The organism is Pseudoflavitalea rhizosphaerae, assembly GCF_003991355.1.
Classification (GTDB): Bacteria; Bacteroidota; Bacteroidia; order Chitinophagales; family Chitinophagaceae; genus Pseudobacter; species Pseudobacter rhizosphaerae.
Genome location: NZ_RCSU01000008.1, coordinates 230687 through 288357 on the forward strand (window position 1 = coordinate 230687; position 57671 = coordinate 288357).

Annotated in this window: 55 protein-coding genes and 1 tRNA gene (1 of these 56 cut by a window edge); 24 read left to right on the forward strand and 32 right to left on the reverse strand. The window is 46.8% G+C overall.

Features of this window, described 5'->3' with window-relative positions; genetic code table 11:
* The 5 genes from glgB to D9Y29_RS15540 all read right to left on the reverse strand — a co-directional run.
* Positions 1-1049: the 5' portion of a 1,4-alpha-glucan branching protein GlgB gene (gene glgB, locus D9Y29_RS15520; protein WP_127129778.1), read on the reverse strand. 901 nt of this gene lie to the left of the window's left edge; 1049 of the gene's 1950 nt are visible here — the first part of the coding sequence; it begins with the start codon at positions 1047-1049; the stop codon falls past the left edge of the window.
* Positions 1050-1069: 20 nt separating this feature from the next.
* Positions 1070-2920: a glycoside hydrolase family 13 protein gene (locus tag D9Y29_RS15525; protein WP_127129780.1), complete on the reverse strand. Its 1851-nt coding sequence runs from the start codon at positions 2918-2920 to the stop codon at positions 1070-1072.
* Positions 2917-4293, reverse strand: coding sequence for an MFS transporter (locus D9Y29_RS15530; RefSeq protein WP_206513797.1), 1377 nt, complete (start codon positions 4291-4293; stop codon positions 2917-2919). The genes D9Y29_RS15525 and D9Y29_RS15530 overlap by 4 nt, the downstream gene beginning before the upstream one ends.
* A gap of 785 nt (positions 4294-5078) precedes the next feature.
* The gene (locus tag D9Y29_RS15535; RefSeq protein ID WP_127129782.1) at positions 5079-6353 is read right to left on the reverse strand and encodes a glucose-1-phosphate adenylyltransferase; all 1275 of its coding nucleotides are present in this window, start codon (positions 6351-6353) and stop codon (positions 5079-5081) included.
* Between the two features lie 10 nt (positions 6354-6363).
* Positions 6364-7776, reverse strand: coding sequence for a glycogen synthase (locus D9Y29_RS15540; protein WP_127129784.1), 1413 nt, complete (start codon positions 7774-7776; stop codon positions 6364-6366).
* 191 nt (positions 7777-7967) lie between these two features.
* On the opposite strand from D9Y29_RS15540, the gene D9Y29_RS15545 reads away from it, so the two are divergent.
* Entirely contained in the window at positions 7968-9605 is a 1638-nt protein-coding gene (locus D9Y29_RS15545) for an MFS transporter (RefSeq protein WP_127129786.1), read from the forward strand.
* 69 nt (positions 9606-9674) lie between these two features.
* A complete protein-coding gene (locus D9Y29_RS15550; RefSeq protein WP_127129788.1) occupies positions 9675-10649 on the forward strand; it encodes an ROK family protein in 975 nt (324 codons plus the stop codon).
* On the opposite strand, the gene D9Y29_RS15555 is transcribed toward D9Y29_RS15550, so the two are convergent.
* The 3 genes from D9Y29_RS15555 to D9Y29_RS15565 form a co-directional block, all read right to left on the reverse strand.
* On the reverse strand, positions 10646-11617 hold the full coding sequence (locus D9Y29_RS15555) for a phosphodiester glycosidase family protein (RefSeq protein WP_164735432.1): 972 nt from the start codon (positions 11615-11617) through the stop codon (positions 10646-10648). The two genes, D9Y29_RS15550 and D9Y29_RS15555, sit on opposite strands and share 4 nt — an antisense overlap.
* 11 nt (positions 11618-11628) lie before the next feature.
* Positions 11629-12564 carry a lipoyl synthase gene (gene lipA, locus D9Y29_RS15560; RefSeq protein WP_127129792.1) on the reverse strand — a complete coding sequence of 312 codons (936 nt, stop codon included), beginning with the start codon at positions 12562-12564 and terminating at the stop codon, positions 11629-11631.
* Between the two features lie 87 nt (positions 12565-12651).
* On the reverse strand, positions 12652-13458 hold the full coding sequence (locus D9Y29_RS15565; protein WP_127129794.1) for a hypothetical protein: 807 nt from the start codon (positions 13456-13458) through the stop codon (positions 12652-12654).
* Positions 13459-13507: 49 nt separating this feature from the next.
* Between D9Y29_RS15565 and D9Y29_RS15570 the strand changes: the two genes are divergently transcribed.
* The gene (locus D9Y29_RS15570) at positions 13508-13930 is read left to right on the forward strand and encodes an OsmC family protein (RefSeq protein WP_127129796.1); all 423 of its coding nucleotides are present in this window, start codon (positions 13508-13510) and stop codon (positions 13928-13930) included.
* Here the strand turns inward: D9Y29_RS15570 and D9Y29_RS15575 are convergent.
* From D9Y29_RS15575 to D9Y29_RS27075, 7 genes are all read right to left on the reverse strand, one after another.
* Complete coding sequence (locus D9Y29_RS15575) at positions 13905-15179, reverse strand: DUF2851 family protein (protein WP_127129798.1); 1275 nt, start codon at positions 15177-15179, stop codon at positions 13905-13907. The two genes, D9Y29_RS15570 and D9Y29_RS15575, sit on opposite strands and share 26 nt — an antisense overlap.
* 93 nt (positions 15180-15272) lie before the next feature.
* On the reverse strand, positions 15273-15857 hold the full coding sequence (locus D9Y29_RS15580; protein WP_241237951.1) for a Maf family protein: 585 nt from the start codon (positions 15855-15857) through the stop codon (positions 15273-15275).
* Positions 15857-16801 (reverse strand): geranylgeranylglycerol-phosphate geranylgeranyltransferase, encoded by a 945-nt coding sequence (locus D9Y29_RS15585; protein WP_127129800.1) that lies wholly within the window; start codon positions 16799-16801, stop codon positions 15857-15859. The genes D9Y29_RS15580 and D9Y29_RS15585 overlap by 1 nt, the downstream gene beginning before the upstream one ends.
* A 22-nt stretch (positions 16802-16823) precedes the next feature.
* Positions 16824-17345, reverse strand: a complete 522-nt coding sequence (locus tag D9Y29_RS15590; protein WP_127129802.1) for a KdsC family phosphatase — start codon at positions 17343-17345, stop codon at positions 16824-16826.
* Between the two features lie 21 nt (positions 17346-17366).
* Positions 17367-19511 carry a carboxy terminal-processing peptidase gene (locus tag D9Y29_RS15595; RefSeq protein ID WP_127129804.1) on the reverse strand — a complete coding sequence of 715 codons (2145 nt, stop codon included), beginning with the start codon at positions 19509-19511 and terminating at the stop codon, positions 17367-17369.
* A 98-nt stretch (positions 19512-19609) separates the two neighbouring features.
* The gene (locus D9Y29_RS15600) at positions 19610-19921 is read right to left on the reverse strand and encodes a HigA family addiction module antitoxin (RefSeq protein ID WP_206513798.1); all 312 of its coding nucleotides are present in this window, start codon (positions 19919-19921) and stop codon (positions 19610-19612) included.
* Positions 19918-20217, reverse strand: coding sequence for a type II toxin-antitoxin system RelE/ParE family toxin (locus D9Y29_RS27075; protein ID WP_127129806.1), 300 nt, complete (start codon positions 20215-20217; stop codon positions 19918-19920). Before D9Y29_RS27075 ends, D9Y29_RS15600 begins: the two co-directional genes overlap by 4 nt.
* Positions 20218-20680: 463 nt before the next feature.
* Between D9Y29_RS27075 and D9Y29_RS15610 the strand changes: the two genes are divergently transcribed.
* The 5 genes from D9Y29_RS15610 to D9Y29_RS15630 all read left to right on the forward strand — a co-directional run bounded on the left by D9Y29_RS15610 (position 20681) and on the right by D9Y29_RS15630 (position 25677).
* Positions 20681-20754, forward strand: a tRNA-His gene (locus D9Y29_RS15610).
* Between the two features lie 63 nt (positions 20755-20817).
* Positions 20818-21384 carry a DUF445 domain-containing protein gene (locus tag D9Y29_RS15615; RefSeq protein WP_127129808.1) on the forward strand — a complete coding sequence of 189 codons (567 nt, stop codon included), beginning with the start codon at positions 20818-20820 and terminating at the stop codon, positions 21382-21384.
* A gap of 82 nt (positions 21385-21466) precedes the next feature.
* Positions 21467-24112, forward strand: coding sequence for a TonB-dependent receptor (locus tag D9Y29_RS15620; RefSeq protein WP_241237952.1), 2646 nt, complete (start codon positions 21467-21469; stop codon positions 24110-24112).
* Positions 24113-24404: 292 nt separating this feature from the next.
* Entirely contained in the window at positions 24405-25085 is a 681-nt protein-coding gene (locus tag D9Y29_RS15625; RefSeq protein WP_241237953.1) for an SGNH/GDSL hydrolase family protein, read from the forward strand.
* A gap of 106 nt (positions 25086-25191) precedes the next feature.
* Positions 25192-25677 (forward strand): hypothetical protein, encoded by a 486-nt coding sequence (locus D9Y29_RS15630; RefSeq protein WP_127129810.1) that lies wholly within the window; start codon positions 25192-25194, stop codon positions 25675-25677.
* Positions 25678-25689: 12 nt separating this feature from the next.
* On the opposite strand, the gene D9Y29_RS15635 is transcribed toward D9Y29_RS15630, so the two are convergent.
* From D9Y29_RS15635 to D9Y29_RS15660, 6 genes are all read right to left on the reverse strand, one after another.
* Positions 25690-26952, reverse strand: a complete 1263-nt coding sequence (locus D9Y29_RS15635; RefSeq protein WP_127129812.1) for a DUF4407 domain-containing protein — start codon at positions 26950-26952, stop codon at positions 25690-25692.
* 299 nt (positions 26953-27251) lie between these two features.
* The gene (locus D9Y29_RS15640) at positions 27252-28460 is read right to left on the reverse strand and encodes an NRAMP family divalent metal transporter (protein WP_241237954.1); all 1209 of its coding nucleotides are present in this window, start codon (positions 28458-28460) and stop codon (positions 27252-27254) included.
* A 5-nt stretch (positions 28461-28465) separates the two neighbouring features.
* Positions 28466-29236 carry a 5-oxoprolinase subunit PxpA gene (locus D9Y29_RS15645; RefSeq protein WP_127129814.1) on the reverse strand — a complete coding sequence of 257 codons (771 nt, stop codon included), beginning with the start codon at positions 29234-29236 and terminating at the stop codon, positions 28466-28468.
* Positions 29230-30222 carry a 5-oxoprolinase subunit C family protein gene (locus D9Y29_RS15650; RefSeq protein WP_164735433.1) on the reverse strand — a complete coding sequence of 331 codons (993 nt, stop codon included), beginning with the start codon at positions 30220-30222 and terminating at the stop codon, positions 29230-29232. Before D9Y29_RS15650 ends, D9Y29_RS15645 begins: the two co-directional genes overlap by 7 nt.
* Positions 30223-30286: 64 nt before the next feature.
* On the reverse strand, positions 30287-31087 hold the full coding sequence (gene pxpB / locus D9Y29_RS15655; RefSeq protein WP_206513805.1) for a 5-oxoprolinase subunit PxpB: 801 nt from the start codon (positions 31085-31087) through the stop codon (positions 30287-30289).
* Positions 31088-31209: 122 nt separating this feature from the next.
* Positions 31210-32820: an HNH endonuclease family protein gene (locus D9Y29_RS15660; RefSeq protein ID WP_127129820.1), complete on the reverse strand. Its 1611-nt coding sequence runs from the start codon at positions 32818-32820 to the stop codon at positions 31210-31212.
* Positions 32821-33438: 618 nt separating this feature from the next.
* Between D9Y29_RS15660 and topA the strand changes: the two genes are divergently transcribed.
* From topA to D9Y29_RS15690, 6 genes are all read left to right on the forward strand, one after another.
* Positions 33439-36018: a type I DNA topoisomerase gene (gene topA / locus D9Y29_RS15665; RefSeq protein WP_127129822.1), complete on the forward strand. Its 2580-nt coding sequence runs from the start codon at positions 33439-33441 to the stop codon at positions 36016-36018.
* Positions 36018-36563 carry a YcxB family protein gene (locus D9Y29_RS15670; protein ID WP_127129824.1) on the forward strand — a complete coding sequence of 182 codons (546 nt, stop codon included), beginning with the start codon at positions 36018-36020 and terminating at the stop codon, positions 36561-36563. The genes topA and D9Y29_RS15670 overlap by 1 nt, the downstream gene beginning before the upstream one ends.
* 119 nt (positions 36564-36682) lie before the next feature.
* The gene (locus tag D9Y29_RS15675) at positions 36683-37618 is read left to right on the forward strand and encodes a transglutaminase family protein (RefSeq protein WP_127129826.1); all 936 of its coding nucleotides are present in this window, start codon (positions 36683-36685) and stop codon (positions 37616-37618) included.
* A gap of 179 nt (positions 37619-37797) precedes the next feature.
* Positions 37798-38268: a Dps family protein gene (locus D9Y29_RS15680; RefSeq protein ID WP_127129828.1), complete on the forward strand. Its 471-nt coding sequence runs from the start codon at positions 37798-37800 to the stop codon at positions 38266-38268.
* Between the two features lie 235 nt (positions 38269-38503).
* Positions 38504-39262 carry a hypothetical protein gene (locus D9Y29_RS15685; protein ID WP_127129830.1) on the forward strand — a complete coding sequence of 253 codons (759 nt, stop codon included), beginning with the start codon at positions 38504-38506 and terminating at the stop codon, positions 39260-39262.
* 7 nt (positions 39263-39269) lie between these two features.
* Complete coding sequence (locus tag D9Y29_RS15690; RefSeq protein ID WP_127129832.1) at positions 39270-40217, forward strand: FlgO family outer membrane protein; 948 nt, start codon at positions 39270-39272, stop codon at positions 40215-40217.
* Between the two features lie 8 nt (positions 40218-40225).
* On the opposite strand, the gene D9Y29_RS15695 is transcribed toward D9Y29_RS15690, so the two are convergent.
* Entirely contained in the window at positions 40226-41665 is a 1440-nt protein-coding gene (locus D9Y29_RS15695; protein ID WP_127129834.1) for a Gfo/Idh/MocA family protein, read from the reverse strand.
* Positions 41666-41927: 262 nt separating this feature from the next.
* Entirely contained in the window at positions 41928-42338 is a 411-nt protein-coding gene (locus tag D9Y29_RS15700) for an OsmC family protein (protein WP_127129836.1), read from the reverse strand.
* A gap of 29 nt (positions 42339-42367) precedes the next feature.
* Between D9Y29_RS15700 and D9Y29_RS15705 the strand changes: the two genes are divergently transcribed.
* From D9Y29_RS15705 to D9Y29_RS15720, 4 genes are all read left to right on the forward strand, one after another.
* Positions 42368-42703, forward strand: a complete 336-nt coding sequence (locus D9Y29_RS15705) for a tRNA-binding protein (RefSeq protein WP_127129838.1) — start codon at positions 42368-42370, stop codon at positions 42701-42703.
* An 11-nt stretch (positions 42704-42714) separates the two neighbouring features.
* Complete coding sequence (locus tag D9Y29_RS15710; protein WP_127129840.1) at positions 42715-43218, forward strand: methylated-DNA--[protein]-cysteine S-methyltransferase; 504 nt, start codon at positions 42715-42717, stop codon at positions 43216-43218.
* 68 nt (positions 43219-43286) lie between these two features.
* Positions 43287-44288 carry a YhdH/YhfP family quinone oxidoreductase gene (locus D9Y29_RS15715; protein WP_127129842.1) on the forward strand — a complete coding sequence of 334 codons (1002 nt, stop codon included), beginning with the start codon at positions 43287-43289 and terminating at the stop codon, positions 44286-44288.
* Positions 44289-44290: 2 nt separating this feature from the next.
* Entirely contained in the window at positions 44291-45346 is a 1056-nt protein-coding gene (locus D9Y29_RS15720; RefSeq protein ID WP_241237956.1) for a ferredoxin--NADP reductase, read from the forward strand.
* Between the two features lie 174 nt (positions 45347-45520).
* Here the strand turns inward: D9Y29_RS15720 and D9Y29_RS15725 are convergent, their stop codons facing one another.
* Both D9Y29_RS15725 and lepB read right to left on the reverse strand, forming a co-directional pair.
* Entirely contained in the window at positions 45521-46006 is a 486-nt protein-coding gene (locus D9Y29_RS15725; RefSeq protein ID WP_127129846.1) for a cytidine deaminase, read from the reverse strand.
* 1 nt (position 46007) lies between these two features.
* Positions 46008-47513, reverse strand: coding sequence for a signal peptidase I (gene lepB, locus D9Y29_RS15730; protein WP_127129848.1), 1506 nt, complete (start codon positions 47511-47513; stop codon positions 46008-46010).
* A gap of 226 nt (positions 47514-47739) precedes the next feature.
* Between lepB and D9Y29_RS15735 the strand changes: the two genes are divergently transcribed.
* Positions 47740-48615, forward strand: a complete 876-nt coding sequence (locus tag D9Y29_RS15735; RefSeq protein ID WP_127129850.1) for a MerR family transcriptional regulator — start codon at positions 47740-47742, stop codon at positions 48613-48615.
* A gap of 66 nt (positions 48616-48681) precedes the next feature.
* On the opposite strand, the gene D9Y29_RS15740 is transcribed toward D9Y29_RS15735, so the two are convergent.
* Both D9Y29_RS15740 and D9Y29_RS15745 read right to left on the reverse strand, forming a co-directional pair.
* Positions 48682-48936 carry a DUF433 domain-containing protein gene (locus D9Y29_RS15740; protein WP_127129852.1) on the reverse strand — a complete coding sequence of 85 codons (255 nt, stop codon included), beginning with the start codon at positions 48934-48936 and terminating at the stop codon, positions 48682-48684.
* 80 nt (positions 48937-49016) lie between these two features.
* On the reverse strand, positions 49017-50180 hold the full coding sequence (locus D9Y29_RS15745) for a sigma-54-dependent transcriptional regulator (protein WP_127129854.1): 1164 nt from the start codon (positions 50178-50180) through the stop codon (positions 49017-49019).
* Positions 50181-50255: 75 nt separating this feature from the next.
* Here D9Y29_RS15745 and D9Y29_RS15750 point away from each other — a divergent pair, with 75 nt between their 5' ends.
* Positions 50256-51038, forward strand: a complete 783-nt coding sequence (locus D9Y29_RS15750; RefSeq protein WP_127129856.1) for a DUF4846 domain-containing protein — start codon at positions 50256-50258, stop codon at positions 51036-51038.
* A 367-nt stretch (positions 51039-51405) separates the two neighbouring features.
* Positions 51406-51714: a hypothetical protein gene (locus tag D9Y29_RS15755; protein ID WP_127129858.1), complete on the forward strand. Its 309-nt coding sequence runs from the start codon at positions 51406-51408 to the stop codon at positions 51712-51714.
* Positions 51715-51932: 218 nt separating this feature from the next.
* On the opposite strand, the gene D9Y29_RS15760 is transcribed toward D9Y29_RS15755, so the two are convergent.
* Positions 51933-52172 (reverse strand): hypothetical protein, encoded by a 240-nt coding sequence (locus tag D9Y29_RS15760; RefSeq protein WP_127129860.1) that lies wholly within the window; start codon positions 52170-52172, stop codon positions 51933-51935.
* Positions 52173-52404: 232 nt separating this feature from the next.
* Between D9Y29_RS15760 and D9Y29_RS15765 the strand changes: the two genes are divergently transcribed.
* Positions 52405-53292 (forward strand): hypothetical protein, encoded by an 888-nt coding sequence (locus D9Y29_RS15765; protein ID WP_127129863.1) that lies wholly within the window; start codon positions 52405-52407, stop codon positions 53290-53292.
* Between the two features lie 666 nt (positions 53293-53958).
* On the opposite strand, the gene D9Y29_RS15770 is transcribed toward D9Y29_RS15765, so the two are convergent.
* Positions 53959-54405: a helix-turn-helix transcriptional regulator gene (locus D9Y29_RS15770; RefSeq protein WP_127129865.1), complete on the reverse strand. Its 447-nt coding sequence runs from the start codon at positions 54403-54405 to the stop codon at positions 53959-53961.
* Between the two features lie 209 nt (positions 54406-54614).
* Here D9Y29_RS15770 and D9Y29_RS15775 point away from each other — a divergent pair, with 209 nt between their 5' ends.
* Positions 54615-54866, forward strand: coding sequence for a hypothetical protein (locus D9Y29_RS15775; protein WP_127129867.1), 252 nt, complete (start codon positions 54615-54617; stop codon positions 54864-54866).
* 6 nt (positions 54867-54872) lie between these two features.
* A complete protein-coding gene (locus D9Y29_RS15780; protein ID WP_127129868.1) occupies positions 54873-55703 on the forward strand; it encodes a HEPN domain-containing protein in 831 nt (276 codons plus the stop codon).
* A gap of 77 nt (positions 55704-55780) precedes the next feature.
* Here D9Y29_RS15780 and D9Y29_RS15785 read toward each other — a convergent pair whose 3' ends face one another.
* The 3 genes from D9Y29_RS15785 to D9Y29_RS15795 all read right to left on the reverse strand — a co-directional run bounded on the left by D9Y29_RS15785 (position 55781) and on the right by D9Y29_RS15795 (position 57563).
* Positions 55781-56083, reverse strand: a complete 303-nt coding sequence (locus D9Y29_RS15785; RefSeq protein WP_127129870.1) for a type II toxin-antitoxin system RelE/ParE family toxin — start codon at positions 56081-56083, stop codon at positions 55781-55783.
* Positions 56083-56334, reverse strand: a complete 252-nt coding sequence (locus tag D9Y29_RS15790) for a hypothetical protein (RefSeq protein WP_127129872.1) — start codon at positions 56332-56334, stop codon at positions 56083-56085. The genes D9Y29_RS15785 and D9Y29_RS15790 overlap by 1 nt, the downstream gene beginning before the upstream one ends.
* 242 nt (positions 56335-56576) lie before the next feature.
* Positions 56577-57563: a pyruvate dehydrogenase complex E1 component subunit beta gene (locus D9Y29_RS15795; RefSeq protein ID WP_127129874.1), complete on the reverse strand. Its 987-nt coding sequence runs from the start codon at positions 57561-57563 to the stop codon at positions 56577-56579.
* Positions 57564-57671 lie beyond the last annotated feature (108 nt).

Genomic DNA, 57671 nt, shown 5'->3' on the forward strand with positions numbered 1-57671 from the left:
GGTTCCCATTGACCGTGAGTACGTGAGTAATTGAGTTTGATCACGGAGCTTACGGCATCTACACGGATGCCATCGATATGAAAAAGATCGAACCAGAATCTTGCGCTACTGATGAGGAATGATTTTACTTCACCGCGTTTATAATTGAAGATATAACTGTTCCAGTCGGGGTGAAACCCTTTACGCATGTCTGCATACTCGTAGGTATGATTGCCGTCGAACATGAAGAGGCCGTGTGCATCATAGGGAAAATGCGAAGGCACCCAATCCAGTATCACACCAATGCCTGCCTGGTGCAATGCATCGATCAGTTCCATAAAAGCCTGTGGGTCCCCAAAGCGGGATGTAGGCGCAAAGTAGCCTGTGCCCTGGTAACCCCAGCTCCCGTCGAAAGGATGTTCCATCACAGGCATGAATTCAACATGTGTGAATTGCATCTCTAAGAGATAGGGCACCAGTCTTTCGCGTATCTGTGCATAGGTATTGTAGCTTTCTTCATCGTTGGGATGCGGGCGCATCCAGCTGGCCAGGTGCATTTCATACACGCTCCAGGGGGCATCTGTAGCATTGTGTGCTGCGCGTTTTTCCATCCATTCCCGGTCACCCCATTCATAATCCAGGTCCCAGGTGATACTGGCTGTTTGCGGCCTTCGTTCCCAGAAATTCGCATAGGGATCGCCTTTATCAAGCCTGCGACCTTTATAGCCGTGGATATGGTACTTGTACACTTCGCCCTTTTCCATGCCGGGAATGAAACCTTCCCAGATCCCTGAATTATCCTGACGCACTATTAGCGGATGCGCTTCAGTATCCCAGAGATTGAAATTGCCGATCACCGAAACATAAGTTGCATTGGGAGCCCATACTGCAAAGTAATAGCCGGCCTGGTCCAATACAGTGATGGCATGCGATCCGAATAACTCATAGAGCGAGTAATTCGTTCCCTGTTGATAATTACTGATGTCTTCGTCTGAAAAAAGAGAATAATTCCACACCGGGCGGGTGGTATCTACAAAATGCAATTCCTCATACTTCAAGGGTGGTGCCATGGTACTTAAAGATACAGGAATTATCGAACCAATTCAGCGGTGAGCAAGGTATATGACGGAATGGTAATAGAATCTTTGATACTGAATTGTTGATTGGTGATGATGTCCCTGGCGCTGCTGAATCCTTTGAGTCTCTCTTCAAAGCGGGATGCAGCAATGGTTTTAGGCTGATCATTGGTGTTCATGATACAGAAGATGGACTGTTTGGCATCATAACGGAAGTAAACATACACGCCATCTTCCGGAACATATTGCATCAATTTCCCATGTTGTAAAGCAGAGGACGTAAGTCTGAACCGGGAAAGGCTTCGCATATGATCGAATACATCGTTCTCTTCAACGCTCCTTCCGGCAGCAGTGAATTTATTGCTGGAATCTCCTGCCCAACCGCCCGGGAAATCCTGGCGCACCAGTCCGTCTGGATTGGCGAATCCTTTCAACAATACTTCCGTTCCATAATAGAGTTGTGGAATGCCCCTGTAGGTGAGCAGCCAGCTCAGTCCCATTTTCAGTTTGGGGATATTCTCTCCTACCTGTGAATAGAAACGGCTGATATCATGGTTGTCTAAAAAGATCACATTGCGGTTGGGATCTTTGTACAGAAAATCTTTGGCGGTGGTACTATACAATTTGTTCACGCCTTCCGTCCAGCCGAAAGCCTGTGTGAGCGCGGGTACGATACCGTAAAGATTCAGCTGGAAATCCGTTACGCCGGGCAGATTGCTTTTGTAGGGGATATTAATATTGTTAGCTGCAAAGTAGCTCTGGTTGGCCACTCCGTGCACCCAGGTTTCACCGAAGATATGCAGTTGCGGATATTCATCCAGCAGCGCTTTGTTGCAGCGGTTCATGAATTCGAGATCATTATAGGCATAGGTATCGATGCGCCATCCGTCCAGCCCGAATTCCTCTGTGCACCAGATGGCGTGCTGAACGAGAAAATTCGCCATGAAAGGATTGTGCTGATTGAGGTCCGGCATACCGGGCACGAACCAGCCATCGCTCATTTTCTTTTTATCGATAACTGATGCATATGGGTCCATCAGCGTTTGGTCTTTATAGGTAGTATTGGTATACGATGGCCACCAGTGGAACCAGCTGCTGTCAGGCATTTCCTTATACAGGAAATGATGGAGGCCAACATGGTTGTAAACGGCGTCCTGGATGATCTTCATGCCGCGTTGGTGCAGTGCATCGATGAGGCTATGATAAGCTTTGATGCCGCCTAATCGTGGATCGATGCTGTAATGATCGGTGGCAGCATAGCCGTGTTCAGTGCGGTTGGGCATATCGTTCTCCAGCACGGGATTCAGCCAGAGCGCCGTTACGCCGATATCCTGCAGGTAATCAAGATGGTTTTCGATCCCCTTAAGGTCGCCGCCATGCCTGTGCCAGATATCAGTTCTGTCGAAGCTTTGGTCTAACATACCAGGCACTCTATCATTGGAGGGATCGCCATTGCTGAAGCGGTCCGGCATAATGAGATAGATGAGATCTTCTGTGCCTACCCCTTTGATGCGTGTGCGGCCATTGCCTTTATCACGTTGCTTCAGAACATATTTTACCTGCTGTACAGTTTTTCCCTTTTCCACAAAACTGAATTTGAGTTCTCCGGGTTTTGCTGTGCCTCCGATCTGCAGGTCAATAGCCAGGTAATCAGGGTTCCTGAATTTATGCGTTCCCTTCAATTGCACGCCTGTATAGGCTTTCAGCGCTACACTCGATTTACCGATGCCCGGCGCTTTCACCAGCAGTTGCAGTTGCTGGTTCTTCATACCTGCCCACCAGTGAGTTGGATAAATATTCAATGTTTGTTGCGAATGCACGGTGGCAGTCAACAGTAATGCACATGCGAAATAGATCAGTCTCATGCAATATTTTTTTCTTCTTTGATGCGGATAGCGCCGGGGTCGTATACATAGATCACGCTGATGGCTGCACAGAGCATGAACACGCCTGCCAGCACCAGCGCATATACGGGCTCGTTATTGTATATATGCTTTACGATCGGCCCTCCGATAATGCCATTCAGTATCTGCGGAATTGTGATGAAGAAATTAAAGATGCCCATGTAGATCCCCATCTTCCCGGCTGGAATGGACCCTGAGAGGATCACATAAGGCATTGCCAGGATGCTGGCCCAGGCAATGCCCACACAAACCATCGATCCGATCAGGAATTCCTTATTGGGTGCGAAATATATACTGATCAGTCCTATCCCGCCGATCAGCAGGCTGATGGCATGGGTTTGTTTCCTTCCGATCTTCTTTGCAATGGCAGGTAACAGTAATGCATAAACGGCAGATACGCCATTGTATACGGCAAAGATCACACCCGTCCAGCCCTGGGCTTCCCTGTACAGTTTGGAGCTCTTATCATCTATCGACAATCCGAAAATATGTGTGGAGATGGTATCAGTAGTGAACACCCACATCCCGAACAAGGCGAACCAGCTGAAGAACTGCACCAGTCCCAATTGCTTCATAGTACGCGGCATCTTTGCGAAATCTTTCAGGATCACACCCAGTCCTTCCTTCTTCACTTCATGATGTCCATGGTATTTCGCATACTCTTCAGGGGGATATTCCTTCGTTTTAAAAACAGTCCAGAGCACACTCAGCACAAACACGGAGGCGCCGATATAGAAAGCCAGTTTCACATTATCAGCCACCACTCCTGCCGGCGCTTCTGCATTCACGCCAAACCATTTGCTTAAAATCTCCGGTAGTGCAGAACCAAGCACAGCTCCCACACCTATAAGACAGGTCTGTACTGCAAATCCTTTTGTGCGTTGTGAATCGGGAAGATTATCTGCAACCAGTGCCCTGAATGGTTCCATTGCCAGGTTGAAACAGGCATCCATGATCATCAGGAATCCTGCTCCGATGATCACCAGTGGTGCGATACTCCCTAAAATATTTGCATTGGGCATCAGCGCAAGTGCGCTGGAGCTAAGGATCGCTCCTGCGAGAAAATAAGGTCTGCGTCTTCCGAGCCTGTTCCAGGTCCTGTCTGAATAATGACCAACAATTGGCTGCACGATCAATCCGATCAGTGGCGCCGCCAGCCAGAACCAGCTCAGGTGTTCCACTTCCGCGCCATAGTTTCTAAGAATTCCGCTTGCATTGGAGTTCTGCAAAGCGAAACCGAACTGGATCCCGAGGAACCCGAAACTCATATTGAAGATCTGGGCAGCAGAGAGTTTGGGCTTGGGGAGAATGCTGTTTGTTTTGGCTGAAACCATGGCAATCGTTGATTTGAGAGTTGGAAGATAAGGATTGTTGTGTAAATAATACGCATTAGTTGTTTTGTTTGTGCTTTTTTCGCCGGAGGGGTATGATGCGCCGGCTGTGAAACGTACCAACGCTTTGATGGTTTGATTGGGCTTCGGTGGGTAGGTAGGATTTGGCGATTGTGCTAAGCCGGGCTTGTTCGCTTACGTTTCCAAGGCCGGTGCAATCATACCCCTCCGGCTGATCACGATGCAGGTGCAACAGTTATGGAGCGTGTTCCCACCTTTTACACAAACAGCATTTGGGTAGGGAGGATGAGGGTAAGAGTGCATCAATCATTATTATCGGTTGGTAGGGTTGCTTAATGTTGATGTTTGCTGTTCTGTTCCAACTTGCATTATAGTCAATGTGATTAACTAGCAGAAATCAACAACCGCAAATGTTTGCATATCAAAATGCATCATCTGATCATAGAAAGTTAAGCAAGGAATTTGCGCCCTCAATTTATTCAATAGAAACCTCAGCAAAAAAAATAGAAAAAGATAATGAAAGTTTCCTGTCATCATACCATTACTCAACCTGACCTGAGTTGGTTTACCTCCGATGCGCTCCCGGAGGGCCGGGTTGGATTTTTGGGGTATGTGTAATAACCGGCCTCAAAATCTGTTGCACGAACGCCTGGCATCACTACCCCCGCCCAATCCACACCCGACCAAAGCCCATAGCAGTAAAAATCCCCGGCAGATTTTGCCAGCCGTGTTTTACATATACCTCAAAAATCCAACCTTAAATAGCATTAAATGACAAAGCCATCAGGTAGTATCGCTCCTTTCTTAATTACAACGATCCCGTCTCTGATTGTATACAGCGAATGATCTGCATTCTCCATATGGATACTGCCATTGATCCTGACGTCATTGCCTATGCGACAATTCTTATCGATGATGGCATTCTTGATATAGCATCTGTCGCCGATCCCGAGTTTAGGCAGTCCGCGTTCTTTGGAGTATTCCATTTCTTCGATGGTTTCGAAATAATCCGATCCCATCATATAGCAGCTGACCATGGTGGTGCCATGCCCTATCCTGCTCCTGATTCCGATCACAGAGTTTTCGATGCGGCTGGCATTGATGATGCAGCCTTCTGCGATAATCGTTTTCTCGAGCGTGGTGCCGCTGATCTTGGCTGGTGGCAGCATGCGTGCGCGGGTATATACCGCGTTTGATTTATCGAAGAGATTGAATGGCGGGATCTCTTGTGTGAGAGCAAGATTGGCTTCGAAGAACGAATAGATATGACCGATATCTGTCCAGTATCCATCGTATTGGTAACTGGTGACCTTATATTCTTTGAGTGCGCGTGGAAGGATCTCTTTACCGAAGTCCTGGTACTCTTTATAAAGGTCCATGAGCAGGTCCACCAGCAATCTGCGATTGAAGATATAGATGCCCATGCTGGCGAGATAGTTCCTGCCTTGCGCCTGCATGTCGGGGCCGGTATCACTGACCCAGTCTGGCAGCATGTCTTTCTTGGGTTTCTCGGTGAAGGCGGTAATGATATTGTTCTCATCTGCTTTGAGGATACCAAAATCAGATGCTTCACGATCACCTACCGGAATGGTGGCGATGGAAATATCGGCCCCTTTTGCTTTATGATCGTCAAGCATTTTCTGGAAGTCCATCTGGTAGAGCTGATCGCCGGAGAGGATGAGTACGTATTCGCAATCGTGCTGACTGAGATGGCGAAGGCTTTGTCTTACTGCATCTGCAGTTCCCTGGTACCAGGCGGTACTTTCAGGAGTTTGTTCAGCGGCGAGAATATCAACGAAGGCGCTGCTGAAAACGCTGAAGTGGTAGGTGTTCTTGATATGTTTGTTGAGCGAGGCGGAATTGAACTGCGTGAGCACGAACATTCGCGTGATGCTCGAGTTGATACAGTTGGAGATCGGAATATCTACGAGGCGGTATTTGCCGGCGATGGGCACAGCAGGTTTGGAACGGCTGGCTGTAAGGGGATATAATCTTGTTCCTGCTCCTCCTCCTAATATGACAGCAATCACTTCTTTGCTCATAATGAAATTTTTAGAATGATCGGTATACCTGAATATATTGTTCAACGCTGGATTCCCAGCTAAAATCGAGTTGCATCATTCGTTGACGGACCTCTTTCAGTTTATCTTTCTTTTCGTACAAATCTGTTGCCCGCCAAACTGCCTGCGTAATGTCTCCCACACTGGCATTATTGTAACAGATGCCATAGCCGTCGGGTTCACCCAGATCGATCACTGTATCTATGAGGCCTCCGGTTTTTCTCACCATGGGCACTGTGCCATAGCGCATGGAGTACATCTGGTTGAGCCCGCAGGGTTCCACGCGTGAAGGCATCAGGAGGAAATCGGAACCGGCATACATGAGGTGACTAAGCGCTTCATTGTACCCGATATAAACATTGTAATCGTATTGGGCAAGAGGTTTCAGTGCAGTAAGCGCTGCTTCCACTTCAGGGAAGCCACTGCCCAGCACCAGGAAATTCATCTTTCTTCCTATATAATAGAACGAATCACCGATGGCTTGCGCCAGCAGATCTGCTCCTTTCTCTCCTACCAGTCTGCCGATGAAACTGATCAGGGGTTTCTCTGTGTCCAGTCCAAATTGTTCACAGAGCAGTTTCTTGCTGGCTGCTTTTCCTTTTTCCACTTCAATAGTGTCATAATGATCATTGAGGTAATGGTCAGCTTCCGGGTCCCACACATCCACATCAATGCCATTGAGGATGCCCACGCATTTTCCTTTCTCATATTCGAAGAGGGCTTCCAGTCCATTACTATTGTATCGCAGTTCAGCGAGGTAACTGGGACTAACGGTTGTTACCTTCCAGGCGCACTTGATGCCGGCAGCCAATGGATTGATTGTATTGTTCCACTCCAGCATTCCCCAGTGCCAGGTATCCCATTGAGGGAGGTATACGCTCTTGTCCCAGCCCATCCAGCCCTGGTATTGGGCATTGTGAATGGTGAGTACGGATGGAATATTCTTAAGCGACTGATATTTGTAACAATACTTCATCATGAAAGGGATCAGCGCTGCATGATGATCATGCACATGGATCACATCCGGTTTGTTCTGCCAGGCTGAAACCCAGTCCAGCACTGCAATCTGGAAGGCCGTGAATCTTTCTGTATCATCATCGTAACCATAGATCTTTTCCCTGTCGAGCAATCCGTTGATGTCTACCAGGTAAAGATCGAAGCCGAGCTCATTGGACTGTTCGCGGATCACGGTGAAATCGAAATGCCAGTTACCCATATTGGTGCCGCCCTTGTGCACTACCTCCCATTGGTGGGTGTACAGGAAACGGGTACGGTACATCGGGAGCACCACTTTGGCGATCTGGCCCTGTTCGTTTAAATATTTAGGTAATGCGCCCACCACATCTCCCAGTCCTCCTGCCTTTGCTACCGGGTAACATTCTGCGCTTACGTGTAAGATCTCCATGCTGTTGAATCTGTGTTTGATGAAATACTGATTGAATTTAGGAAAAAAGAAGCGAACGTGGTTCAGCCATTACAAAAATCTAATCAGACGCACTGATGATTAGTGAGAATATAATTTTTAAATACAATCCTTGCGGCTGATCATAAAAAACAACTATTTTTAAAAAATCTTTTCAAATCAAACGATTGTTCATGAGTCAACCAACAAAATGGTCCCAATTTGGGGTTCTGATCACCGTGTTCTTTTTCTGGGGGTTTGTAGCGGCCTCCAACAGTATCTTTATCCCATTCTGTAAGGAATTTTTTCACCTGGACCAGATCCAGTCCCAACTCATTGGTTCCGCCTTTTACGGCGCTTACTTTTATGGTTCCCTGATCCTCTTCATCATTTCAACTGTCAGCGGCATTGATGTACTGAACAAGATCGGATATAAGAAAGGGATTATCTATGGTCTCCTCATCTCTGTGGTGGGCGCTATTGCGCTGGCCTTTATCAGTGGATCAACTGCTCCTACTTTTGCTGCCGTATTGATCGCTTTCTTCATCATAGCATTGGGCTTCTCATTGCAACAAACCGCTGCGCAACCATTTGCCATTGCACTGGGGCCAGAGGAATCCGGCGCTCATCGTTTGAACATGGCCGGTGGTGTAAACTCTTTCGGTACCTTGCTGGGACCGCTGGTAGTAAGCTGGCTGCTCTTCGGTACGGTGAAAGAGGGAGAAAGCAGTCCTGCCAATATTTCCAATATACAAACATTGTATTTTTTCCTTTCCGGTTTGTTCATTCTGGCTTCCCTGGTTTTTGCAGTGGCCAAATTGCCGAAAACAACCTCCAATGAGACTTTGGAAAAAAGCCCCAAAGCCATGATCGCACTGGTGATCATTGGCCTGTTGTTCCCTCCCGTTTTGTTTGCAGACCAGATCCATCTGCAATTCGGTATTACAAAATCCACTACCATTGTTACTTCCCTCGTACTCATATTGCTGGTGCTGTTTGTGAGCATGTTGCTGGCAGCCAGGAATAAATCAGGATGGGGCGCCATGGCCTACCCACAGCTGGTACTGGGCATGATCGCCATCTTCGTTTATGTGGGTGTGGAAGTAACGGTTGATAATAATTTCGGCGCCCTGCTCAAGCTGCAGGAATTCGGAGGGTACGATGAAGCGCATATCTCCCACCTTATTTCATTATACTGGGGTAGTTTGATGATCGGCCGCTGGACCGGTGCCGTGAGCGTTTTCAATTTCAGCAAGGGCGTCAAAAAAGTGCTGGGCATCGTGGTGCCTTTTGCAGCATTCGGCATTATCTTGCTGGTGAACCTGATCAAGGGTAATAAGGTGGATGATTTTCTGCTTTACCCTATCTGTATCGCCATTGCAGTTGGCGCATTCCTGTTTGCCAATGAAAGACCAGTGAAACTGTTACTGACGGTTTCTGTACTGGGTGCTATCGCCATGGTGATTGCGCTTACGAATACCGGGATGGTGGCCAATTTTGCTATTATCAGTTGCGGTCTTTGCGCCTCTGTTATGTGGCCCTGCATCTTCGCATTGGCAGTAAGCGGCCTGGGCAAATACACAAGCCAGGGTTCTGCATTCCTGATCATGATGATCCTGGGAGGCGCTATCCTGCCACCTACACAGGGGGCTATCATCGATATCGATAAGGTTAGCCCTGGTTCAACCGTGATGGGCACTTCATTCACTCACTTCTCTTATATCGTTCCCTTGCTTTGTTTCGCTTATCTTGCATGGCATACACTGAAAACAAAATCTGTTCTGAAGAAACAGGGGTTGGATGTAGACGCGCAGGTGGCTGCCGGACACTAATAAGCGATCTTTAAACTGAATGTTCTCTGTAACAACATGCATACACATTTAACAAACCAGGTAACGGACATGGTAAGTCAACGACAGGATTTTGCAATTGGTATCGATATAGGTGGCACCAATACTGTATTTGGCATTGTAGATCATCGCGGCGATATTTCTTATCGCGGCGCCATCTCTACGAGGAAGCACGACAATCCGAATGATTTTATCGAAGAGCTGTACCACGCGCTGCAACCCGCTATCGACCAGGTAGGCGGAATGGATTCCATTCGCGGTATCGGCGTGGGCGCACCAAATGGCAATTATTATAATGGTACGATCGAGTACGCTCCCAACCTTCCCTGGAGAGGCGTTGTTCCTCTCCGCGATCTTATGACGGCGCGCTTTCAAAGCCCCTGTTCACTCACCAACGACGCCAACGCAGCGGCAGTAGGTGAAATGATGTACGGCGTTGCGCGCGGCATGAAGGACTTCATCATGATCACACTCGGAACGGGTGTGGGAAGCGGCATCGTTGCCAATGGTCAGCTGATCTATGGCCACGACGGATTTGCCGGCGAGCTTGGTCATGTTACCATCATCCCTGACGGCAGACTGCACAAAGGCACGGGCCTTCATGGTTCGCTGGAAGCTTATGCATCCGCAACCGGCGTGGCTTTGACGGCCAACGAGTTTCTGGACAGGGATCCTTCCGTTCCCAGTCTCCTCCGCAATTATGCAAAGGAAGCCATCGATTCGAAAGTGGTATACGATTGCGCGATGCAGGGAGATAAACTGGCCGGTGAAGTGTATGCATTCACCGGTAAGGTACTGGGACTGGCGCTGGCCAACTTCGTGATGTTCTCATCTCCCGAAGCGATCATTCTCTTTGGGGGTATGACAAAAGCCGGAGATCTGATCCTCGATCCCACACGCGAACACATGGAGAAAAACCTGTTACCGATCTTCCGCGATAAAGTAAAATTATTGTTCTCGGAGCTGAAAGAAGCAGATGCTGCGATACTCGGCGCGAGTGCACTGGTATGGGAAATGAAGCTTTAGGGCTTCATTTCCTTTTTTGAATACTTTCTCTGTATAATAAATACAGCCGGCACTGGCCGCTGCCCGTTCTTATCTGATGGCTTGATGGTTTCCTTTCCATTCACCAGCATACAACTGCTGCCCCCGCCATCTAAATTCACTGCTTCCATACAGCCCAGATCCCGCAGGAGGATAGCGGTTTCCTTTAAGGTAGTGCCATCAGCAACGCCGGGCGTTCTACCCTGCACTACCAGGATAATGAGTTTTCCATTGGCAGTATATCCCATCGCCGTTCTCGGGTGACGATCGTTTTCTCCATTCACAAATTTTTGCTCCTCCCTGAACGGAATGTAGATCTCATGGTCCTTCACCAATACCGGCCCGCCTCCTACTGCAGTCTTCATTCTCCACCATTTCCATTGGTCGAGGGTATTCAGATCGCGGATCGAAGGATCAGGTGTTGTTCCTTTCGCCACGATGGGCCGTTCCTGGAAAGCATAGGGCCAGCGCATGGTGGTATCAGTGAAAACCCAGGCTACATCTGCATTACGACGCTTGTTGATGCCGATAGCGCCATAGGTGGGGTAATAAAATGAATCTACTCCCTTGCTTTTCAGTGATGGATTGTTGTAGGCTACCAGCACGCCATCTTTCATCACCAGGTTGAGGTTCTGATTGGTATTGAACGAAAAGAAAGTTGCATTCACTACCAGGTAAGGCTGGTTTTCGTTTGCATAATACTGTGAGGGAGTATACCGTTTACCATGCCCTGTCTGTGCAGTGAAATCAAGTTTCTTGTCTTTCAGATCAGCCTCCACGAAATAAGCAGAAAAAGGCCGGCCATTCAAAGAATCCTTTGAATAGAATACTTTGATGCCGGGAGGTAACGGCGCAAATAAGGAGTCAGCTCTTTGCCAGTTTTGCTGTGCAAAAGAAAAGGGAACATTCAGTACAAACAGAATGCTCCCCAGCAAGAATGATCTTTTCAATGAATATATTTTTATAGTACGATGGCTGCTTTCTCTGCTTCCCAAACGCCTCGTCCGTATCCGGGTAAAACGTGTTTGTCGCTATGATAAGAAGAACGCACCAGCGGACCGCTTTCCACGTAATCGAATCCAAGCTGGTAACCGATCTCGCGGAGCTCAGCGAACTCATCGGGGTGAACAAACCGGATCACGGGAAGATGTTTGCGTGTAGGCTGCAGGTACTGTCCCATGGTGATCACATCCACTCCACTGTTACGAAGATCTTTCAGGGTTTGCACCACTTCGTCTTTTGTTTCGCCCAGTCCCAGCATAATACCGCTCTTGGTGCGCATGCCACCTTCTTTCAGGATCTTGAGCGTTTCCATGCTTCTCCAGTATTTAGCCTGGATGCGAACCTGGCGGGTAAGTCTTTCCACTGTTTCAATATTGTGGGATACCACTTCAGGGGCGGCATCGATCACACGTTGAATATCTTCGGCTTTACCTTTGAAATCGGGGATCAGTGTTTCCAGTGTTGTATCGGGCGTGAGTGCTTTCACTGCTTTGATAGTGTTCTGCCAGATGATGCTTCCCTGGTCTTTCAGTTCATCGCGGTCAACTGAAGTGATAACTGCATGTTTCACTTTCATGAGGTAGATGGCTTCGGCCACGCGCTGGGGCTCATCCCAGTCAACGGGCTCCGGGCGTCCGGTGGCTACTGCGCAGAAGCCGCAGCTCCGGGTGCAAACATTGCCCAGGATCATGAATGTGGCGGTGCCTTCACCCCAGCATTCGCCCATATTGGGGCAGTTGCCGCTTTCGCAGATGGTGTGTAATTTATGATTGTCCACCAGTCCGCGCACATGTTTATAGTTTTCGCCAGTAGGCAGCTTCACACGAAGCCAGTTGGGCTTTTTGATCTTCGTTTCTGTCTCTGCTACCTTATTAATGATCGGTAATTCCTGCATACGTTCGTTTTCAAGTAAAATTGCTCCAGGTATAACTAACAAATCCGGAGACTGAAAGTTTACCGCCGTAAAAGTACATCACTTTCATCACTTTCTCTTACCCAGGAGGAGGGTAACGTATGCATTGAAGAAAAACTGTTTGGGGGGCATTTTCATTACCTGTTCTATCTTGGATGAATAGAATTCAGCATTTATGCCTGCTTCCACTGCGGAAACGGTTTCATTGAAACGGCCCCAGTCGAACCGAAGCGCGAGTTTGGCATGCGCGCCAGGGCGTACTTTCACGTCGCCCCATCCTGCAAATGGACCGGCGGCTCCTCTTTCAACAAAGCCACTGTCGAGGATCTCCGGGTAAGTGGATTTGAATCGGAAGTCTTCCCCGTTCCTGGTAACATTGATCATATAGGGCTTTTGCAGTCCTGCACTCACGCCGCCTGCATAAATGGCCATCACAGCAACGCCGTTCTTATTGCCTTTGCCGCCAATGATGCGTTGCTGGCCTACGCCGAATTTGAGTTGATAGAAATTATTGGTCTTGCCAAATACAACGGAGTTGGTATTGAAACCGCCACTTACTACGGAATAACGCTTTTCCGTGCGTGATTTCTTTTCGTTCAGCTCTATCTGGTAGATCATGGCCACCCTCGGGCTATGGAAGCGGCCAAACTCGTAAGACAGACCGTAGCCGTCTGAAGCCAGCTTAAAGCCGAAAATGCTTTGTTTGGCGAAAATAATCTCACCCTCTTCTTCCTGCTTGATCAGCTGATTGATGCGTTCGCGCCGGGCATTCCTCTTCTCTTCCTTTGCTGTTGGCGATTTTGGCCTGGGAGTTTCCTGTGCCAGCGCCACATATGAGATAGTACCTGTCAAAAGGAGCAAAACAATTTTCTTCACCGGCAATGATTTAATTATTCAACGTAAATTTAAGGCAAAATTCTACATAATGACTTCTGAAGTAGTTTACGAAGGAAATCTCAGAACGGTTTGTACACATCTCCAGTCAGGCAACCAAATTCAGACAGACGCACCTACCGATAATCAGGGAAAGGGTGAAAGGTTCTCCCCCACTGACCTGGTGGCAACTGCACTGGGAGCCTGTATGATGACCATCATGGGGATCAAGGCCCGTGACATGCAGATCAACCTCGAGGGCACCCGGATCGAAACTCAGAAAATCATGAAGGCGGACCCCCGCAGGATCGGAGGTATAAATTTAACATTTCATTTCCCTGATGCACTACAGCAACTGGATGAAAAACAAAGGACTATCCTCGAAAGAGCCGCTCATACCTGCCCTGTTATCTATAGTATTCACCCGGATATAGAGGTGAAAGTGGTATTCAACTGGACAGCCACTGTGAGTTGATCAGGTAATTGCCGATTGCGCAATCCAGGCATCTCTTACGGTCACAATACTGCGATTTCATTTCCAGCAATGCCTGACTATCGAACGCATCCTCACAACCGGCGCCCAGCATTCGGAATGAATTGATGATGCTGTTCTGCTCGGCCGGCAATTGCTGTAGCCATCGTATTGCCTTGTCTTTATACAGCTGTTCCCTTTTCCAGCAACCATAAGCGAAAAGTAATGGTATCACTGTATTCAATAAGAGGTTATCTGCGAACTGTTCTCCCAGGTGCTTCGGTTTGGGGGGAGCAGCTTCTTCCAATGTGTAATGTTCATCCCAGAAAGGGGCGGCTGTAACGTTCAGTAATAAGCGCAATTGCTCCAGGCTTTCGGTTTCCAGTATACAATGGAACAGCCTTTCAGATGTGTGCAAGAGCATCGCAAGCTGCGCCAATCTTACGGTTGGAAAAGCAGGCGGCCGCATACGCAGGAAGTACACGGGAAAATGGACGGGCTGCAATCCATACTTAGCTTTATAGAATTCATATTCCCTTTTTAACTGTGATGGATATGCGTGCTGAAAGGGTTTGTTCAGCAACCCTGCCTGCCCCAATAGCAGGGCTTCCAGCTGCACCAGTTGCCGGCGATGCCTTTGGACCAATGTCCCCGGGAGGCTCCTCGCAATCTGTTCAAAGGCGTCTGCATTGACCTTCATGCCAAAATTTCTCGCCAGCAACCACCAGCAGGTTTCATCCCAGTGATGTTTTGTACTTTCCAGGAAGGAATATACCTGCTCTGTTTTTCGCTGCAACCGTTCTACCATCAATCTTTCTTTCCAGGACGTGAATACAAGCCTGTCGATACTGTTAAGTTGCAACTGGCAGGGAATGAACTGCTTGCTCAGCATCCATTCCTCATATTGTTTCAACAGGAGTTTCGGCACCCTGTCCTGCAATACCAGGATCGGCACAGGATCAAGCTGATTGTTCACATCATCTTCCCATACTACATGCAGGACCACATTACGGTAGAGGGAATCATGATGGTGCGCATGTGCATACCAGTCAGAACTCCGGATATGCAGTTCCACCTGCCCTACCCAGAGCATTCCATCGATGCGAAGCATCGCTTGTTGAAAATCCGGTCCCTGGTTATGATTCAGTGTTCCGGGATGGACCAGTTCCAGCCGGTTGCCATTGGTTGACAATAATTCCTGTTGATTGAAATAACGGAATTGCCAGATGAATTGCAATAATCTTTCTTGCATGATCAGGGATACATTGAGGTGATAGAATAGAGAACACCTTGCCTGATCAGGCATTTCTTACATTGGCATTAAAGGTTCGATGTCAGAAAAAGCTCAAAGGGATTGCAATGCCTGCAGCACGCGGCTGACGGGTAGCCCCATCACATTGTAAAAGTCCCCTTCAATGGATTTGATACCGGTAACGCCGATCCATTCCTGGATGGCATAGGCGCCGGCTTTATCGTAAGGTTCGTATTTGTCTACATAAAATATGATCTGTTCTTCGGAGAGTTCATGGAACCATACTGAAGTGGTATCGGCAAAAGACAGTTCCTTCTCTCCTGCCAGGATCACTACCCCGGTGATCACCTGGTGACGCTTCCCGGAAAGTAAGCTCAGGATGCGGATAGCATCGTTCCTGTTTTCCGGCTTGCCAATGATCTGGTTGTTGAGCACTACAATGGTGTCAGCTGCAACAATGGGCGATTGAATATCATAACGGTTATAGTCGTATCCATTTTTAACAGCCAGCGCTTTATTGCGTGCAATATGTATGGGTACTTCATCTACCGGCATGGTTTCGGGGAAAGTTTCTTCCGTAACCGGAGCTATTACATCAAAATTCACTTCGGCCCATTCCATCAATTGCTTGCGGCGCGGGCTTTGCGAAGCCAATACAATATTGTATGCATTCATCATCAGGAATAAATTTTAAAGAACACCATCGAAAAGATACCTGTGGCCATTACCAGTTTCACCCAGCTGCTGAGCTTGTGAAAATCCTGCGGCGATTCTGCCGTAAAGAGCTTACGGAAAATATGGACCAGTGGAAGGATCACCAGGATGAGACAATAGATCAGCGACAACCACCAATTGTATGGTAACGTATATGCCTGAACGATTACCAGGGATGCTATCAGTACTACCATCCAGGTGGCTATAAAAACCTTGCTGCTTTGTATGCCCCATACGATCGGCATGGTGCGGCATCCGTAACGGGCATCTCCGTGCATATCTTCTATGTCTTTTATCACTTCCCTGATCAGTGAAATGATAAAAGCGAAGCCGCCATAGAGAAAGGTAAGCCGCATCAGTTTACTGGCATTGTAACCTAGCCACACATCAGGTTTGATAGTGGCCAGGTAATGGCCCAGGAAACCTACCACCAGAACAACCCATGCAGTGAGCAGGGAAATGATAATATTTCCTGAGAGTAATTTGCGTTTGAAATTGGTGGAATAAAACCAGAGTGCGATCACGCAACCTGTATTCACGAAAGCCAGCCACCAGGCCCTGGTTTTCCAGGCTACATACAAACTGAGTATGATACCCGCAACAGATAATACCATATGCCACCAGATCACCCATCGGCGGTTGATGATCTTTTCCACCACCAGTTTACCAGGCTTGTTCACCTGGTCGATATTCCTGTCGAAATAATCATTGATGGCATATCCGCCGGCAGCAATCAGTACTGAAGCGGTCATCAGTGTGATAAAAAGTGGGAATGTCAGTGGCAGTGTTGCATTGGCCTGTTCAAAAACGGGCACAACAATACAATAGTAAAACAACAACTGCGTAGCTGCAATGAACAATAGGTTCAAAGTTCTGATAAGCCGTAAAAATGCGGTCAGAATTTTCATGCGACGCTAAGATAAGAAAGAACTATTTACTCGCCACATCCGTATGCAGATCCCAGTGATCGTTCAGTTTCATCACGCGCTCGATCACATCTCTTACGCATCCCATTCCGCCTGATGAATGTGAAATATACCTGGCTGCCTGGCGGATTTCGGTTACGGCATCTGCCGGAGCGCAGGGCAATCCTGCCAGTTTCATCACTGCAAGATCTGGGATATCATCGCCCATGTATAATACCTGTGATGGCTGTATGCCGTGTTGGGCAAGGTATTGATGAAAAACTTCCGTTTTGTTCTTTACTCCCATGAACACATCTGTGATACCCAACTTTCCCAGACGTATGACCGCCGGATCTGAAGTGCTGCCGGAAATAACAGCAACACGATAACCTTTTTTGATGGCCAGCTGAAGCGCATAACCATCTTTGATGTTCATGCGCCGGATGAATTGACCATTATCAAGTATCAGCAGTGTGCCATCGGTGAGCACACCATCCATGTCGAATATGAAAGTATTGATCGCTTTAAAATGCGCTAAAAGGCTCATGAATTGAAAATGGTTAATGAATTACTTACTGCTGTAAACAAGATTCTTCTGAATGATCATATCATTTACCACATTCACTGCTTCATTGAGGTATATATCATTGGAGCGAAGGTTCTTTACCCATTGTTTGAAGCGCTCCAGCTTTGCAGGATCATTTTCATATTTTTTCAAATCCTCCACAAGCGCCTGTGCGTCCAATTCGTGGGAAGATTTGCTCAAAGTTTCAATCTGCTTCACCGTGGCTTTGATCTGTTTCTGCTCTTCCTGGTATTTCTTCAGGTTGAGACTGGCCACTTTATCATTCTGTTTGGTCAGCCATTCTGCATTGGCGCGGATCAGGTTGAAAGCATCGTTGTTCTTCAATCTTGCTTCGCTTGATTTTTGAATGGGCACCAGGTCCAGTCCGTATTTCCAACGGTTGTACCCTGCCTGCTGGATTTCATCCCAGGGCAATGCATCAGGATTGTCTTTTTCACGTAGCTTGGAGAATTCATAGATATCGGGAAGTATGATATCTGAACTTACACCACGTAATTGAGTGGAGCCTCCATTGATGCGGTAAAATTTCTGCAGTGTTATTTTTAGAGTGCCGAGATCGCTGTTCGGATCCAGCATTCCCATGGTTTTATCGAGTCCGATATTACGCTGAACAGTCCCTTTTCCGTATGTGGAAGTGCTTCCGATGATCAGTCCGCGATCGTAATCCTGTATTGCAGCTGCAAAGATCTCAGAGGCAGAAGCGCTGAACTCATTCACCATAACGGCGAGCGGACCATCATACAATACAGATTTGTCGCGGTCATAATACACCTGAGGTTTGCCGTCGCGGTCTTTCACCTGAACAATGGGGCCGCCTTCAATGAAAAGACCGACCATCTGTACTACATCATAGAGTGAGCCGCCTCCATTATTACGGAGGTCCATAATGATGCCATCTACTTTCTGTTCTTTCAGTTTGATGATCTCTTTGCGAACATCTTCAGAGCAGCGTGCTCCCTGTGGATCGTCGAAATTGGCATAGAACTCCGGCAGGTAGATCATGCCAAGTTTACCACGGGGAGTGTTGATCACCACGCTTCTGGCAAAAGTTTCATCCTGCAGTATTTTGTCGCGGACCAGGTTCACCACTTTCAATGAACCGTCTGCTTTTTTCAATGTAAGTCTGACTTCGGAACCTTTCTTACCTCTGATCAGTTTCACTGCATCTTCTACAATATATCCTGTAAGGTCAACCCATTCCCCTTCTTTACCTTCTGCTACTTTGAAAATGATATCGCCAACATTGAACTCACCGGATTTCCAGGCAGGGCTGCCGGCTACAAGTGTAACGATCTTGATGAATCCATCTTCTTCACGGAGGGAAGCGCCGATGCCGAAGAACTGACCGCTCATTTGTTCATCGAAATAACGTTTATCAACCGGTGGGAAGAAAGTAGTATGCGGGTCCATGTATTCGGATACAGTCTTCACATATTCATTGAAGCGGTCATCATCGGTCACTTTGAATTTAAGGCGATCGTAAGTCCTGTTCAGGATCTTCAATACTCTTTCGCGCGCCTCTGCTTCCAGTTCAGCGTCGGTCTTTTTGACGAAGCCTTCTTTGCCGGCATTCTTCTCACGGTCGGCGATCAGTTCGGCATAACGGTCAAGGACCATAAACTTCAGGCGTTTTCTCCAGGACTCCTGGCGCTCAGCTGCGTTTTTGGGAAACGCTGCTTTCTCCGTATTGAGATTTACCGATTCGTCCTTTGTAAAATCGAATGGTTTGGAGAGAATATCTTTATAGATCGCTTCTGTTTCTGCTATTCTGGTTTTGAAAACAGCACTGACAGCAGGCACGAATTGAACGGAGCCACCCCGGATCTCATCATCCAGTTTGGTTTCGTAGGTCAACTTCAGTTGGTTCACATCAGAGAGTAAGAGGATATTCTTCTGATCATCGATCTTTTCTCCAAGGTATTTTTTGAAAACTTCTTTGGAGAAGGCATCATCCACTTTTTTGGGGCTATAGTGGATCTGGGTAAGCATTTCTCCTACAGTGTGAAGAATTTTATCGTATTTGGTCTCATTGTTCTTTCCACCTCCGAGCCCCAGGGAACGGAAGGCCACAAATACTCCTGCAGCCAGGAAAATCAACACAACCGGCAGATTCCTTTTGCTAAACATATAATTGAAAACTTTGGTCATTGTACCAAAAATAACGATAAATAGGCTGCGTTGTTGCGGCTATAAAACAATATTAACAAAGGGACTGTGAGGAACGGTCAGGAAGCCCGTTTCTGAGCCTGCTTTTTATCGATGGGCTTTAAATGATCCAGCTTGCCGGAGTTATCGGCAAGCCAGAGATCATAATCCGCCTGCATCTTCATCCAGAGATCGGCGGAAGAGCCGAAAACGCGCTCTATACGGATGGCCATCTCTGGAGTAAGAGCGGCAATGCCATTCACTACCTCAGACAACTGCTTACGGCTGACGTCCATCAGCCTGGCAGCCGCCGTGATGGTAAGCCCCCTGTCTTCGATCAACAGATCAAGAATTGCAGGTCCGGGCTGCGGAGGTCTCATTCCTCTCTTCATGGTTTTGATTTTTTATTATGGTAATCTAAAAAGTTAACAAGGTGAACATCATCATCAACTATCCTGAAAATGATCCTGTAATTTGGCGTGATGTGCAATGACCAGTAATCCCTTAAATTTCCGGTGAGGCGATGTAGCCTGTACCTTCTTAATAGTTGAAGCTCCTTCAAAGGAGAATGATGGTTCAACAAATACAAAATTCTCCTGATCTTTTCAATATAGGCCGCTGGTAACAGCGAAGGATCATCGTTTTCCCAAAATTGCCTCAGGCCTTTATGGGTTATTGAAATAATCATAACAAAGATACGTCGTAACCTTTGGGGTTACAAATTTTTTCTACCCTTTTTTTAAAAATCAGTACCATTGGGTATACCTGCCTTATACTTCATCAGTACCATTAACTGTACAATGATAGCAGTAGCAGACTGGATAACAGCGGGAAAAAAAACGCCATTTCCCGTTTTTTTTCCCGCTGTTTATTGAAAAGAAATTCATATGAAATGCGTTAAATATTTTGTGCCCTTTGGGATAAGCAACTTCAGGAACGCTTTGTCTCATCAGTAACATTTTCCTATCCAATTAATACTATATCTTCTGTCCATTTTATTGCCCCTGTGGTTACGATATTCTTACGTCTTACGGAAAGCAGTGCAGATGCGTATTTCAGCTCCTCAAATAAAGCTACTACACTGTGTATCAAAAAAATAAACAAGTTTTTTTGGTGGAATTTATTTTTGCTCTACATTTGCACTCCAAATGGTACCCGTAGCTCAGCTGGTTAGAGCATCAGATTGTGGTTCTGAGGGTCGCCGGTTCGAACCCGGTCGGGTACCCACCGAAACGGTGAAATTCTTCTGAGAGTTTCACCGTTTTCTTTTTAATCTAAAACAATTCAAATGAACTGGTGGCTTTTGCTGATTCCCGTTGCAGGCGCTTTCATTGGCTGGATGGCAAACCGGATAGTGGTGAAGACCCTGATCAAACGCATACTCCCTTCAAAACAAACTTCTGTTGCCCAACAGTTGGGGAAACTCGCCGCCAGTGAAATGGTGTCTTTTGATGAGATCGAAAAGAAGATCGCCGGTCCTGAAACCATGGACAAGATCATGCCACTGGTAGAAGGCCATATCGACAACTTCCTGCGGAATAAGCTGGGACAGGCTTTCCCGATGATCAGCATGTTCATTGGCGACAAAACCATTAACCAGTTGAAAGAGATCTTCATGAAAGAAATGCAGGAGATCTTTCCGCAACTGATGAAAAGCTATGTTCAGAATCTTCGTTCCGATATCGATATTGAAAAGATGGTCAGCCAGAAGATCGCATCTTTTCCTCCGGAGAAACTGGAGGCCGGCATCCGTCAGAATCTCGGAAATGAATTACGCAGTTTCGAGCTGGCAGGTGCAGTTTCTGGTTTGCTGATCGGGATCATCCAGGTGCTCCTGGCCCTGGTGATCGCCTGATCTTTTACCGCTCATCATATTGGTTCATTGCTTCGCAAGACGGCAGGCAATTTTACGTCTAATCGTTCAATTCCACATTATCATGAGATTATATCTACTGACGTTAGTCGCTTTTTTCACTTGTATAGCCAGCTTTGCACAGATGCCCGGCATGGGTGGTTCCCGTGGCGGCGCCCGCAGAGGCGGTGGCCAGATACCCAGCATCGGTCATTTTTATGGTAAGGTCGTTGACAGCAAGACCAACAAAGGCATCGATGCCGCGTCCATCCAACTCATCGGCTCCAAATTCGATTCCACTACCCGCAAAAGGAAAGACACTATTTTCGGTGGCATGCTCACCCGCTCCAATGGTGATTTCAGTCTTGATAACCTCCCCATATTCGGACAGTTCCGGCTGGTGATCACAGCCATCGGCTACAAGACCATCGATCAGAAAGTTCAGTTCGATCTGAAACCCGGACAGGGCCAGGATATGAGCCAGGCAATGGCGGCAGTAGACAAAGACCTCGGTAATATCAAACTCGAACAGGATGCGCAAACCCTGGATGCCGTAACTGTATCGGCTTCCAAACCCCTTATTCAAATGGGGATCGATAGAAAGATCATCAACGTTGATAAAATGATCACATCAGCCGGAGGCTCCGCCATCGACATCATGCGCAACGTGCCCAGCATCAATGTGGACATCGATGGTAATGTAAGTCTCCGCAATGCAGCGCCACAGATCTTTGTAGACGGAAGGCCCACTACCCTTTCGCTGGACCAGATTCCTGCCGATGCCATCCAGAGTGTTGAACTGATCACCAACCCATCTGCCAAATATGACGCCAGTGGCGGACAGAGCGGTATCATCAATATCGTACTGAAGAAGAACCGCAAAGCAGGTTACAGCGGAAGTATCCGTGCAGGCATCGACTCACGCGGACGTATAAACGGCGGTGGCGATATCAATATGCGCCAGGGCAAATTCAATCTCTTTGCCAATGGTAACTACAACCAGCGTAAATCAAAGAATTGGGGAGAAATGGACAGGATGAGTGAAGAAAGAGGTAATTCTATTTCGACGATGCAGAATAGTAAAGGTGAGTCTGAAGGGAGCTTCGCTTTCGGCAGGATCGGACTGGATTACTTTATAGACAACCGAAATACTATCACCCTTTCCCAATCCATCGTTAACGGGGATTTCAACGGCGAGAACAATCAGAACATCGATACCGATACACTCGGCATGGCCAACGCGTTCCGCTCCCAGCGACGGATAAATGGCAACGGTTTCAATTTCCGCAACTACGGCACCCAGCTCGCTTTCAAACATATCTTCGCCAGACCCGGAAAGGAATGGACCGCAGATATCAACTACAACCAGAGCAGGAATAACAATGGTACGGATATCCGTTATCGTTATTTCACCGATCCAAAACAAGAAAACCCGGCCAGTCCGGAATTCCTTCAAAAGACGGATGGCGGTGGCAAAAACAATTTCCTGATTGCACAAACGGATTTCGTGAATCCCATCAACGATAAAATGAAATGGGAAGCGGGACTCCGCGCACAGGTAAGGAATTTCGAAAGCCGCCAGCTCAACTATCTCAACGGAGATTACAAACCTGAACTCAGTAATGAATTTGAGTATACCGACTATGTATATGCGGGATATGCTACGTTCTCCCAGAAAGTGAAGGATAATTTTAGCTACCAGGTAGGGTTACGCGCAGAAAGTTCCAGCTATGAAGGCAAGCAGATCGGCAAAGACAAATACTCGAACGATTTCCCCATCAGTCTCTTTCCTTCCGTGTTCCTGACGCGCAGCTTCGAGAACAGGCAGGACCTTCAACTGAATTACAGCCGCAGGATCAATCGTCCGAACTTCTTCCAGCTGATGCCAAACACAGATTACACCGATCCTCTCAATTACCAGACCGGTAACCCCGGACTGAAACCAGAGTTCACGCATTCACTGGAGCTGAGCTATCAGAAAACATATGGAGAGAAGAACCATACTTTCCTGGCTACCCTCTTTGGCAAATACACCACCGATCTGATCTCCCGTTACCAGAGCTGGCAGCAGCTGGCCGGCAGCGGTGATTCTGCTTTCGTTTCAACTTATGTGAATGCCAGCAATGCCTACGCAAGCGGACTGGAGCTGATCTTCCGTAATAACTGGACCAAATGGTGGGAAATGAATTTCAACACTAATATCTATTATTCAAAGATCGAGGGAGACAATGTAGTAAAGAACCTGGAGAATGAGCGTACTTCCTGGAATGTGAAAACCAACAATACTTTCAAGTTTGGAAAAGGATGGAGCTTCCAGCTCAGCGGAGATTACCAGAGCCGAAGTGCATTACCTGTAAGCACCAGCAACAGCGGTCAGGGTGGCCGTGGGCACGGTGGTGGCGGCATGTTTGGTGGCGCTCCTTCCACCACACAGGGTTATATCGATGACAACTACGGAATGGACCTGGGCCTCAAAAAGGATTTCCAGATCAGGAAGAATACGGCTTCCATCTCCATCAACTGGGGCGATGTACTCCGCACACGCAGGTACTTCGTTCACTCGGAAGCAGAAGGCTTTGTGCAGAACGACTGGAGGCGCCGGGACCCGCAGGTGGTGCGCGTGAACTTCAGCTACCGCTTCGGCAAATTCGATGTAGCCCTGTTCAAGAGAAAAAATACAAAAGGCGATATGGAAGGCATGCAGAACGGCATGCAGGGAATGCAGCAATAGCCCACTCGCTCGCCTCCCGGCGAGTGAGTTTTGTTTAGTCGCCTCTGGCGACGCGGTGTTCGCCGGAGGCGAACAAATAGAAGTCACTCGCCGGGAGGCGAGCGACTGCCAGCTCTCCGACCTTTTTGGTCAGCCCCGGACTTTTTAGTAGCCGAAATTTCAAAGGGGGAGTTAAAAAGGGATCATGGGTACGGTTAAAAAAAGAATGCAGTGACCAGGTATTATTGCGAGGGGTATGGTAGGAAATCTTTCCTGTACTATTTACGTATATATGGTAAGAAAAGATTTTGGTATGAGAAGAAACTGGCTCATCCTTTACATTAGTTTTACTATTTTGCCAGCTACATTATCTCCCAGTATGCTGTCACATTCTTATACTTACCTGGCGCTCGGCGACTCCTATACCATTGGTGAAGGACTGCCTGTTGCTGAAAACTTCCCTTACCAGACAATTCAGTTATTGCGAAAATCGGGCCTCGACTTCCATGCGGCAGAGATCGTAGCCAAAACCGGCTGGACCACTGATGAGCTTCAAAAAGGCATCGATAGTACCCTGCTCAAAAAACAGTACGATATCGTTACTCTTCTGATCGGGGTGAATAACCAATACCGCGGTCGTTCGGTTGAGGAGTATGCCGGGGAATTCGAATCATTGCTAAAACAGGCCATCCATTTTGCAGGCGATAATCCTGCCCGCGTATTCGTATTATCGATCCCGGACTGGGGCGTTACGCCCTTCGCTGAGGGAAGGGACCGTCAACAGATCGCTGATGAAATAAACCAGTACAATACTACGAATAAGATCATTGCCGGAAAATACCTGGTTCACTATATCGATATTACCCCCGGAACCCGGGAGGCTTTGAACAACAGGACGCTGCTGGCTGCAGATAACCTGCATCCTTCCGGTAAAGAGTATGGATTTTGGGCAGAGCGGCTGGCCACGGGTATTGAAGCGGAACTACACCCATGATGCATATTTGAACTAGCGCTTTCCTGAATTTTTACGATTGTTAATTTACAGTTCGCTCAACAGCAAACTGTTGGTTAAAGTGTATTCCTTTATTATTTTGCACGCTATGCAAACAACCAACTGGCGCGAGAAATTCGCAGGCATCTTTACCTTGCTCATCGGCCTCTTTTTCCTGGGCTTACTCATATTTGATTTCATTTCTGCCCGCGCCAGCTCAGTGAGCTCTGCTGAAGGAAATATAGTGATCAGCCGTTCTGCCCTCTTCATGTACCTGAGGGTTTGCGCAGGTGTTTTGCTTAGTCTTATTGGCGCTTTTGCATTACTGAAACTTCGCAGGATCGGTTGGGTATTTTGTATGACAGTGCTCCTGCTGCATATCGTTATTACCGGTTACCTCACATGGTTCCTGTTCAGTCTTGGTATGAAAGCTGAAATGGGAGCTGTATCTTTTTCATTCCTGTTGGGGCTGATCTCTGTTATTTTCCTGGTACTTCCCGGTACCCGCCAAAAATTTAGGGTCAGCAGTAATACGATACTGCTAACCCTGGTTTTTCTCCTGGCTATAGGTGCATTATTTTTCTTTTTGCAGTAGCAGGAATTAATATCACAAAATATCGTCCTCGTTCACCTGGTAGCGATCCCTGAGCTTGCGCATCACTTCATCCATGCTGGCGCGATGGTCTTTGGGGTTCCATTCTCCCCGCTCCCATTTGTCGAGCTCTTCATCGATATGTTTTTGTTGCAACGCACTGAGTTTGTCTACGAGTTGATCGCTCATTTCTTTTTGTTTGCGGTAAAAGCTCCGCTTTCTTTCGGAGGTCAGTTCCTTGTCTTTTCGCATTTCATTTTCCGCAGCGGCCATACTGGTTAGTTCTTCTTTGGCCAGCGCGATATCATAGGGGCCAACCGGCATGATGAGTTTGGATAAGATAGGTCCCACTTCAATGAGTATGATCAATAATGATAGCAGCAAGCTGGTCCAGAATACGCTGGGTTCACTATCTGCGAGATCACTAAGGGCTTTATTGCGTTCGAGAAAACCTACATTGTTCTTTGTTGCGGCTTCATATTCTTTTCTCTTTGCTTCCAGTCCTGTGTTTGTAGCAGCTAAAATACTATCCTGCTGTTTCATCCCCTGTTCCAGCGAAGCCAGTTCCGGTCTGAATTGCAGGAGGGCTGTATTATATGCTTCCATCTTCAGCCTGGCCAGCTGATCAATGCCGCGTTGCTGTGATCCGCCCGTGCCATCGGCTTCACGGATATAACTGAGTTGAAGGCTATGGAGTGTGTCTTCTACAGCCAGTTTGCGGGCTTGCAGACGAGCGCGCTCCGCCAGTGCATTATCGAGCTGTGCTTTGTGTTCGATGCGCAGCAGGCTGTCGTTCTCCTGCACTTTCTGGTGAAGGTTTTTCGTCACCTGCGTATCGATCTCCTTCTCGAATATTTTCAATTCAAGCGGCCTTGCGATAGTGATACCGATGAGCAGCGCGAGGAATACACGTGGTATGGCCATCATCACCTGTTTTCGCTTACTCACGCCATACTTGCGCATGGTGGAAACAAGGAAGCGGTCGAAGTTGAAAATGATCAAACCCCAGATGAGGCCGAAGCAAATGGTCCAGCCCCAGTTGCCGAACACGCTGTAAACGGCATAGCCGGCGGAAATGGAGGCGAGGATGAAAGTGGCGAGGATCACGCCCCCGAGCCCGCTGTACTTGCTGTGCTCTGAAGGGAATTGCCTGAGAAGGTCCTGGTGTGCGCCCGCGCACCACCAAAGAAAACGGTTGTTCGACTTTTGGGTTGTTCCACCACCAAACGACTCATAGGTATACAAGCCGTCCGAATGACCCTGGTTGTTGTCAGTCATAGTAAATACGTTTTGTTGCTCCGGAAGAGCTCAATTAACGCAACACGGAGTTAAGAGTATAAATGCTGAATAATTGGTGGTTGAAGTGTAGGAACGAACTATTAAACGGCAAAATAGTCCGTTAATTGCAAATGAAAAGCTAAAGCAACGGATTAATTTTTACCGGTAAATCAGCGTGTCGCCAGTCGCTCGCCTCTGGCGAGTGACTTCTATTTGTTCGCCTCCGGCGAACACCGCGTCGCCAGAGGCGACTAAACAAAACTCACTCGCCAGAGGCGAGCGAGTGGGCACATCCTGAATTATTTCCACAATGTAGCCAGATCATAGATCACAGCTTTCACGCCCATCCAGGACATCACAATCACCACCAGCCAACCCATGGTGCTTATCCAGACCGGATGCTTATAACTGCCCACCAGTTTTTGTTTATACACAGCCAGCAGCATCAGGCCCAGCGCCAGTGGTAAGATCAGTCCGTTAAGCGCACCCGCCAGCACCAGCAGTTTCACCGGCGGCTTTCCAATCAATACAAATACTGTAGTTGAAACAACAATGAACACTGTAGTGAGTATCCTGTAATGCTTTTCAAGGAAGGGATGGAAGGTACGAAGGAAAGAAATGGAAGTATACGCGGACCCCACCACGGATGTGATGGCTGCAGCCCATAACACGATGCCGAAAATATAATAACCCGCTTGTCCGGCCGCCAATTGAAATACTGAACCTGCAGGATTATCCTTATTGATAATTCCACCGCCAACGATCACACCCAGCGAAGCGAGGAACAGTAAGATCCGCATGGCCGATGCCAGCAAGATAGCGCTCACACTGCTTTTGGTTACCAGCGGAAGTTTATCCTTACCCTGTATACCTGCATCCAATAATCTGTGAGCCCCTGCAAAGCTGATATATCCACCAACAGTGCCGCCTACCAGTGTTACGATAGCAGTGGTATCTATTTTAACGGGTACGAATGTACGAAGTACAGCCTCTCCCACGGGTGGATGTGAAGCTATGGCTACATACAGCGTCAGCGCGATCATCACAAAACCGAGTATCCGGGTGAACCAGTCCATTGCCGTACCCACTTCCTTTACCCAGAAGATCACCAGCGCCAGGCCGGCAGACAAACAAGCCCCCATTACAGGCCTGGCAGGATCGGCATCCAGCGGAAAGAGGATATTGAGCCCCAGCCCCGCTCCCGCCACATTACCGATATTGAAGGCAAGTCCTCCCAGCAGCACTAATGCCGCCAGCAGGTAACCCGATCCGGGCAACAGGTTATTGGCCAGGTCCTGCGCGCGCATGCCCGAAACCGTTATCACCCGCCAGATATTCAACTGCCCGGCGATATCCAGCAAAATCGATATAAGGATCACGAAACCGAAACTGGTCAGCAGTTTTTGTGTAAAGACGGTTGTTTGTGTGATGAAACCCGGCCCGATAGCGGATGTTGCCATAAGGAATGCAGCCCCGAGCAAAGCGGATCTTGTATTGGATGAACTCAAGCAGTTTAGTTTTTGACGGGAGAAGTTATTTGGATATTGGCATTTGTCAAAGCATGATGGATGGCTTTTGCAAATTGGAGCGCATGAGCCCCATCGCTATGTATGCAAATGCTTTCTGCTTTCACCGGAATGGTTTTACCGGAAATGGTGGTCACGGTTTGCTGCTGCACCATTTGTAATACCTGCGCCACCACAGCTTCTTCGCTCTTGAGCAGGGCATCGGGATGCGAGCGTGGTGTGAGGCTGCCGTCATCCTGGTAAGTTCTGTCGGCAAACACTTCATTGCAGGTAGCTAAGAAATCATGACGGCCGGTTTCTATCAGTTCACTGCCGCTGAGCCCATACAGGATCAGTGATCCATCGAAATCATACACGGCATCTGCGATAGCCCTGGCCAGTACAGCGTCTTTCGCCGCCATATTGTACAGCGCTCCATGTGGTTTTACATGATGCAATGCTGCTCCGTTCACCTGCAAGAACGCACTCAGCGCACCAAGTTGATACAATACGATATCATACACTTTTTCCGGAGGCAGCTGCATATCCGATCTGCCGAAATTTTCTTTATCGGGGAATGACGGATGTGCACCGATGGCAATGCCTGCTTTCATAGCCGCTTCTACCATCGTGTGCATCACATGCGGATCACCGGCATGGTACCCACAGGCAAGGTTGACCGAACTTATGAAGGGAAGGATATTGAGGTCCCTTTCCAATGAGTAATCCCATAATGGCGAGCTTTCGCCCATATCACAGTTAATGTCTGTTTTTAGCATACCAGTTCATTCAGGTGATCATGGCAGGCCCTTTGAAGGATCACCATTTCCTGTTGCTGTGAATATAGCAAATCTTCTGCTGTCTGAATGTCAACACGTTTGAATTGAATAGGATCACTTGGCCTGAGTTGGGCCAGTTTGGGAAGATGGGCGGATATTACATGACCGATCCTCGGATAGCCCCCGGTGGTCTGATGGTCGGCCATCAGCACTATGAGTTGTCCGTCCGGCAGCAGTTGCATGGTGCCGAATCCAACGCCGGAAGAGATCAGTTCGTAATCATGCTTCCTTTTGAGGGGAACGCCTTTGAGGCGATATCCCATCCTGTCGGAAAATGGATGGATGATGAAATTATTCTGAAGAAGGTCCTGTTGTGAATTTGGACAAAGCTCGTTGAATTCATGTCCGGTTGTAAAGCAGATCTCGTGCGGGTTCTCATAAATGCGGCGGATGTCTACCCTCCAGTTGAGCACCTGGTAATCCTTTCCTTCCCTGAGGAGGCCGGCGAAATAAACGGTGTTCTCACGAAAGCAGAGCTCATCTCCCTTCGCCAGTTTGCGGCCTTCAAAACCACCGGCCCCGGCTTTGAGGTTGGTGGAATAGCTGCCGAGCCAGGGTTCCACGTTGAAGCCGCCGTGGATGGCAATATAGCATCGTGCTCCCTGCTGCAGTTTATCGAAATGTAAAATTGTATTTCTTCTCACCACGATGGGCCTCCAGAGTGGAAGCGGTTCATCGTTGAGATAGGGAGTAAAGTCCCCGCCGGTGATACTGATGAGTGCGTTTTGTTCAAAGAGGATCTGCGGGCCTGGGAAATGAACTTCCAGTACAGCTTCGCAGCGTTGATTACCGGCCAGCAGGTTGGCTACGCCGGCGCCATAGGTATCCATTGCACCACCGGCATTGATGCCGAGATGAGCCTGACCATGGCGGCCTGCATCCTGTATAGTGTCGCAAAGGCCTGGTTTGATGATAGTGAGGGACATGCAGGGATGTGTTTGGAGTTCTGGACTAAAATTTCGGTTTCGGGTCAACGTTGTATCAAGGCGTTTACTGCCGCATTTTGAATTCCCGGGCAGTGATCGGGAAGAATTGAACTGCATCGCCTGGCTGCATCCATACGGGCTGTTCCGCATGGGGATCGAACATTTTCAGTGGTATGCGGCCGATGATATTCCATCCGCCGGGACTGTTCAGCGGATAGATGCCGGTCTGTTTTCCCGCGATGCCTACACTGCCGGCCATTACTGAAGACGGCTGTGCTTTCCGCGGAGCGGCGATCTTTTCGTCCACTGTACCCAGGTAAGCAAATCCGGGAAGGAACCCGATCATGTATACCCGGTAAACCACTGCTGTATGCAGGGCGATGATCTCACTGGTGGTTATCTGAAGGTGTAAAGCAAGCGTGTCCAGGTCGGGCGCATATTCCTCTTCGTAACAAACAGGAATACGGTGTAACACAGGGCTCGCTGTTGAATTTTCGTTTGACTGGTTATACGCTGCCTGGAGTAGGTCTTTTATCCAATCGAATGCGGTGCTCGCAGGCCGTTGTCTGGTTTTGATAAGGTAGGGATCGTAGGAAACTGTTAAGGAGCTGTATGCCGGAATAATGTTATTGAGCCCATCGAATGCATGACTGCGGAGCCATGCTGCCATTGCCATCACTTTCCTGTTTATCGATTCGTCTAACTTATTGCCCAGCTCAATGGTGGCTGCTGCATCGTTGAGGGGGAATATCGCCGGGAAAGTGTTCAGTCTTGTTATAAATATGGTGTCAAATATGCTGAAAAATCCAATGCAAAGTACAAAACACCGGGTTTTTACAGAATTTATAGGGTTAGGATTTGATATTTACCCGGTTCCCGGGCCTTCCGGGATTATGAAAATTGAAAAAAATAGACCAATTTTGGCCCTGATTATTAAGAATTAAGATACCCCTTGTCGATTCTAATTTCTCAGTGAAGAGAGAATGATTAGTTTTTGATAGTGGTATTGCAATAGGGATGTGCAATATCTGCATTCGCGAAATTACCCAACCCGCTATCCTTTTTCCTTATTAAGTGATCAACTGTACTTGAATTAGGGTGAGCAAATCCTCCACAAATTGAGCATCTTAGTGCTGCTTTATAGAGTTTAGTAATATATACGGCATTTTTAGTCTCCGGATCAAAATTTTTTCTTTTTGTGTACTTCGTCTCACTCTGTTTTGGGTTGAGATAATTAAATTCAGGATCGTTGGTCAATAAATCAATAATGTTTTCAGTAGATTTACCTTGCTCTAAATTTTCAATAATATTTAAGAGTAATTTCTTCAAATGCCTATACCCCTTTAATCCACTACCTGTATGAACTGTGCTTTGGTTAATAAATATTTTATTGTTTATTAAAAACTCTTCGAACTGTTTTCTCACATTTATAAAAGCCTCTAATCTATTTTCACCTGCTTTTTCAAAATCTTTTATCAATTCGATTATGGCAAGAAGTGCCGTAATTTGATACCTACCGGTAGTGCTATAAAAATAAACTTGCGGATGCAAGCCTAATGATGATGCATGATCTGAACATATTCGATAAATTATTTTTCTGGTTTTCTTTAAAATTTGAATTGTCTTGTCTCCCGTAATGTCATCTTCAATATTTATCTCATTTTCGCCATTTTTCTCGATAAATGCAAGTTCATTTGTTTTCTTAATAACTCTTTGCTCTATTGAATTACATAAATTAACCATATCGAAAACCAATGGTAATGTACCTGCTGAATAACCTTTGCCACCAAGAGGAACTTCAAGTGTCTTTCTTGAATTTTCCAACTCAGGCTTAAATAACATTTGATTTATTTCAGTGGCCAACCTCTCAATTTCATTTTTTTTGGTGGCATCTTCAAAATACGACCAATATTTATGGCCGGTACCTGAACGAATAATTGCCCTCGCTGCAATTGCATTTGGCTTTCTTCGTGATTTTAGTAATGATCTCTCGGTATCATTAATGGGAGCAGGGGATTCATTTATTTTGAAAAAAGAGTTTTCTGCATTTATGAAGTTGCCTTTTACCCACTGTAATGTTAGAGTTAGATTGGGTAGTCTATTAGCTCTTTTAAGCATTTCTGGCTCGGCTTTATCTGGATTGTTTAAGGCCCATTTATGTTCTTCGTAAGTGCCTATATTTTTATCAACTAGGTTTTTGGTCAATTGTGCTATTTGTTTTTGTCCTGATGAAACATTATGACCAAAGAAAGGACTCGAAATAACACCATTGCCATAGTCATTTGTTACCCACGCAATTAACGCGCTAAGTCGGTGCGCCCCATCTATGACAAAGTTTCTACTACCTGAATTCCATAATATTATTGATGGAATTAAGTCATCATTGAGGAAACTTTTGATTAAATCAAATACAGCTTCGGGACTCCATTCGTTTGTTTCCCTCTGAAAATCTGGTTTTCTCAGAATTGCCAGCCAAGGTTTACCAAGTTCCAGTTCTGATATGGTTACTGTTTGGCTATTTGGAACATTTATTTCTCCTTCTTTTATAATTTCAAAATCTTCCCTGGGAATAAGGGCATCTAAGTTTACTTTGGGCATAACTTGATTCTTTGAAGAAAGGTCTATCAATTCTTTTAGTTATACAATTTTTCTGCAAGTTTTTTGTGTGTCATAACCTTCTTGGCGGGAAATAGAATCCACAAACCTCTTATAACCTTTTTGCTTATGAAAATTATATTGCTAAATGAATATTGTAATGATGGTGGCATCTGACCGAATATGCCACTATATTATATTCCTTGAAAGTATTGTGGTAACTAAAGAGTTTAGACCACCATTTTCACCCCTTTGAACAAAATCATATCCGTTCACCTTATCTATTTGTTTTTTGCTAGAAAGTGGAAGGGGAGCATGAATTTGTTAGCTAACTTGTAATCATAATTCTGATTGATTATTAGAATGTAAAGACTTGCGGTGAGATGTCATTAATTTGTCCATACAATACTATACAAAGTTCAAGACTTCCAAAAAAATTAGCAAAACCCGTCACCCTCCCACCCCCTTTGTCACCTGATTACCAGCCTCATTGACCCTAATCAACAAGATCCAACAACCGGCCCAATTCTTGCCCCACCCCCTGGCACCAATTTGTTGTTTTCACCGTTATACACTAAACTTGCACGCCAACAGGCCTATTTTAAACCGCTTAATCAACGTATGGCGAAGAATTTATTGATCGTGGAGTCTCCTGCCAAGGCAAAAACCATCGAAAAGATCCTTGGATCAGATTTCGAAGTGAAGAGCTGCTATGGCCATATCAGGGATCTCGAGAAGGACGATATGGGTATCGATCTGAAGAATAATTATCAACCCAGATATATAATTCCTGACGATAAGGAACGGGTAGTAAAAGAGTTACGCACCTTAGCTAAAAAATCCGATGAGGTTTGGCTCGCAACGGATGAGGACCGCGAAGGGGAAGCCATCAGCTGGCACCTTTGCGAAGTACTCGGCCTCGACCCCCGCAATACCAAACGCATCGTTTTCCATGAGATCACCAAACCGGCTATCCGGAAAGCGGTAGACAATCCGCGCACAGTGGACATGAACCTCGTGAATGCCCAGCAGGCCCGCCGCGTGCTCGACAGGATCGTAGGCTTCGAACTCAGTCCCGTGCTCTGGCGCAAGATGAGCATGAAGAACAACCTCAGCGCAGGACGTGTGCAGAGCGTTGCCGTGCGCCTTATTGCCGAAAGGGAAAGAGAGATCAACGCTTTCACTGCCACCAGCACTTTCAAGATAGAAGCCCTCTTCACGCACAATGATGTTACCGGCAAAGCCGTAACATTTGCTGCGGAAGGCAAAAAATATTCAGGCGCCGATGATGCCGAAAACTTCCTGAAAAGCTGTGTAGGCGCGGACTACAAGGTGACCGACATCCAGGTGAAACCGGCCCGTAAATCGCCCGCCGCCCCCTTCACCACTTCTACCCTTCAACAGGAAGCTTCGCGCAAGTTCGGCTACTCCGTGAGCCGCACCATGCAACTGGCTCAGAAGCTCTACGAAAGCGGTAAGATCACCTACATGCGTACAGATAGTGTGAACCTCTCCGATACCGCTATGGGAGACGCCCGTAATCAAATCATCAGCCAGTACGGAGAGCGCTACCACCAGCCACGCAAATACAAAAACAAGAACGAATCCGCCCAGGAAGCGCACGAAGCCATCCGTCCTACTTATATGGACAATCACGATGTGGATGATCCTGAAACAAGAAAATTATACGAACTGATCTGGAAACGCACCATGGCCTCTCAAATGGCCGATGCGGAACTGGAACGCACCATCGCAAAGATCAATATCTCCACCAACAAGGAAGAACTCAGCGCCAGCGGTGAAGTGCTCAAGTTCGACGGCTTCCTCAAAGTTTACCGTGAAGACCGCGATGAAGAAGATATCAACGACGATGAACAGGCCGAAGGCATGCTGCCCCCACTCTCCGTTGGCCAGCAACTGCCTCTCAAAGAAATGAAAGCCATCGAGCGCTTCAGCAGGCCCAGCCCTCGTTACACGGAAGCGTCTCTGGTAAAGAAGCTCGAAGAGCTCGGCATCGGACGACCTTCCACTTACGCTCCCACCATCTCCACCATTCAGAAACGCGGATATGTTGAGAAGCGCGATAAAGAAGGTGTAAAAAGAGAATTCCGCATCTTCCGTCTCGTAAAGGATAATATCACTAAGATCACTGAATCTGAAAATACAGGCGCAGAAAAATCCAAGCTCTTCCCTTCCGATCTCGGACTGGTTGTGACGGATTTCCTGAAACAGTATTTCGATGATATCATGGATTATGGTTTCACTGCACGCATCGAAAATGAATTCGATGAAGTGGCTGCAGGCAAACTGAAGTGGAATAACATGATCGATCAATTCTACGTTCCTTTCAAAAAGGAAGTGGACGATACCATCGTAAATGCAGAGCGCATCAAGGGTGAGCGCGAACTGGGCATTGATCCTGAAAGCGGCAAGAAGATCGTTGCCAGGATGGGCCGCTTCGGTCCTATGGTGCAGATCGGAGATGTGAACGATGAAGAGAAACCGCGTTTCGCCAGCCTCAAAAGAGATCAGAGTATCGAAACCATCTCCTACGAAGAAGCGCTCGATCTCTTCAAACTGCCCAGAACTCTCGGCAATTATGAAGACCAGGAAGTTGCTGTGAACCTGGGAAGATTTGGCCCATATGTAAAATTCGGTGAACAATTCATCTCCATTCCCCGCGGCGAAGATCCGCTGGAAGTGACTTTGGAGCGTGCTATCGAACTGATCAATGAAAAGCAGCAGGCCGATGCTCCCATCGCTATGTATGAAGGCAAAGGCGTAACCAAAGGCAAGGGGCGTTTTGGTCCATTCATCAAATGGAACGAGATGTTCATCAATGTACCCAGGCGTTACGATTTCGATAATCTCTCCCAGTCGGATATTGAAGAACTGATCAGCGCCAAGGTGGAGAAGGAAGCCAACCGCTATATCCAGCACTGGCCTGATGAAAAGATCTCCATCGAGAATGGCCGCTGGGGTCCGCTCATCAAATTCGGCAAGAAGATGCTGAAGCTGGGTAAGAAAGCGGACGACAGCAAATACACTGCTGAAGAGGCCGCCAGCATTCCTTTGGAAGAAGTGAAGAAGATGATCGAAGCGCAGGTTCCCAATGCATTTTCAAAGCCCGCCAAAAAAGCGGCCGCAAAGAAAACAGCCACCAAAAAAGCCGCTCCCAAAAAATCGGCTAAGAAAAAATAGTGCTCACCCTACGTTTTAACCTTACCCGGGAAGAGTTCCTGGACTACAACTATTACACCAGCTGGTCGTCCCCCGACCGGCGGTTGTATCGCTTCAGGTATTTTACCCGCGTATTGGTGCTTTATGGCGCGGTGGCCGGCGGTTATGTATACATCAATCGCTTCCGCCATGATTTCCTGGTAGACGCCTTTGTTTTTGGAGCTATCGGTCTCATCTATGCGCTGATCGTTCCCATGCTGGTGAAGCGCTCCATCAAAAGCCGGGTGAATGCCATGCTCCGCGAACCAGAGAACCAGCATATCCTTCAAGCTTCGGAGATCACACTCAGCGAACAGGGCATCATTGATAAAGACAGTGCTTCGGAAAGCCGCTACAATTGGGAGGCAATTGTCAAAAAAGTGGAAACGAAAGACTGCTACTATCTCTACACCAGTTCTTACCATGCAATTCTTATCCCCATGCGTGCTGTGGCGAATGAGGATGAAAAGAAGCTTCTGAAACGCCTGCTCGATCAGCATCTCCCGCTGGCAAGTGAATTGCTTTGATTATCACACAGATGAATTTTCTGTGAATTTGTGGAAAAGATTTTTACCAGGATTTTAATCATTTCTCCGAAATTGACAACGTGATTGTGTTGTCTAATATCAGGGAGAATCCCCGGCCTATGGAGGAAAATAAAGAAATATCAGCGTTGTTCCACCTGATTGATGATCCGGATGAGGAGGTCTTTAATGTGGTGTCTACCCGCATCATCGATTTTGGAAAAGGTATCATCCCCAATCTCGAGCACCTGTGGGAGAATACCATCAGCGAGGATGTGCAGGAAAGGATTGAGCTCCTGATCCACCGCCTTCACTATCGCGATCTCACGGAGGAAACGCAGCAATGGGGCAGGAACCTGCACCAGGATTTGCTGACGGGCGCCCTGCTGGTGGCCCGTTTTCAATATCCGGACCTGGTTACCAGCTCCATTTACCAGGAGATCGAGAAACTCCGCCGCAATATCTGGCTTGAGCTCAACAACTACCTCACCCCGCTCGAACAGGTGAATGTGCTCACCAGCATCCTTTATAATTATTACAATCTCAGGGGCTCCGAGATCGCTTACCAGCAACCCGAAGAGTTCCTCATCAATAAACAACTTGAAAGTAAGAGAGGCAACGCCATCGCCAACGGTATCCTCTACCTCATTGTAAGCGAATTGCTGGACGTTCCAATCCGCGCCATCAATATCCCCCGCCAGTTTGTGCTGGGCTATTTCAAGCCGGAATACGACTTCACAAGAGTGAACGAAAATCCACAGTACAAAACGGAATTCTTCATCGATCCGATGAGCGGACAGGTGTTCACCCACAAAGACGTTGAAAATTATTTCAAGCGCATCAATGTTACTCCCGTAGCATCCTACTTCAAACCGCTTTCCAACAAAGCCGTGATCAGGATGCTCCTGGAAGAATTCTCCAGGTGTTTCGAAGATGATAAATACCGCTACAAACAAAAAGAATTGCTGGACCTCGCAGCCATCCTTGATACGCCGGATGAAGATCCCTTCACTGGTGAAGTGGATGAACCGGGAGCAGGTGACGATCCTTCCATCTGATCAGGATCATGATTTTGTATCGATGTAATTAGTACATTTGGATACGCGTGCCCCCTGGCAACGTATATCCCTGCCCGGGCCGCCGGCTCGAATACCTTAGTACAAACTTTTACTGTCGCAATTTTGTTACTTCATCGGTAAGATGATAACTATTATCAATACACTAAAATTTATAAGACATGAAAGCGAACATTGGCCTTATTGACAAGAACGCACAGCAAATTGCTCTTATACTGAACAAACTCCTGGCCGATGAATTTGTGTTGTACGCCAAAACCAGGAACTACCACTGGAACTATGAAGGCAACAACTTCATCGAAATGCACAAATTCTTTGAAAGCTTATACACGGAACTGGAAGATGTGATCGATGAAATTGCAGAAAGAGTACGCAAGATCGGGCACTATGCAGAAGGCAGGCTGAAAGAATACCTGAAGCTCACCGATCTCACAGAACCATCCACCACTACCAAACAGGGCGAACAGGTAAAGAATCTCCTGGACGACCACGAAACAATGGCCCGCTATATCCGTGAGAAGATCACCGAAGTAGACAAACTGAAAGATGTTGGCACGGTGGATTACCTCACACAGCTGATCCAGAAGCACGAGAAAGCTGCGTGGATGCTGAGATCTTATCTTGGTAAATAATGTCGGTGTACTATAAATGAAAATCCCGGATGAATATTTCAGCCGGGATTTTTTTGTGTCTGATAATACCACTTTCACTGAAATGGGTTCATGATCTAATTGTTCCGGATCTGTATTTCTTTTTCTATTTTTCTTTATTATATTTATCCATCATTTCCCGTCATTTCATCCAATACCCACTGAAACTTTTACTGATCGCTTCCCTCTATTGTACACAAAATAATGTCAACAGAAAATGGAAGGCAAATCTCCTGGAACAACTACCAGATCATCGAAGATGTTTGGTTGGATGAAGGATAAGGGTATGAATAATCCGCTGGTATATTTTCTCATATCGGTGCCACTAAGCTATATCGGCGTTCAGTTTGCAAGGAGCGCAGAACCGGAAAAAGAAGGGAAAGTGTACCAGGAAGAAAAGAAACCCATACCGGCTCAGGATACTTTGCTGACTCAAAAAAAAATTCATCTGGATCCCCGGACCACAATTCCATTTACAACCGAAGAACAGAAGGAACACGCTTCAGTTTCAGAAAAAATAAATACATCCCCTGCGCCGCTTCCGCGAGTAGACTACGCCGTTGCTGCAACCGGCAATGATCAAGTGAGCAATCACATGGCAGGATTGATCGCTCAGTGGCTGCAACAAAGAAAACCGGGAGCCAGCATCACAACTCCTGCAGTCATGAACAGGAAACAGTTCGTGCAACATTTCCGGGAGTTCAGCGATACGGAATATCAAGAGGTCACCAATAGATTCCCTTCAAAATATATCTGTATAATGGAATCGCAATTAAATCTGAAGCCAGATAAGTATTACACATCCCTATGGCTGGTAACGGGTAATTATCATCTCTCTATCTACGAGACCACCAGCCGGAGTCTCATCTTCAACAACGAAAAGCAATTTAGAACCAACTGGGTGAATGGTGAAATTCCCCATTTGATGATGGATTCCCTCTACTTCGATTATCTCACAAAAGAAATCACCTTATAATTTTATCATGAAATTTAGAAGAACCTTAACTATGCTGCTGCTGATCTGCGTTTGCAGCGGTACACTCCACGCGCAGGAGCAATTTGATACTGTCATCAACAGGCTTACCCGAAAGATATCTGAAAGGTTGGTCAGCATCGGTAATCCGAAAGTTGCCATTGTCAATTTCGTGGATCTCAAAAACAATACCACCGAACTTGGGAATTATATTGCCGATGCATTCAGAGTTGATTTCGTAAATGCCAATGTGCAGGTTGTGGACAAAAGCAGAATGGATGAGATCCAGCGGGAAATTGCATTTACCGTGGATAATCTTGGTAACCCGAAGGAAGCGCTGAAATTGGGAAAGATGGCAGGTGTTCAACACATTATTACAGGTACATTTATTTTGCTCGACAAGTCGATTGAACTTACTATCAAAGTGTATGATATCAATAATGGCACAATGGCCGCCGCTCAGAGAGGAAGTTTACCTATCACGCCGGCACTCAGGGAATTGTCGAGAAGTGTGATCGGGAATTCTGGCAGCCCCTCTGCCACTACTACCATGACGCAACCTTCCGGTAGCGCCACCGTCAATGCCACAGATGATGTGTATCAGGTAAGGAGCAGCGATATGAAAAAAAATCTTTGCAAGGACCAGACCGGCAATTACCACGGCTATGTCTGCTTTGAGAACCTTACCAATACAGACCTGATCCTGTATCATGTTGGCCCCATCACCATGACGCCGAATATCCTGATCCCTTCAGGAGGAAAAGCATGCTCTCCCCTGCTCTGGATCAACGGTCCATATGCCGATGAACCCAAAGCAAGAGAGTGCATCTTCTATTTCAAAACAACGGATGAGGAAAGTCCTAAGTATACTTCATTCACGATCCCGGCAGAAGGATGCGTAACCAAAACTGTTCCTTTGCATGCCGGCAATCTCAGTTTCAAGAAAACAAAATACTAACAAGAAGATTACACACCCAGCGTCCAACCTTCCCGGTACTCTCTCTTCACAAACTGGTTCGCTTCCTCAAAATTGGTGATGCGCATATTCTTCGCGTCCCATAACAGTTTCTTTCTTCCTAAATATTTATCGCCCCATCCTTTCAGGTTGGGATTCTTCATCAGGAAACTCCTGATAGCCAGGTTGCCGATCAGGATACTTTCGGTAAACGGACCTGCAAACTCGAACGGAGAGCTGGTCTCACCTTTACCATGACCAGCAATACAGGCATTCACCCACTGCACATAATGTCCTTCAGGAACGCGTTTGATGGTTTCCTTCGGCATTTTCTTTTCCTTCATCAGCCTGGTGGGCAGCAGTCTTGGATTGGCGCCATAACAATCGGCCATGATCTTGCCCTTACTGCCTTCGAAGATCACGCCGCCGTCCCAGTTGCCCATCTCTTCATCGGGCAGCAGTTCGTCCGGACGTGCAGGTAAGAGACCTCCATCGTACCAGTTCACTTTGATAACATGCTTGCCGTCATTGGTGGGATAAGAAAGACGGATGATGGTGCTCGGCGGGCAACTGTCGGGGTTAGCCGAATCATCCCACATCTTTTGCCAGATGGTGGCTACACTGCATTCTACGTCGGAGGGATACAGGATGGGCAGGATACGGTACACAGGGTCCATGATATGGCAGGCCATATCGCCCAGGGCGCCCGTTCCGAATGCCCACCAGCCACGCCAGTTGAATGGCAGGTAAGCGGGATTGAAATCTATTTTTTTGGCAGGACCAAGCCAGAGGTCCCAGTCGAGTTCTTTGGGGATTTCGTGTGTGCCCGAGGGTGTGGGAAGCCCCTGCGGCCATACCGGCCTGTTAGTCCAGCAATGCACAGTATGCACCTGCCCGATCATGCCTGCATCCACCATTTCTTTCATCTTGCGAACGCCATCGCCGGAGCCGCCCTGGTTGCCCATCTGGGTAACCACTTTATAGCGTTTAGCTGCTTCCGTTAGCATGCGCGCTTCATAAATATCATGTGCGAGTGGTTTCTGTACATATACATGTTTTCCCAGTTGCATGGCGGCAATAGCGGCTACTGCATGAGTATTATCCGGAGTGGAAACAGAAACTGCGTCGATGTTCTTTCCTTCCTTATCGAGCATCTCGCGGAAATCGCGGTAGTAGGGCGCTTTGTCGAATCGCTTGCGGCTCTTGGCTGCTTCGCGGTCGTCCACGTCACAAAGTGCAACGATCTGTGCATTGGGGCTCTTTACGAATTCAGCAAGATCGCTGGCGCCCTTGCCGCCAACACCGATGCCGGCAATGCGGAGCTTATCGCTCGGCGCAACATAGCCACGGCCAAGCACATGACGGGGAACGATAAAAAATCCTGCTGCAGCCAACGATGTATTGCGGATAAAATCCCGCCGGCCATGATCTGACGTTTGCTTCTTTTCCATGTTTCAGTCCATCTGGTTTTGAATGAGTAGAAGAACTGAAAATACGATGGTAAAACGATTTAGCAAAGCTTATGACGTATTAATTCTTCGGGTGTGCCTGTTAACTCTTCGGGGGTTGCCAGTCGCTCGCCTCCCGGCGAGTGACCAATATTTGTTCGCCTCCGGCGAACACCGCGTCGCCGGAGGCGACAAAAAAAAAGTCACTCGCCGGGAGGCGAGCGACTGCCGGCACGCTGAAAAAATCAAACATGCCTTAGTATGATTAACCCAGTGTGGCTTCTGTAGTGATGGTCACATTCAGCGCCTTGCTCACCGGGCAGTTCTGTTCTGCATCTTTCACCGCTTCCTGGAATTTCTCTGCAGTGATGCCGGGAACGGAAGCTTTCACCACCAGGTGTGAAGTGGTGATCACGCCATTGTCCAGTGTGATGGTGCTGGTGGTTTCGATGGAATCAGGCGTAAATCCTGCGCCGCCGAGAACGAAGCTCAGCTTCATGGTGAAGCAGCCCGCATGTGCAGCAGCGATCAGCTCTTCAGGGTTGGTGCCAACGCCTTCTTCAAATCTTGATTTGTATGAGTACTGGGTTTTGTTCAGGGTAGTGCTTTGTGTAGTCAGATTTCCATTGCCTTCTTTTCCGGAGCCGTTCCATACGGCTGTTGCTGTTCTTTTCATATTATTTGTCTTTATTTGAAAAAAAATTAATGATGAGCATTACCTGGGATGATTTCGAAAAGATCGAAATGCGTATCGGAACAATCATGGAAGTTACAGATTTTCCCAAAGCGAAAAAGCCTGCCTATCAAATTACCGTGGATTTTGGTGAGCTGGGCATCAAAAGAACATCGGCGCAGATCACGGCCCTGTACGATAAGGAGAGCCTGATCGGCAGGCAGGTGGTGGCTGTGGTGAATTTTCCACCAAAGCAGATCGCCAATTTTTTCAGCGAGTGCCTGATCATGGGTGTTTACACTGATAAAAAAGATGTAGTTTTATTACAACCCGAACGGAAAGTGGAGAACGGCTGGAAGATCGGGTAACCACCAAAGCCATGCCTGCCAGTTTTACCACATATTACCAGAGCCCGGTTGGATTGCTCCGGTTATCAGGTACTGACCAGTATCTCAGTGAACTGCATTTTGTGGATAACGATGAAGAGGCCATGCAGCAACCTCCTACCCCGGAACTTCCCCCACTCGCCATCCAGGTCACAGAAGAACTGATAGAATATTTTCAGGGCCATCGCCGTACATTTGACATCCCTGTGAGCCAGGAAGGAACAGAGTTCCAGTTAAGGGTCTGGAACGAACTGATGAATATTCCCTTTGGCAAAACCACCAGCTACCTGGATATTGCCCGCAGGCTGGGCGATCCAAAGACCATCCGCGCTGCGGCGTCCGCCAATGGCCGCAACCATGTGGCCATTATTGTGCCCTGCCATCGCGTGATCGGCTCCAATGGAGAACTGGTGGGCTATGCAGGAGGATTGTGGAGAAAGAAATGGCTGCTGGCAATGGAAAAGCGGGTAGCCCACGGCGTTCAAACCCTTTTCTGACCCGGCATTCAAAGGCAGGTCTGAATTTTGCAGTTACATTTTAAAATCAGTAAGGAGGAAATAAGTTTATGCCATTCAAAGCGCTATGGATAACAGAAACAGCAGAAGGACAATTTGAAAGGAGTATCGTTGAAAGGATGATAGACGACCTGCCACCCGGCGAAGTGGTGGTCCGCGTTCATTATTCCGCACTGAATTATAAAGATGCACTCTCCGCCACCGGCAATAAAGGCATAACCCGCAAATTCCCCCATACTCCCGGCATCGATGCTGCAGGCACAGTAGAGATCAGCAGAAGTGAACTCTTCACAGTTGGTGAAGAAGTGATCGTTACCGGTTATGATCTCGGTATGAACACCTGCGGGGGATTCGGCGAATACATCCGCGTTCCGGCCGGCTGGGTGGTTCGTAAACCCGATGGTTATACGCTGAAGGAATGTATGGTCCTCGGCACTGCAGGGTTCACGGCTGCTTCCGCACTTTTCAAGATGGAATTATTAGGACAACATCCGCAGCAGGGACCCATCGTTGTTACAGGTTCCACCGGGGGGGTGGGCAGCATGGCCGTTGCCATCCTCAGCAAAGCCGGTTACGAAGTGATCGCCATCACCGGCAAGGCCAATGCAGAAGCATACCTTACCAGTCTCGGCGCTACGCATATTCAATCCCGTGAATGGGTGTACGATACTACCGGAAAGGCACTGCTCCGTTCCCAATGGGCCGGCGCTATCGATACCGTTGGCGGCAATACACTCGCCACATTGCTCAAAGCCTGCCAGATCGAAGGCAATGTTGTAAGCACAGGGCTGGTTGGCAGCTCGCAGCTGGCTACAACCGTGTACCCGTTTATCCTCAACGGCGTAAGTCTCCTGGGCGTTGGCTCCGCTGAAACGCCTATGATCAGGCGTATGGCCATTTGGGATAAACTCAGCACCACCTGGAACATAAAAGACAAGCTCAATGGCATCGCCAAAGAAGTAAGTCTTGAAGAACTCAATGATATTTATATCGATTCCATTCTTGAAGGAAAGGTAATGGGCCGGATCGTTGTAAACCTCAGTGATAAGTGATCATGGAATTCCTGGAACTGATCGTAAAAGAAGTAGTGCCTGAAACAAAGGAGGCAAAGAGTTATGTGCTGGAACAGGTGAATGGAGAACCTATCGCCTATGAAGCCGGACAATTCCTCACGCTCCTTATAGATTTCAATGGCCACGAAGTAAGACGCTCCTACTCCATGGGCTCCGCGCCCGGTGTAGATGATCGATTGTTCATCACCGTTAAAAGGAAAGAGAACGGCGAGATATCCAGGCATATCCTGGAACACTGGCAGCCCGGCACTAAAGTGCTGGCTGTGCCGCCTTCCGGCCGTTTCACCATCGAAACGGACCCCTCTGAGCAAAGGCACCTGTTCTTCCTCACTGCAGGCAGCGGCATCGTGCCTGTGTTCTCACTGATCAAATCTGTACTGGCATCCGAGCCGAAGACGCATATCACGATGCTCTACCAGAACCATGATGAAACCACCATCATCTATCATCGTGAATTACAATTGCTGGAAAAACAGTATCCGAAACAATTCACCCGCGTTGATCTGCTAAGTCATCCATTATTGCATGATCTGCCTTCCCGCAGGCTCAACAACGGCTTGCTGGAACAGCTTGTTGGATACCACGAACCAAAGCCATTCCACCATCATCAAAACAAACCTCCCTCGCTTTTTTACACCTGCGGACCTCCCGCGTTCATGCGGATGGTACAGTTCACGCTACGCGTGATGGGGTACGAAGAAGAACAGATCTTCAAAGAGCATTTCACCATTCCCGTACTCCCGCCACCCGCGCTGGTGATCGATCCCGGCCCCAAAAAAGTATTACTGAAATACAATGGGAAAGATTACAGGTTTGACGTTATTTATCCTACCTCTATTTTGCAGGCAGCCCTCGACCTCCGGATTGAGCTGCCCTACAGTTGCAAGGCCGGAAGATGCGCCACCTGTACCGCGCGCTGTGTAAGTGGAGAAGTGAAGATGACGAACAATGAAGTGCTAACGGACAAGGACACAGAAAAAGGACTGATCCTCACCTGTGTTGGTTATGCCGCCACGGACGTGCAACTGGAGTTTTGAAATTACTCATGGTGTGCCCAGTCGCTCGCCTCTGGCGAGTGACTTTTGTTTAGTCGCCTCCGGCGACGCGGTGTTCGCCGGAGGCGAACAAATACAGGTCACTCGCCGGGAGGCGAGCGACTGGCAACAGCGGAATTAATCACAGCAACTCTTCCTGCGNAACAGCGGAATTAATCACAGCAACTCTTCCTGCGTAAACGCCAGCGGCAATAACGAGCTTGCCTTCTCAATAATAAATACTTTTCCTTCCATGCCTGCGAGGATCAGGCGGATCGGCTGGTTAACCCGGCCTTCGAACTCCTGTAAGCTTTGTCTGCAGATGCCACATGGCGCTACCGGATGATCACTGGGGCCATTGGCCTGCTGGTAACTGATAGCGATGGTATCGATGGGAATGCCGGGATACATACTGGCAGCGGTACTGAGCAGTACGCGTTCTGCGCATATGCCTGCGGGGTAGCTGGCATTTTCCTGGTTGGAACCGGCCACTATCTCGCCATTGGCGAGTTTGGCTACCGCTCCAACCAGGAAATTTGAATAAGGTGCATAAGCGTACTGGCTCACCTCCCTGGCCTCGTTGAGCAACCAGGCATCGGATGGTTCCAGCTCGCTGATGGAATCATATACAGTATAAGAGAACTGATAATTTGCTGACTTCATGTTAGTGGATCGTCTTGAACAGCCTGTTCCAGCGAACGCCTTTATCCCAGCTCATCCAGATCATCCATGCTTCACCTACCACATGGTCTTCGGGTACATATCCCCAGTAACGGCTGTCCTGTGATTTATGACGGTTGTCGCCCATCATCCAGAAATAATCCATCTTGAATGTATAGCTGGTAGCAGGCTCGCCATTGATATAGATCTTTCCTCCCTGTTCTTCCCAGGTATTGCCTTCATACACGCTGATAGCGCGTTTGTACAGCACGATATTCTCAGGTGTGAGTTGAATGGTGGCGCCTTTCTTCGGGATCCAGAGCTTACCGAAATTATCTGCACTCCAGGGGAACATGGCCTGATTGTTTGGAAAGATATCCTCCGATGCCGGAAGGATCTCCTTGTCGGCAGAAACGAATCCGGGGATCTTCTTCACGATCTCCAGTTCATTCAGAGTAAGATTGATGCGATAATCGAATCCTCCCATCGGTTGCAGGTCTGCATCGCCTTCGGCCATATTGAGCAGAACTCCCTGCTCACGCAGTGTTTCGGGCTCGATGATCACATTGTTGAATCGGACATGATAATAAGTGGCTGCAGTGGGACTCACAAAGCCGGGCTCATTGTTCACGTACAGAATTCCATTTTTCAGTTCGATGGTATCGCCGGCGATGGCCACGCATCGTTTGATATAGTTCTCCCGTTTATCAACCGGGCGTGTGATCACAGTATTTTCGTTCCAAACCCTTTCACGGCCCTGTTCTCTTACGAGATCATAATAAGGGATCCTTGAATCATATTCCACCGTGAGCGTATCACCGGCAGGGAAATTGAATACTACTACATCATTTCTCTTCACCGGGCTGGAGAACCAGCGCGTATAAGGAAGATGAATAGCTTCTGAATATGACTTACCTCCCACTACAGGCATGGTATGATGCACAAATGGAAATGCCAGTGGTGTATTGGGAATACGAGGGCCATAGCTCAACTTGCTCACGAAAAGAAAATCATTCACCAGCAAAGTCTTTTCCATAGAGCCGGTTGGAATGGTATACGCTTCGAACACGAATGTGCGGATCAGCGTAGCGGCCACGATGGCGAATACGGCAGCATCCACCCATTCGCGCACCGCGCTCTTACGATGCTTGCGGGCAGTTTCGTAACCGAGGAATTTTGTTTTATCGCTGAATCCGATATAAGGGAAATAAATGAAGGGCAACAATACGGCGGCGGCATGTTCCAGGAAACCGTATTTACCGAACAGTTTTACAAATTCCACCAGTATCCAGATACTGATGAACCAACCGAGTACAGGAATGAATTGTATCCAGAACCAGTATTGTTTGTAACGCGCAGCTTTGAGCATTTCCCAGGTGTTGAGGAAGGGCACCCATGCTTTCCAGGAAGGGATACCTGCTTTCTCGAACAGTTTTGCCAACCCGATAGCAGGCAGCAGTACGATCAAAAGGGATACCAGGATAATAATGCTCAGATCATGTAAACTCATGCTGTCTTTGTTTATGAGGAATCTTACAAAATTACCACTCCGTTTAACGTTGACTGGAGGGTAAAAACCAATTATTTGCTAAAATAAGGCTATATCCTTTATCACCAAAGCCTGATTCTGAAGGTAATATTCCACCACTGGCCGAAGGATTGCATAGTTCTACCCGGGCAAACAGAATTTGCTCATTAACATTAGTTGTAATAAATTCCCACCCGTTACAAATAATATGAATATTTTTTCCATCCGCGATATCGAGAACATGACGGGCATCAAGGCCCATACGCTCCGCATCTGGGAGCAAAGACATAATATTTTCAATCCCAAAAGAAAGGAAAGCAAACACAGGTTCTATGATTGTGAGGACCTGAAATATATCCTTCGCGTGGCCTACCTCTATAACAGGGGCATGAAGATCAGCCGTATCGCGGGTATGACGCAGGATGAGATCCGCCAGCATGCACTGGAGCTTCGTCCCGATTGTGAGAATTACGAGATCTACGTGAACCAGCTGACCGAAGCTGCGCTTGACTTTGATCAGCCCCGGTTTGAAAAGATATTGAATACGATCCTGCTGCATGCAGGTTTCGAGCGCGGTATGTTCAATGTGGTGTTCCCGTTGTTGGGCCAGATGGGGTTGCTCTGGCTGGCCGGCAAGGCCCACCCCTGCCAGGAACATTTTGCCAGTGCATTGATCATTAAGAAAATCCATCTGGCAATAGATGGACTGGATTGCCCGGCACATTGCCATCCTGAAAGGAAAGTGCTGCTCTTTACACCGGAGAAAGAATACCACGAGATCTCCATTCTTTTCATGCAATATTTATTGAAGAAGCAAGGCGTTCCCACTGTGTATATGGGCAGGAATGTATCGCTGGAAGTATTGGAAGTGATGAAGAACACACAGCAGGGAATTACGCAGGTCTACTTCCACCTGGTGACCAACCTGATCCGTTATGACCTTAAACAATATCTTCAGAAATTATCGACGATTTTTTCCAGCCAGCAGATTTACTTTTCTTCATCCAGTTTGGTGCATCATATTCCGCATAATGTGAAATTGCTGAATGGGAAGGATGCCTTGCTGTCCTTTGCGACTATTTAGTGGGATGAACCAATTGGAATAGCTAAATGCAAAAAAACACTACTTAGGTGTAGTGGATTTTGAAGGTCATTCTTTTATACGTAATCTTTTATCATTAATAACGGAGAATTTTCCCTGCATCATTTCCAGGTGCGCCGCAAATAGCAAACATGCCAATATATCATCATTGGTTAAACGAGGATATGCTTGCTTCAAACTCTCAAAAGAATAACCGTGACCTAATTTCTCAAGGATCAACTCAACCGGTATTCTTGTATTCTTAATGACAGCTTTGCCAAATAATATTGATGGTTCTGAGGATATATGTGTTTTCCAATCCATAGTTACATATTTGATTCTTAGCAAATTTAGACTTAAAACCAAGCTTCACCAAACCGTATAAAAACATGGAATTCAACTATTTATTTCCTCGGTAACACATATGCATATACGTCTTCCGCAGTGATATTTTTCCCGGAGAGTATTATAAGCCGCTCTACCACATTACGCAGTTCGCGGATATTACCTGTCCAGTTATGGGTTTTGAGCGCTTCCAGTGCATCATTATCGATGGACTTTTTAGCGATGCCATAATCGGCGCAAACATCACCCAGGAATTTATCTACCAGTAATGGGATATCATCACGGCGATCATTGAGCGATGGAACATGGATGATGATCACACTGAGACGGTGATAAAGATCAAGACGGAAATTCTTCTCGTCCACTTCCTTCAGCAGGTCCTTATTGGTAGCCGCAATCACGCGAACATCCACACTGATATCTTTATCGCCGCCCACGCGGGTGATCTTTCCTTCCTGGAGTGCGCGCAGCACTTTGGCTTGTGCATTCAGGCTCATATCCCCGATCTCGTCCAGGAAAAGGGTGCCGCCATGAGCGGATTCAAACTTGCCGATCCTTTGTTTAACGGCGGAGGTGAACGAACCTTTTTCATGACCGAAAAGCTCACTCTCGATCAGTTCGCTGGGAATAGCGGCGCAGTTCACTTCTATGAGCGGACCGGAAGCGCGGTTGCTTTTTTCATGCACCCAGCGCGCCACCAGCTCCTTACCTACCCCGTTCTCACCCATTACGAGGATACGGGCATCGGTAGGCGCTACTTTATCGATGGTTTCTTTGATACGAAGTATCGGACCGGATTCACCGATCATCTCTTCCACCTTGCCCACTTTGCGTTTGAGCACTTTGGTCTCGGCAACCAGGTTGGTTTTATCGGTGGCGTTGCGGATGGTGATCAGCAGCCTGTTCAGGTCTGGTGGTTTGGCGATATAGTCATAAGCGCCTTTCTTTACTGCTTCCACGGCCGTTTCGATGGTACCGTGGCCGGAGATCATGATCACCGGAACATCGGGATTCACTTCACGGGCTTTGTCCAGGAACTCGATGCCATCCAGTTTAGGCATCTTGATATCACAGAGCACCACATCAAAGGTCCTTTCTTTGAACTTCTTCAATCCTTCTTCTCCGTCGCTTGCTTCTTCGATCTTGTAGCCTTCATAAGAAAGGATTTCGGAGAGGGTTTTGCGGATCGCTTTTTCGTCGTCGATGATTAAAATATTTGACATAATATTTAACAAGTTATTGCTGTGGAATAATGCCGGTTGATGATCCTTCAGGGTGCGTAAAAATAACAAACCTCCATGAAGCACAAGCTCTTCTTACTATCAATTATTTTGCCGGTTTTAAGTAGCTGCCAGGACGCAGCTTCAACCGCCGGCCAGCCGTCGGGAAAGACATCGTCAAAACCAGTTCCCACCCGCGTTTCAGAGATGCCGCCGCCGGAAGGATGCCGGCGGTTCAATGGAACCGACACCGGCTTTGCCACCTGGCTCGGGAATGTATCCCTCAAAAAAGACAACGCCGTTTACCTCTACAATGGTCAGCTCAAAGCAAATCAGGATGCCCAGTATGCGGTGCTGGATATTCCCGTTGGCCGCAGAGACCTCCAGCAATGCGCCGATGCCGTGATGCGGCTTCGCGCCTCCTGGTTATATAGCCAGGGACGGTTCGAAGAGATCAAATTCGCGGACAATAACGGCAGGATGTATGTTTGTCCACCTTCCCCCGACTCCGCCGCCTTTGAACGGTACCTGCAAACGGTCTATTCCTGGTGCGGCACCATTTCACTGGCACAGCAATTGCGCACTGTTCATTGGTTCAAAGATATTCAGCCCGGCGATGTGCTGATCCGCGGCGGCTCCCCCGGTCATGCAGTGATAGTAATGGACGTAGTGGTGAATAAGGATGATATGAACCAAAAATACTATATGCTGGCCCAGAGCTATATGCCTGCGCAAAGCATTCATATACTGAAAAATTATGCGAATAAGGACGGCAGTCCCTGGTACAATGTGCAACAGGCCAACAGGCTCATTTCCACGCCGGAGTGGGATTTTTATAAAGATGAGCTGAAAAGATGGTAACCGTAAAAAAACAACAATTTGATAGTAAAACCCCCTTGCATAAACGAAGCAGTAATAGTATTTTAGAGTTGATAAGATCAAGATCCTTTGAAAACAATTATTAACCCCAAAATGTCCTTATGAAGGTAACCCATTTGAACCTTCAACCACAGCCAAAAGTTGGCAAGGTTGTAATGAGATTAACAATATTAGGCGGATTAGTGCTCGGATGCATTTATGCATTCCTTTTACTTTGTTCTTCCGCTTTTAAGATCTTAGAATAGTCGATCTGACATATCAGCAAGCAAACATGCCGGGTTGCGTAGAAGCGCCGGCATGTTTTTGTTTTTATACGTTTTTTCATTAACACAATACCCGGATCAATCCCATGTTAAACCCACAGTACAAATTGTACATCAATGATGTTTGGCTCGAAAGCCTTTGGCCTGACGATTACTACAATAACAAGAAAGTCTATTTTTCTACCGGAGCAAGAAGATTCTTCACTGTTTACCAGGTATTGAGGACTGGTGATTTCACACTGACGATTGTGGACGATGTAACGCATGAGCGCACGATCATCAAAACCGCGGAAGCGTTTAAGGAATGGGTGACGCCGAGGTATCCGAACTTTGTGCCTTGTCTGGATTCTGTGGAATGGGGCGATCCGGTGGATAGCAGGCTGCAGCCTAATTAATTGACTCCTCGCATTGTAAAAATGAGACTGGGAAACATACCGCCGCGGGAGAATATGAATTTGACTGTGGATGGAAAGATGGGACGGTAGTTCTTTTTTCTGCTTTTTCGCTTATGTTTCCGAGGCCTCATTTTTACAAATGCTCGTCGCAGGGGCCGCGGGTGCATCAGTGAATACTCCTGATCTCATCTTCGGCATTAATTGTCAGTTCGAGCACTTTATAGCTCATTAGATTTCCTTCTTCTAAGTATTGTTTCATGTACTTGCTTCCAGGTGGCAGACTTGTCTTTACCACACAAATGCCTGAATCTTCTTTCATCCAGAGTCTTGTCATTCCAATGGGATTCTTTTGCAAGAAGAAAAGTTTTAATTATATTCAGTACGGCCTTTTTTTGCATGGTGGTCAAATATTGCAAGTTGTAAAGAATCTGTTCTTCAATGGAAGTTGCTTCTTTCATAATATGATTTTTTATCTTCAAGATATCACGAGACGATTGTAAGCAGATGGTAACAATGCTGGTTGGCAATATCAATATTTAGAAAAAAATCAATACTATTGTACCTTCAAAACTAAATGTTTACTAATACGATACGCTTATAACTGGAAAATTCTCTCTTGGTACCCTAATTAACCGCCCTCACTCCCGACCACTAATATCATTACTGATTAATCTGTAAAACCATTTTGTTATGGCTAAACAAACAGGACAATTCCCATTTACGGGAAGGATCGGAAATGTGATCGGATATAAGCGCAATGGCGTTCATTTCATACGGAGTATGCCCGATGAAGTACACCAGACCGTTGCCACCAGAAAGGCCGCAAGAAATTTCGGAATTGCCAGCAGTAAAGGCAGTCTGGTGCGAAGAGCATTTGCGGAACATCTGGATGTTTACGGAGACAGAGGCCGTGTGAACCGGCTCAACAAAACTCTGATTGAATCAGGAATACAGGGCTTGAAGGGATACCAGTTCAACCAGTTTACCAGTATCCGCAAATTCTTCAGGGCTGCTCCTGTTCTTGATGACAACAACATGCTTCACATTCCTGCGCAAACATTGCCCGGATTTTCGATAAAAGCTGCCAGCCTGGAGGTAAAGCTCATTGCTGTGAAAATCGATTTTACCACAAGGCGGATAATAGACTCCGTTAGTACAACAGCTACTATCATCCTTGATCAGCCTTTTACCGGCTTGAATATGGAAGCGCCGGTAAAAGGCAATGGAACTCTCATGATGACTTTACAGGTCAGATTGATCCATAGTGATCTTTCCGCCAAAGAAAGGCGTAATCCAAAAGCTCCGGCAAATTCAAGCTGGTTCACGAAAGACAGACGGTATTTTGCCGCTGACCTGATTGCGGTATTAACTCCTGTAACACAACAGGCCGGAACAAAGTATAAAAAGAAACTTGCCAGACCCTGGCCAGGTAAACATCGTCCAATGCTGCTGAATAAAAGAGTACAGCAGCAACATACTTCCAATAATTTCAACCGAAAGGTTATGATCGATCCGATCGCATATGTCAACTGGTCTGCCGCTTCTCGTATTGCTGGTGCTTTAGAGCAACTGGAATAGATAAACCCTTCGGAAAAGAGTTGTTTTATTGAATCTGGTATCGAAAATTACTTCCGGGAAATTCTTCCCTTAACATTCTATTGCCGATGCGGCAGGATTTTTGCATTATTTTCCACTTCTTCACTTTCATTTCAATCCTAACGCACATTATCTTACCAAATTACAATACCATCTTGATACAATCTCTTATCTATCCTTCGCCCATTTCTCATTTACTACTTTCCATCTGTTCTTCAGTTCAATTCCTGATCAACTCCACCTCATCTCTATACGCTCCTATAGAAACCTCTGTCTATAAGTAGCGTATACTCCCAGTCTGACGGCTGTTGTATGGGCTGTCAGGCAGAGAGCTTTTAGAATGGATGTAGAGCGATACTATGTGAGGAACGCAGTTTATGAAGCGGAAGAGCTAATATTCTATCGATCCTGTTAATACTGTTCTCTCGGATCAGCTTTCGGATCAACAACAGAAATTTCCAGTTGCACTGACAGTTGCTGGATGTTTTTTGACCGGTAGGTCTGGAAATTTCCTTAGGGTAAGTTTCTGCCAATTCCGAAATACTGGTATTCTTATTTTGATGCGTAATCAGAGGCCGCATTCTGCTTCATTATTAACCCAAAGAACCTGGAATAAGTAAGCCGCCTACAAGGGGCGGCTCAATTTTATTATTTCTTTTCTCCTCTAAGTTTTGCAAGTTCTGCTTTGAGGGCTTCGGTTTCACTCTTCCAATCACTCCTCTCTTTCTCGAAAAACTCCAGCAGCTTATCCAAGGGATGATACACTGGTGAATTCTGAATAAACGTAGCAAACTGCTGTTGCGAATAGTCGTTATTTGTAAACGTATTTCCTATGATGCTAATGGCGGCGTCCCAGTCCATTTTTTTCAAGACTTCTGCGTCCACCTTCAAAATCTCTGCAATCTGCTTCAACAACTCATCATCTTCTATCGTTTCTTTATTCTCCAGATCAGAAACAAACTGCTGGCTCACAGCTTTACCTCTCTTAACCTCCAGCTCTGCGGCAACATCACCCTGACTTTTCTCACGAATAAGCCTGAACTTCTGAATGTTTTGGCCCATATGAACCGGGCGTTTGGCGAAGGATTGTTCCATGATTAATTTTCTATTAGAACAAATATATTAAATCCAATCGAATTATGGCTGTGGATTAACATCGGGAAAACGGCTATACAATAGCGTCAGGCAAATCTTTTTTCTTCCGTAAACTACGGCAGCCCGGCGGTAGGTTACGGCTTTCATGCACCCTTACTTTGTAGGAGAAAATCAATTCACTCCTTTCATTCACTTCAAATTCTCTTTACATGAAATCAACTACAAACACAGCTCCGCAATTACCTGACAACGAAACTCTTTCCGAATCTCTTCTTCAGATCCGAAAATTCTTCAACTGCGATTCCATCGAAAAAGTCCGCACAGACCTCGAACATCTGCGGGACACAACAATTACTGAATCCTATGGCGAATTAGACAAAGAAGACAAATGGCTGCTAATAGAATTTCTCCGCCGCATTGCTGGGTTGGTAGAAGCTGCCCATTTACTAACCACAAAATAAGAGAAGATGAACCTGATCCACTCCTTAGAAATTATCCCCGGCAAGATCGTCAATGCTATATCTCCGGATAAAATCATTGTATTAGGTTATATCGATAAACACAGAAGAAGATTCTCAATTTTCGACAACTCTTTCACTGAAATAAATTATCCGGAAGAAATAAACCTGCTTGTAATTGCAGACTGTAGCAATATTGATCGCAGCAATGTATTGGATATGCTTGAACAACGGTGTAAAGCTTTATGCCGACTTACAATCATCTGGTTATCTCCTGCTGCTTTCAACAATCAACTTGAACAAAATACTCCTTTTGCAATCCGCGCCCTTCAATCCGGCACAATCCTTTATCAAAAATGGCAACCGGCTGACCATATCCAAACCGCAATCAATAAAAAAACGGAAACTCAAGTAGACAAATCGGAACTCTTCCCCTGGTACGAAAGATCGCAAATATTCAGCCAAATGGCAGGTGTACAATTTCGATTTGGGAATTATGGAATGGCGGCATTTTGCATTCACCAGGCAGTAGAGCAATTACTGATCATGCTGTTTATGAATATCACAGGATTCAGGTATGGCCTGCATAACCTGGACAGAATGCTGTGTATACTTCGTTTTCATAATGACGAAGCCGCCAATGTGTTTTCGAAAGAAACTTCGCAGGGGCGCGACCGGTTATTTATACTGAGAAAGATTTACATTTCTTACCGATACCATTCAGACGTAATAATTAGTAAAGATGATATCGATTATTTCTTTTGTGAGCTTAATAAACTTCAGCAAATGGCAGACCGGGTATTTTACTCCAAAAGATACCTTGGAACTGAAATATATTAATTAATAATTCTTGTATAGATGCCTATCAAAAAAGCGAATTACTAAGTTTATAGTTAAAGGCTGTTATTTACTGAATTCTATTTTCTGTATTTCTTTCGGGGGCGCTTTTTCATGTGGTGAATCGAAGTGATAAGAAGCTCTTTGTTTTTTTTGCTTACCTTATACACAATTAAGTACGGGAAAAATTCAACCTGAGCTTCTCTAAATTTTCTATTTCCCTTACTTGAATACACCTCGGGATTTATCAGAATTTCGTTTATCCTGGCTCTAACAGCTTTTACAAATCGCTCCCCTAGTCCCTTTTGCTGATCCTCATACCATTCATAAGCCTCATTATAATCATCCTGAACGAGTGGGTGTAGTTTGTAGCTGTAGTTCATTACTTTTTTCGTTTGCTTTTGTAGTGCTTGCGTGCTGAATCTTCCAGCTCATCTAATGTAATTCCTTTTACTTTTCCACTTTCCAATTCTAAAAGCCTCTTGTCCATTTCGGCAACAAATGACTTATCCTTCCACAAGGATTCCTCCTCGTATGCAAATGTTTTCATAACGCCAAGTACAGCTTTTTTTTGCTCGGTATTTAGATATCCCAGGTATTGGTTTATCTGTTTATCCAAAGTGGCTACTCCCATATCCTTTCATTTTAATCAAATTTAAGCCAAAAGAAATGTTTATCCAAACGACGGCCTTTTGTATCCAACAGGCAGTTGAACTATTACTGAGCCTCCTTATTGTGAGCGTAACCGGATACAGGTATGGGCTACATAAGCTCGGGCATATGGCTGATCGGATATCTTATTCGAAGAAAACGGGAGGATTTTAAAAACAAAAATCCCGGATATAATCCGGGATTTTCTATTAAGATTCTTCTCTTTTATTTCTTCATATACATCACTTCCTGAACCAGCTTCACAGTACGTGGCACATCAGGCAGCGCAGCAGCCACCAGGTTTGGTGCGTAGTGCAACGGAGCATCAGCAGCTGTGATTCTACGGATCGGAGCATCTAAATAATCAAATCCTTCTTTCTGGATACGATATGCGATCTCGGCAGAAACACCACACATAGGCCATTGCTCTTCTACGATCACCAGGCGGTTTGTTTTCTTAACGCTCTCGAGGATCGTGTACCAGTCCAGCGGACGGATGGTGCGAAGATCTATCACCTCTGCACTGATGCCTTCTTTTTCCAGTTCAGCAGCGGCGCCCAGGGCAACCTTCATCATTTTATTGAAGCTAACGATGGTAACATCGGTGCCTGGTCTTTTAATGTCGGCCTTTCCGATCTCGATGATATATTCTTCTTCAGGTACTTCACCTTTCTCTCCGTACATCACTTCACTTTCCATGAACACTACGGGGTCATTGTCGCGGATAGCTGCTTTCAGCAAGCCTTTCGCATCATATGGGTTGGAGGGTGAGATCACTTTGATGCCGGGGATATTGGCATAATAGCTTTCGAAAGCTGTAGAGTGCTGAGCGCCGAGCTGTCCGGCAGAACCATTGGCTCCGCGGAATACGATCGGACAACTGATCTGACCGCCACTCATCGCCAGCATCTTCGATGCTGTATTCAGGATCTGGTCCAGCGCCAGTACAGCAAAGTTCCAGGTCATGAACTCTACAATGGGGCGAAGCCCGTTCTGGGCAGCACCTACTGCAATACCTGTAAAGCCCAATTCTGCAATCGGGGTATCGATAACGCGCTTGGGGCCGAACTCATCCAGCATACCCTGGCTTACTTTGTATGCACCGTTGTATTCAGCAACTTCCTCTCCCATCAGAAACACATTCTGATCTTTTCTCATCTCTTCGCTCATTGCTTCCCGCAGTGCATCACGAAATGCTATTATTCTTGCCATCCGGTTTTATGGTTTTAAAGAGGGGCAAAATTACTGGTCATGTGTCAGATAAACAAATCGTACACAATACATTTTCCTGTTGTCACCCCAAAGCGTCCAGTCGTCAAA

Coding starts and splice junctions, on each gene's coding strand:
- D9Y29_RS15575 (WP_127129798.1), bottom strand. CDS start 15,179: ATGCAAGAAAGATTATTGCAATTCATCTGGCAATTCCGTTATTTCAAT.
- D9Y29_RS15780 (WP_127129868.1), top strand. CDS start 54,873: ATGAACCTGATCCACTCCTTAGAAATTATCCCCGGCAAGATCGTCAAT.
- D9Y29_RS15660 (WP_127129820.1), bottom strand. CDS start 32,820: ATGCCCAAAGTAAACTTAGATGCCCTTATTCCCAGGGAAGATTTTGAA.
- D9Y29_RS15615 (WP_127129808.1), top strand. CDS start 20,818: ATGAACTGGTGGCTTTTGCTGATTCCCGTTGCAGGCGCTTTCATTGGC.
- D9Y29_RS15710 (WP_127129840.1), top strand. CDS start 42,715: ATGCCTGCCAGTTTTACCACATATTACCAGAGCCCGGTTGGATTGCTC.
- D9Y29_RS15790 (WP_127129872.1), bottom strand. CDS start 56,334: ATGGGAGTAGCCACTTTGGATAAACAGATAAACCAATACCTGGGATAT.
- D9Y29_RS15530 (WP_206513797.1), bottom strand. CDS start 4,293: ATGGTTTCAGCCAAAACAAACAGCATTCTCCCCAAGCCCAAACTCTCT.
- D9Y29_RS15550 (WP_127129788.1), top strand. CDS start 9,675: ATGGTAAGTCAACGACAGGATTTTGCAATTGGTATCGATATAGGTGGC.
- D9Y29_RS15735 (WP_127129850.1), top strand. CDS start 47,740: ATGAATATTTTTTCCATCCGCGATATCGAGAACATGACGGGCATCAAG.
- D9Y29_RS15700 (WP_127129836.1), bottom strand. CDS start 42,338: ATGAAAAGAACAGCAACAGCCGTATGGAACGGCTCCGGAAAAGAAGGC.
- D9Y29_RS15540 (WP_127129784.1), bottom strand. CDS start 7,776: ATGGAGATCTTACACGTAAGCGCAGAATGTTACCCGGTAGCAAAGGCA.
- D9Y29_RS15645 (WP_127129814.1), bottom strand. CDS start 29,236: ATGCTAAAAACAGACATTAACTGTGATATGGGCGAAAGCTCGCCATTA.
- D9Y29_RS15600 (WP_206513798.1), bottom strand. CDS start 19,921: ATGAAGAGAGGAATGAGACCTCCGCAGCCCGGACCTGCAATTCTTGAT.
- D9Y29_RS15535 (WP_127129782.1), bottom strand. CDS start 6,353: ATGAGCAAAGAAGTGATTGCTGTCATATTAGGAGGAGGAGCAGGAACA.
- D9Y29_RS15690 (WP_127129832.1), top strand. CDS start 39,270: ATGAAATTTAGAAGAACCTTAACTATGCTGCTGCTGATCTGCGTTTGC.
- D9Y29_RS15590 (WP_127129802.1), bottom strand. CDS start 17,345: ATGAGCCTTTTAGCGCATTTTAAAGCGATCAATACTTTCATATTCGAC.
- D9Y29_RS15740 (WP_127129852.1), bottom strand. CDS start 48,936: ATGGATTGGAAAACACATATATCCTCAGAACCATCAATATTATTTGGC.
- D9Y29_RS15795 (WP_127129874.1), bottom strand. CDS start 57,563: ATGGCAAGAATAATAGCATTTCGTGATGCACTGCGGGAAGCAATGAGC.
- D9Y29_RS15760 (WP_127129860.1), bottom strand. CDS start 52,172: ATGAAAGAAGCAACTTCCATTGAAGAACAGATTCTTTACAACTTGCAA.
- D9Y29_RS15720 (WP_241237956.1), top strand. CDS start 44,291: ATGGAATTCCTGGAACTGATCGTAAAAGAAGTAGTGCCTGAAACAAAG.
- D9Y29_RS15595 (WP_127129804.1), bottom strand. CDS start 19,511: ATGTTTAGCAAAAGGAATCTGCCGGTTGTGTTGATTTTCCTGGCTGCA.
- D9Y29_RS15765 (WP_127129863.1), top strand. CDS start 52,405: ATGGCTAAACAAACAGGACAATTCCCATTTACGGGAAGGATCGGAAAT.
- D9Y29_RS15635 (WP_127129812.1), bottom strand. CDS start 26,952: ATGACTGACAACAACCAGGGTCATTCGGACGGCTTGTATACCTATGAG.
- D9Y29_RS15705 (WP_127129838.1), top strand. CDS start 42,368: ATGATGAGCATTACCTGGGATGATTTCGAAAAGATCGAAATGCGTATC.
- D9Y29_RS15630 (WP_127129810.1), top strand. CDS start 25,192: ATGCAAACAACCAACTGGCGCGAGAAATTCGCAGGCATCTTTACCTTG.
- D9Y29_RS15620 (WP_241237952.1), top strand. CDS start 21,467: ATGAGATTATATCTACTGACGTTAGTCGCTTTTTTCACTTGTATAGCC.
- D9Y29_RS15745 (WP_127129854.1), bottom strand. CDS start 50,180: ATGTCAAATATTTTAATCATCGACGACGAAAAAGCGATCCGCAAAACC.
- lipA (WP_127129792.1), bottom strand. CDS start 12,564: ATGCAGGAATTACCGATCATTAATAAGGTAGCAGAGACAGAAACGAAG.
- D9Y29_RS15625 (WP_241237953.1), top strand. CDS start 24,405: ATGAGAAGAAACTGGCTCATCCTTTACATTAGTTTTACTATTTTGCCA.
- D9Y29_RS15525 (WP_127129780.1), bottom strand. CDS start 2,920: ATGAGACTGATCTATTTCGCATGTGCATTACTGTTGACTGCCACCGTG.
- D9Y29_RS15785 (WP_127129870.1), bottom strand. CDS start 56,083: ATGAACTACAGCTACAAACTACACCCACTCGTTCAGGATGATTATAAT.
- D9Y29_RS15650 (WP_164735433.1), bottom strand. CDS start 30,222: ATGTCCCTCACTATCATCAAACCAGGCCTTTGCGACACTATACAGGAT.
- topA (WP_127129822.1), top strand. CDS start 33,439: ATGGCGAAGAATTTATTGATCGTGGAGTCTCCTGCCAAGGCAAAAACC.
- D9Y29_RS15570 (WP_127129796.1), top strand. CDS start 13,508: ATGACTTCTGAAGTAGTTTACGAAGGAAATCTCAGAACGGTTTGTACA.
- D9Y29_RS15585 (WP_127129800.1), bottom strand. CDS start 16,801: ATGAAAATTCTGACCGCATTTTTACGGCTTATCAGAACTTTGAACCTA.
- D9Y29_RS15675 (WP_127129826.1), top strand. CDS start 36,683: ATGGAGGAAAATAAAGAAATATCAGCGTTGTTCCACCTGATTGATGAT.
- D9Y29_RS15770 (WP_127129865.1), bottom strand. CDS start 54,405: ATGGAACAATCCTTCGCCAAACGCCCGGTTCATATGGGCCAAAACATT.
- lepB (WP_127129848.1), bottom strand. CDS start 47,513: ATGAGTTTACATGATCTGAGCATTATTATCCTGGTATCCCTTTTGATC.
- D9Y29_RS15755 (WP_127129858.1), top strand. CDS start 51,406: ATGTTAAACCCACAGTACAAATTGTACATCAATGATGTTTGGCTCGAA.
- D9Y29_RS15545 (WP_127129786.1), top strand. CDS start 7,968: ATGAGTCAACCAACAAAATGGTCCCAATTTGGGGTTCTGATCACCGTG.
- D9Y29_RS15680 (WP_127129828.1), top strand. CDS start 37,798: ATGAAAGCGAACATTGGCCTTATTGACAAGAACGCACAGCAAATTGCT.
- D9Y29_RS27075 (WP_127129806.1), bottom strand. CDS start 20,217: ATGATTATTTCAATAACCCATAAAGGCCTGAGGCAATTTTGGGAAAAC.
- D9Y29_RS15695 (WP_127129834.1), bottom strand. CDS start 41,665: ATGGAAAAGAAGCAAACGTCAGATCATGGCCGGCGGGATTTTATCCGC.
- D9Y29_RS15725 (WP_127129846.1), bottom strand. CDS start 46,006: ATGAAGTCAGCAAATTATCAGTTCTCTTATACTGTATATGATTCCATC.
- D9Y29_RS15685 (WP_127129830.1), top strand. CDS start 38,504: ATGGAAGGCAAATCTCCTGGAACAACTACCAGATCATCGAAGATGTTT.
- D9Y29_RS15580 (WP_241237951.1), bottom strand. CDS start 15,857: ATGATGAATGCATACAATATTGTATTGGCTTCGCAAAGCCCGCGCCGC.
- D9Y29_RS15715 (WP_127129842.1), top strand. CDS start 43,287: ATGCCATTCAAAGCGCTATGGATAACAGAAACAGCAGAAGGACAATTT.
- D9Y29_RS15750 (WP_127129856.1), top strand. CDS start 50,256: ATGAAGCACAAGCTCTTCTTACTATCAATTATTTTGCCGGTTTTAAGT.
- D9Y29_RS15775 (WP_127129867.1), top strand. CDS start 54,615: ATGAAATCAACTACAAACACAGCTCCGCAATTACCTGACAACGAAACT.